This window comes from Salegentibacter sp. 24, assembly GCF_004362395.1.
Taxonomy (GTDB): Bacteria; Bacteroidota; Bacteroidia; order Flavobacteriales; family Flavobacteriaceae; genus Salegentibacter.
Window position 1 is genome coordinate 1 of the sequence record NZ_SNWE01000027.1, and the last position, 56,376, is coordinate 56,376.

General features: G+C 37.4%; 51 protein-coding genes. 33 read left to right on the plus strand and 18 right to left on the minus strand.

Going from position 1 to position 56,376, the window contains the following annotated elements:
• Nucleotides 1–202 precede the first annotated feature (202 nt).
• The 9 genes from lpdA to DET49_RS15875 form a co-directional block, all read right to left on the minus strand.
• Nucleotides 203–1,609, minus strand: coding sequence for a dihydrolipoyl dehydrogenase (gene lpdA / locus DET49_RS15835; RefSeq protein ID WP_133549453.1), 1,407 nt, complete (start codon nt 1,607–1,609; stop codon nt 203–205).
• Nucleotides 1,610–1,697: 88 nt separating this feature from the next.
• The gene (locus tag DET49_RS15840) at nt 1,698–3,056 is read right to left on the minus strand and encodes an NAD-dependent succinate-semialdehyde dehydrogenase (RefSeq protein ID WP_133549455.1); all 1,359 of its coding nucleotides are present in this window, start codon (nt 3,054–3,056) and stop codon (nt 1,698–1,700) included.
• 149 nt (nt 3,057–3,205) lie between these two features.
• A complete protein-coding gene (locus DET49_RS15845) occupies nt 3,206–4,456 on the minus strand; it encodes a C45 family autoproteolytic acyltransferase/hydolase (protein WP_133549457.1) in 1,251 nt (416 codons plus the stop codon).
• A gap of 85 nt (nt 4,457–4,541) precedes the next feature.
• A complete protein-coding gene (locus DET49_RS15850) occupies nt 4,542–6,332 on the minus strand; it encodes a biotin carboxylase (protein ID WP_133549459.1) in 1,791 nt (596 codons plus the stop codon).
• A 4-nt stretch (nt 6,333–6,336) separates the two neighbouring features.
• The gene (locus DET49_RS15855; protein ID WP_133549461.1) at nt 6,337–9,093 is read right to left on the minus strand and encodes an aminotransferase class I/II-fold pyridoxal phosphate-dependent enzyme; all 2,757 of its coding nucleotides are present in this window, start codon (nt 9,091–9,093) and stop codon (nt 6,337–6,339) included.
• A 2-nt stretch (nt 9,094–9,095) separates the two neighbouring features.
• The gene (locus DET49_RS15860; protein ID WP_133549463.1) at nt 9,096–9,512 is read right to left on the minus strand and encodes a VOC family protein; all 417 of its coding nucleotides are present in this window, start codon (nt 9,510–9,512) and stop codon (nt 9,096–9,098) included.
• A gap of 15 nt (nt 9,513–9,527) precedes the next feature.
• Entirely contained in the window at nt 9,528–10,460 is a 933-nt protein-coding gene (locus DET49_RS15865) for a carbon-nitrogen hydrolase family protein (protein WP_133549465.1), read from the minus strand.
• A 166-nt stretch (nt 10,461–10,626) separates the two neighbouring features.
• On the minus strand, nt 10,627–11,934 hold the full coding sequence (locus tag DET49_RS15870; RefSeq protein ID WP_133549467.1) for an aspartate aminotransferase family protein: 1,308 nt from the start codon (nt 11,932–11,934) through the stop codon (nt 10,627–10,629).
• Nucleotides 11,935–12,351: 417 nt separating this feature from the next.
• Nucleotides 12,352–12,810: an Lrp/AsnC family transcriptional regulator gene (locus DET49_RS15875; RefSeq protein ID WP_133549469.1), complete on the minus strand. Its 459-nt coding sequence runs from the start codon at nt 12,808–12,810 to the stop codon at nt 12,352–12,354.
• Between the two features lie 157 nt (nt 12,811–12,967).
• Between DET49_RS15875 and DET49_RS15880 the strand changes: the two genes are divergently transcribed.
• The 12 genes from DET49_RS15880 to ribB all read left to right on the plus strand — a co-directional run bounded on the left by DET49_RS15880 (nt 12,968) and on the right by ribB (nt 24,813).
• Nucleotides 12,968–14,182, plus strand: a complete 1,215-nt coding sequence (locus tag DET49_RS15880) for an aminotransferase class I/II-fold pyridoxal phosphate-dependent enzyme (protein ID WP_133549471.1) — start codon at nt 12,968–12,970, stop codon at nt 14,180–14,182.
• Nucleotides 14,183–14,273: 91 nt separating this feature from the next.
• Entirely contained in the window at nt 14,274–14,855 is a 582-nt protein-coding gene (locus DET49_RS15885; protein WP_166636594.1) for an outer membrane beta-barrel protein, read from the plus strand.
• Nucleotides 14,856–14,987: 132 nt separating this feature from the next.
• A complete protein-coding gene (gene nhaC / locus DET49_RS15890; protein WP_133549475.1) occupies nt 14,988–16,475 on the plus strand; it encodes a Na+/H+ antiporter NhaC in 1,488 nt (495 codons plus the stop codon).
• Nucleotides 16,476–16,660: 185 nt separating this feature from the next.
• Complete coding sequence (locus DET49_RS15895; protein WP_133549477.1) at nt 16,661–17,299, plus strand: peroxiredoxin; 639 nt, start codon at nt 16,661–16,663, stop codon at nt 17,297–17,299.
• Between the two features lie 22 nt (nt 17,300–17,321).
• The gene (locus DET49_RS15900; protein ID WP_133549479.1) at nt 17,322–17,636 is read left to right on the plus strand and encodes a thioredoxin family protein; all 315 of its coding nucleotides are present in this window, start codon (nt 17,322–17,324) and stop codon (nt 17,634–17,636) included.
• The gene (locus DET49_RS15905; protein WP_133549481.1) at nt 17,617–17,865 is read left to right on the plus strand and encodes a DUF6952 family protein; all 249 of its coding nucleotides are present in this window, start codon (nt 17,617–17,619) and stop codon (nt 17,863–17,865) included. Before DET49_RS15900 ends, DET49_RS15905 begins: the two co-directional genes overlap by 20 nt.
• Nucleotides 17,866–17,994: 129 nt before the next feature.
• Nucleotides 17,995–18,495, plus strand: a complete 501-nt coding sequence (gene tpx, locus DET49_RS15910; protein WP_133549483.1) for a thiol peroxidase — start codon at nt 17,995–17,997, stop codon at nt 18,493–18,495.
• On the plus strand, nt 18,495–18,857 hold the full coding sequence (locus DET49_RS15915; RefSeq protein ID WP_133549485.1) for a diacylglycerol kinase: 363 nt from the start codon (nt 18,495–18,497) through the stop codon (nt 18,855–18,857). Before tpx ends, DET49_RS15915 begins: the two co-directional genes overlap by 1 nt.
• 300 nt (nt 18,858–19,157) lie before the next feature.
• Nucleotides 19,158–21,527 (plus strand): DNA translocase FtsK, encoded by a 2,370-nt coding sequence (locus DET49_RS15920; RefSeq protein ID WP_133549487.1) that lies wholly within the window; start codon nt 19,158–19,160, stop codon nt 21,525–21,527.
• Between the two features lie 15 nt (nt 21,528–21,542).
• Nucleotides 21,543–22,184: a LolA family protein gene (locus DET49_RS15925; RefSeq protein ID WP_133549489.1), complete on the plus strand. Its 642-nt coding sequence runs from the start codon at nt 21,543–21,545 to the stop codon at nt 22,182–22,184.
• 1 nt (nt 22,185) lies between these two features.
• Complete coding sequence (locus tag DET49_RS15930; RefSeq protein ID WP_133549491.1) at nt 22,186–23,634, plus strand: LptF/LptG family permease; 1,449 nt, start codon at nt 22,186–22,188, stop codon at nt 23,632–23,634.
• Nucleotides 23,635–23,664: 30 nt separating this feature from the next.
• Nucleotides 23,665–24,813, plus strand: a complete 1,149-nt coding sequence (gene ribB, locus DET49_RS15935; protein WP_133549493.1) for a 3,4-dihydroxy-2-butanone-4-phosphate synthase — start codon at nt 23,665–23,667, stop codon at nt 24,811–24,813.
• Here ribB and DET49_RS15940 read toward each other — a convergent pair.
• On the minus strand, nt 24,810–25,442 hold the full coding sequence (locus DET49_RS15940; protein ID WP_133549495.1) for an NAD(P)H-dependent oxidoreductase: 633 nt from the start codon (nt 25,440–25,442) through the stop codon (nt 24,810–24,812). The genes ribB and DET49_RS15940 overlap by 4 nt on opposite strands.
• Nucleotides 25,443–25,568: 126 nt before the next feature.
• On the opposite strand from DET49_RS15940, the gene DET49_RS15945 reads away from it, so the two are divergent.
• The 3 genes from DET49_RS15945 (at nt 25,569) to DET49_RS15955 (ending at nt 27,615) form a co-directional block, all read left to right on the plus strand.
• Nucleotides 25,569–26,201: a vancomycin high temperature exclusion protein gene (locus DET49_RS15945; RefSeq protein WP_133549497.1), complete on the plus strand. Its 633-nt coding sequence runs from the start codon at nt 25,569–25,571 to the stop codon at nt 26,199–26,201.
• A gap of 52 nt (nt 26,202–26,253) precedes the next feature.
• On the plus strand, nt 26,254–26,610 hold the full coding sequence (locus DET49_RS15950) for a phage holin family protein (RefSeq protein ID WP_133549499.1): 357 nt from the start codon (nt 26,254–26,256) through the stop codon (nt 26,608–26,610).
• 129 nt (nt 26,611–26,739) lie between these two features.
• Complete coding sequence (locus DET49_RS15955) at nt 26,740–27,615, plus strand: mechanosensitive ion channel family protein (protein ID WP_166636595.1); 876 nt, start codon at nt 26,740–26,742, stop codon at nt 27,613–27,615.
• A 159-nt stretch (nt 27,616–27,774) separates the two neighbouring features.
• Here DET49_RS15955 and DET49_RS15960 read toward each other — a convergent pair whose 3' ends face one another.
• Both DET49_RS15960 and DET49_RS15965 read right to left on the minus strand, forming a co-directional pair.
• Nucleotides 27,775–28,866 (minus strand): PepSY-associated TM helix domain-containing protein, encoded by a 1,092-nt coding sequence (locus DET49_RS15960; protein WP_133549504.1) that lies wholly within the window; start codon nt 28,864–28,866, stop codon nt 27,775–27,777.
• 87 nt (nt 28,867–28,953) lie between these two features.
• Entirely contained in the window at nt 28,954–31,434 is a 2,481-nt protein-coding gene (locus tag DET49_RS15965; RefSeq protein WP_133549506.1) for a TonB-dependent receptor, read from the minus strand.
• Between the two features lie 233 nt (nt 31,435–31,667).
• On the opposite strand from DET49_RS15965, the gene DET49_RS15970 reads away from it, so the two are divergent.
• Complete coding sequence (locus DET49_RS15970; RefSeq protein WP_133549508.1) at nt 31,668–32,480, plus strand: HAD family hydrolase; 813 nt, start codon at nt 31,668–31,670, stop codon at nt 32,478–32,480.
• On the opposite strand, the gene DET49_RS15975 is transcribed toward DET49_RS15970, so the two are convergent.
• Complete coding sequence (locus DET49_RS15975; RefSeq protein WP_133549510.1) at nt 32,477–32,917, minus strand: VOC family protein; 441 nt, start codon at nt 32,915–32,917, stop codon at nt 32,477–32,479. The genes DET49_RS15970 and DET49_RS15975 overlap by 4 nt on opposite strands.
• A 119-nt stretch (nt 32,918–33,036) precedes the next feature.
• On the opposite strand from DET49_RS15975, the gene DET49_RS15980 reads away from it, so the two are divergent.
• The 3 genes from DET49_RS15980 (at nt 33,037) to DET49_RS15990 (ending at nt 36,345) form a co-directional block, all read left to right on the plus strand.
• Nucleotides 33,037–34,902, plus strand: a complete 1,866-nt coding sequence (locus DET49_RS15980) for a TIGR00341 family protein (protein WP_133549512.1) — start codon at nt 33,037–33,039, stop codon at nt 34,900–34,902.
• A 162-nt stretch (nt 34,903–35,064) separates the two neighbouring features.
• Complete coding sequence (locus DET49_RS15985; protein ID WP_133549514.1) at nt 35,065–35,541, plus strand: DUF4168 domain-containing protein; 477 nt, start codon at nt 35,065–35,067, stop codon at nt 35,539–35,541.
• Between the two features lie 117 nt (nt 35,542–35,658).
• Complete coding sequence (locus DET49_RS15990; protein ID WP_317130335.1) at nt 35,659–36,345, plus strand: hypothetical protein; 687 nt, start codon at nt 35,659–35,661, stop codon at nt 36,343–36,345.
• Here the strand turns inward: DET49_RS15990 and DET49_RS15995 are convergent.
• Nucleotides 36,342–37,868: a GH3 auxin-responsive promoter family protein gene (locus DET49_RS15995; RefSeq protein ID WP_133549518.1), complete on the minus strand. Its 1,527-nt coding sequence runs from the start codon at nt 37,866–37,868 to the stop codon at nt 36,342–36,344. The two genes, DET49_RS15990 and DET49_RS15995, sit on opposite strands and share 4 nt — an antisense overlap.
• A gap of 105 nt (nt 37,869–37,973) precedes the next feature.
• Entirely contained in the window at nt 37,974–39,533 is a 1,560-nt protein-coding gene (locus DET49_RS16000; RefSeq protein ID WP_133549520.1) for an NAD(P)/FAD-dependent oxidoreductase, read from the minus strand.
• Nucleotides 39,534–39,705: 172 nt separating this feature from the next.
• Between DET49_RS16000 and DET49_RS16005 the strand changes: the two genes are divergently transcribed.
• The 6 genes from DET49_RS16005 (at nt 39,706) to yidC (ending at nt 45,434) form a co-directional block, all read left to right on the plus strand.
• Nucleotides 39,706–40,278 carry a carboxymuconolactone decarboxylase family protein gene (locus tag DET49_RS16005; protein WP_133549522.1) on the plus strand — a complete coding sequence of 191 codons (573 nt, stop codon included), beginning with the start codon at nt 39,706–39,708 and terminating at the stop codon, nt 40,276–40,278.
• 12 nt (nt 40,279–40,290) lie between these two features.
• Nucleotides 40,291–41,157, plus strand: coding sequence for a histidine kinase (locus tag DET49_RS16010; RefSeq protein ID WP_133549524.1), 867 nt, complete (start codon nt 40,291–40,293; stop codon nt 41,155–41,157).
• Nucleotides 41,154–41,522 carry a two-component system response regulator gene (locus DET49_RS16015; protein WP_133549526.1) on the plus strand — a complete coding sequence of 123 codons (369 nt, stop codon included), beginning with the start codon at nt 41,154–41,156 and terminating at the stop codon, nt 41,520–41,522. Before DET49_RS16010 ends, DET49_RS16015 begins: the two co-directional genes overlap by 4 nt.
• A gap of 1 nt (nt 41,523) precedes the next feature.
• The gene (locus tag DET49_RS16020) at nt 41,524–41,760 is read left to right on the plus strand and encodes a DUF3820 family protein (protein WP_133549528.1); all 237 of its coding nucleotides are present in this window, start codon (nt 41,524–41,526) and stop codon (nt 41,758–41,760) included.
• Nucleotides 41,761–41,881: 121 nt separating this feature from the next.
• On the plus strand, nt 41,882–43,516 hold the full coding sequence (locus tag DET49_RS16025; RefSeq protein WP_133549530.1) for a CTP synthase: 1,635 nt from the start codon (nt 41,882–41,884) through the stop codon (nt 43,514–43,516).
• A 52-nt stretch (nt 43,517–43,568) separates the two neighbouring features.
• Nucleotides 43,569–45,434, plus strand: a complete 1,866-nt coding sequence (gene yidC / locus DET49_RS16030; RefSeq protein ID WP_133549532.1) for a membrane protein insertase YidC — start codon at nt 43,569–43,571, stop codon at nt 45,432–45,434.
• 71 nt (nt 45,435–45,505) lie between these two features.
• Here yidC and DET49_RS16035 read toward each other — a convergent pair whose 3' ends face one another.
• Nucleotides 45,506–46,147, minus strand: a complete 642-nt coding sequence (locus tag DET49_RS16035) for a protein-L-isoaspartate(D-aspartate) O-methyltransferase (protein WP_133549552.1) — start codon at nt 46,145–46,147, stop codon at nt 45,506–45,508.
• Between the two features lie 136 nt (nt 46,148–46,283).
• Here DET49_RS16035 and DET49_RS16040 point away from each other — a divergent pair, with 136 nt between their 5' ends.
• From DET49_RS16040 to miaA, 7 genes are all read left to right on the plus strand, one after another.
• A complete protein-coding gene (locus DET49_RS16040) occupies nt 46,284–47,249 on the plus strand; it encodes a Gfo/Idh/MocA family protein (protein WP_133549534.1) in 966 nt (321 codons plus the stop codon).
• Nucleotides 47,250–47,317: 68 nt separating this feature from the next.
• On the plus strand, nt 47,318–48,205 hold the full coding sequence (locus DET49_RS16045; protein WP_133549536.1) for a 3-hydroxyacyl-CoA dehydrogenase family protein: 888 nt from the start codon (nt 47,318–47,320) through the stop codon (nt 48,203–48,205).
• 18 nt (nt 48,206–48,223) lie between these two features.
• Nucleotides 48,224–49,474 carry a DUF1015 domain-containing protein gene (locus DET49_RS16050; protein ID WP_133549538.1) on the plus strand — a complete coding sequence of 417 codons (1,251 nt, stop codon included), beginning with the start codon at nt 48,224–48,226 and terminating at the stop codon, nt 49,472–49,474.
• A gap of 5 nt (nt 49,475–49,479) precedes the next feature.
• Nucleotides 49,480–50,133, plus strand: coding sequence for a YggS family pyridoxal phosphate-dependent enzyme (locus DET49_RS16055; RefSeq protein ID WP_133549540.1), 654 nt, complete (start codon nt 49,480–49,482; stop codon nt 50,131–50,133).
• A gap of 23 nt (nt 50,134–50,156) precedes the next feature.
• Nucleotides 50,157–51,530 carry an exonuclease domain-containing protein gene (locus DET49_RS16060; RefSeq protein WP_133549542.1) on the plus strand — a complete coding sequence of 458 codons (1,374 nt, stop codon included), beginning with the start codon at nt 50,157–50,159 and terminating at the stop codon, nt 51,528–51,530.
• A 66-nt stretch (nt 51,531–51,596) separates the two neighbouring features.
• Nucleotides 51,597–52,430 (plus strand): ion transporter, encoded by an 834-nt coding sequence (locus tag DET49_RS16065; protein ID WP_133549544.1) that lies wholly within the window; start codon nt 51,597–51,599, stop codon nt 52,428–52,430.
• Nucleotides 52,420–53,331 (plus strand): tRNA (adenosine(37)-N6)-dimethylallyltransferase MiaA, encoded by a 912-nt coding sequence (gene miaA, locus DET49_RS16070; RefSeq protein WP_133549546.1) that lies wholly within the window; start codon nt 52,420–52,422, stop codon nt 53,329–53,331. Before DET49_RS16065 ends, miaA begins: the two co-directional genes overlap by 11 nt.
• Before the next feature lie 261 nt (nt 53,332–53,592).
• Here miaA and DET49_RS16075 read toward each other — a convergent pair whose 3' ends face one another.
• The gene (locus DET49_RS16075; protein ID WP_133549548.1) at nt 53,593–54,168 is read right to left on the minus strand and encodes a DJ-1/PfpI family protein; all 576 of its coding nucleotides are present in this window, start codon (nt 54,166–54,168) and stop codon (nt 53,593–53,595) included.
• Nucleotides 54,169–54,314: 146 nt separating this feature from the next.
• Here DET49_RS16075 and DET49_RS16080 point away from each other — a divergent pair, with 146 nt between their 5' ends.
• Nucleotides 54,315–55,397 carry a Gfo/Idh/MocA family protein gene (locus tag DET49_RS16080; RefSeq protein WP_133549550.1) on the plus strand — a complete coding sequence of 361 codons (1,083 nt, stop codon included), beginning with the start codon at nt 54,315–54,317 and terminating at the stop codon, nt 55,395–55,397.
• On the opposite strand, the gene DET49_RS16085 is transcribed toward DET49_RS16080, so the two are convergent.
• The gene (locus tag DET49_RS16085) at nt 55,398–56,156 is read right to left on the minus strand and encodes a sensor histidine kinase (RefSeq protein WP_243729700.1); all 759 of its coding nucleotides are present in this window, start codon (nt 56,154–56,156) and stop codon (nt 55,398–55,400) included.
• Between the last annotated feature and the right edge of the window lie 220 nt (nt 56,157–56,376).

A 56,376-nucleotide genomic window follows, 5' to 3' on the forward strand; every position in this document is an offset into this window, starting at 1 on the left:
AAAATGAAGAACAAAAGGATTTAGTAAACCTCTTCGATTTAGATAGAAATCTATCTTAGAAGCTCGGGTGTCCCCATGCACAAAACAGGAAAAATTGGAATTTTAAATTACTTAAAATCTTTTTTACTTGAAAATAAAAAAATGGTTGATCGAAAAGCTTTTATGCTTTTTAATCAACCATTTTTCTTGTAGTTATATAAAACTATACGTGAAGTGCACGATTCTCGGTGGCAGCCAGGGCAGCTTCCTTAACCGCTTCGGCATAAGTTGGATGCGCATGACTGATTCTGGAAATGTCCTCTGCAGATGCCCGGTATTCCATGGCCGTAACAGCTTCAGCAATAAGATCGGCAGTACGTGCACCAATCATATGTACCCCTAACACCTCATCAGTTTTTTCATCGGCAAGTATTTTTACAAAACCATCGGTATCTCCACTTGCCCTGGATCGGCCAAGTGCACGCATAGGGAATTTTCCTTCTTTATATTTTACACCATCTTCCTTAAGCGCTTCCTCGGTTTTACCCACTGAAGCAACTTCAGGCCAGGTATAAACCACCCCCGGGATTAAATTATAATCGATATGTGGTTTTTGTCCGGCAATGGTTTCAGCTACAAAAGTTCCTTCTTCTTCAGCTTTGTGAGCGAGCATTGCTCCACGAACAACATCACCTATAGCATAGATATTCTCTACATTTGTTTGCAAATGTTCGTTAACCTCAATCATCCCTTTATCGGTTACTTTAACTCCTGCTGCATCAGCATTTAAGCCATCAGTAAAAGGCTTACGACCAACCGAAACCAGGCAATAATCTCCTTTAAACTCTACTTCTTTATCTTTTTTATCATCAGCTTTGATGATAATCTCATCGCCTTTGCGCTCTACCGACTTCACCTTGGTAGAAGTATGGAACTTCACCCCTTGTTTTTTTAATACTTTTTGAAGTTCCTTGGAAAGTGCACTATCCATAGTTGGGATAATACGATCCAAAAACTCAACCACAGTTACCTCAGCTCCCAAACGGCGATAAACCTGCCCGAGTTCCAGTCCAATAACTCCACCCCCAATTACAATCATATGCTTGGGAATTTCCTTAAGCTTTAAAGCTTCGGTAGAAGTAATAATTCTTTCCTTGTCAAGTTCTATAAAAGGAAGGTTTGCTGGTTTTGAACCAGTGGCAATAATTGTTTTTGCAGCTTCGATGGTCTGGGTCTCACCATCATTATTTTCAATATTAATATGGGTGTTATCTTTAAAAGAACCAACCCCTTCAAAAACATCGATCTTGTTTTTGTCCATCAGGAACTTTACTCCGTCGCAGGTTTGACTTACAACAGATGATTTTCGTTCCATCATTTTTTCAAGATTTACTTTAACTTCTCCCGGAATCTCAATTCCGTGGTCCGCAAAATGTTTTACAGCATCGTGGTAATGATGGGAAGAATCCAATAGCGCCTTACTGGGGATACAACCTACATTAAGACAGGTTCCACCCAATGTTGAATATTTTTCTATGATAGCAGTTTTCATTCCCAGTTGCGCGCAGCGTATAGCGGCCACGTATCCTCCTGGGCCAGATCCTATAACTGCAACATCATATTTACTCATAATTTTATCTTTTATGTTGATTTTTTAACAAAGTAAACACAAAAGTACAACTATTCAGGGCAATGACCAATGCCACTAAAATTATGATTTAAGCTTTAACATAAACTGTTTTCTTATTGACAAATTCCATCATTCCTTCTTTTGCCAGTTCCCGTCCGTAACCAGATCGCTTGGTTCCACCAAATGGAAGTCGGGGATCGGATTTGACCAACTCGTTGACAAAGTAGGCACCATCACTTACTTTTTCAGCCATTTCCATAGCCTTTTTAATATCTTTAGTAAATACGGTTGTACCCAGCCCAAATTTTGATTTTTCTGAAAGTTCAAAAGCTTCCTCTATACTTTTTGCTTTAATAACAGCTGCTAGAGGACCAAAGGTTTCCTCATCGAAAGCAGGCATGCCAGGTCTTACATTGCCAAGAATGGTTGGCTGATGAAAACAATTATCCTGCTCCCCACCAAGGATTAGTTCGGCGCCCTGTTCCAGTGATCTTTTAACCTGACTTTGAAGTTGATCGGCAAGATCCTTCCTGGCCAGTGGACCTATCTGGGTAGTATGGTCCATTATATCTCCTACTTTTAAATCATTGACAGTAGCTTTGAATTTCGAAATAAATTCCTCATAAATTCCTTCTAATAAAATAAATCGTTTCGCTGCAATGCAGCTTTGTCCGCAGTTTAACATCCTGGCCGAAACGGCCGTCTTTACAGCCCGATCAATATCGGCATCTTCCCAAACAATAAAGGAATTATTTCCGCCCAGTTCAAGTAAACTCTTTTTAATATATTTCCCGGAAAGCTGTGCCACTGCCGACCCTGCGGCTTCACTTCCGGTTAAAGTAACCGCCTGAACTGCATCGTGAGCAATAATCATTTCCGTTTGATCGTGGTGGACAATTAAATTCTGAAAAACACCTTTTGGATATCCTGCCTTTTTGAATACTTCTTCAATTTTCAAAGCACAGCCAAACACATTTGGCGCGTGTTTCAAAATTCCGGTATTTCCAGCGGTAAGTGTTGGCGCGGCGAACCTGAAAACCTGCCAAAATGGAAAATTCCATGGCATAATAGCGAAAACGCTTCCTATGGGATCATGCCTCACATAGCTATGGGTGGCATCGGTTTTTATCTCTTCAGGAGCTAGAAATCCTGCAGCATTTTCAGCGTAATAGTCACATACCCATGCGCATTTATTAATCTCAGCTCGTGATTCAGAAATTGGTTTTCCCATCTCCTGAGTGATCATTTGCGCATAGTCATTAACATGGTCCCTTAATACCTGTGCGGCATTTTTTAAAAGTGCAGTTCTTGAGGAAAGAGGCTTTTTGCTCCAATCTTTAAAAGCATTTCCAGAAAGGTTTAAAACTTTTGAAGTTTCTTCTGTTGTTTGCGCAGTATACTTCCCCACCTGCACTCCGTTATAGGGATTTGTGCTATAAAATTCCATTTTGTTTTATTTTTTATGACTTTGGATTAGGGTTGAGAATTATTTAAAATTAGAAGGAATTAACTATAAAGACTAATGTCATAAATAATAGCAAAATCCATTATTTATGACACCAGGTTTTATAATTTTCTTAAATTAAAAAATAGAAATTAATTCCTCCAGGAATCGTAATATCCTGCCCCCATTTTACTCCAGAAACCGGCTACAGCCTGCCAGGAGACTTCTCCATCATTAATTATTTCCCCTCTTAATTTTTCAAGTTCCTTTTCGTTTGTTGATGGGTGGGCCTGAGCCATAGCATTTACCATAATTTCAGTAATGCTTTCCTGCCAATCCAGATTCTCTGCGTATTGCTCTTCAAATGGATCTTCTACCGTATTGGCCATTTCTATAGCTGGCTGGTTCCAATTGTGAGCTGCAATCTGGGCTGGTTCGTAATTTATGAGCTTATAAACCTCCTGAAAATTTTCAAAGGTTTGTTGTAAAGAAGTTTCAGGCCACCGAAGTTCTACTGAGCCTTTCAAGGGTTGGTATACCGAGGTAAACAAGGTTCCAAAACCTTCCTTAAATTTAGTGTTATAAAGAGGCGCCTTTAGAAAAGCATCGGCTACCTCAGTGGAATCTACTTTTTTAGCTGACAATATTTTATTTAGAAACGAAGATCTTTCCAGGGTTTTATTAAAGGCCGCATTTTCCGGCCAGTCTATTGTTCCCTGGTGATTGGTCGTAAAAGCAGCATCAGTTACCAGTGGGGCTTTATCTGGCGCCAGTTGTACGGTTTTAAATTTCCCTGTTTTATCAACAACGGTTACGTTATAAGACATATGGGAAGGGATCCTGCTCAAAGCTTCTACAGCTTGCGCTACATTGCTACAAAATTCCAAAACATAACGTAAAATAAAGGGGATACCGAAACCTACGCCTACCTCTTTTCGACCTCCGAAAGTTAGGGAAACAGCAAGACCTTCCTCATTCATCCCATCTACGGCACCAATTAAGCAATCGCTGGTTGCTATCACCTTTTTGTTATTCCAAGAGGTGAGCAGTTGTGTTCCCTCCATTAGGTCCGGATGAAAATCGTAATTTCTAACCAGCTGAATATCTTTCCCAGTAGTAACTGCCTGGGAGCAGCCACTTATGTATGCTGGAGGTTGGAAACCTGTTAAAAAACGAGCCGCAAGCTTATCTCCTTTTGCAAGTTTGCAAAGGCGTTGATAAGTAGGCCACATCTCTGGCATAAACTTTTTAAGTGCTGCCTGCGATGTTTCAAGATCAGGATAATTGGCAGTTCCTTTAGAATTAAGCCAGGTTTTATAAGCTGGCCAGTGAGTCTGATATAATTTTTTCCATTTTGACCCAGGTTTTCCAGGTTCAGAAATAGCATTGAAATATAATTGCATTGGTATGGGTTTTAAATAACTATTTGTATCATTAAGGTTGGCAAAGTAGTTTTAATTCCTCTTAAACCTTCAGAATATCAGTATATTATTTAGTTAAAGTTCCTGATAATTTTGGCTTTTTCTTATCTTCTACCATCTCAGAACTATATTGTCCCCTAATAGCTTTAATCCAATGCTTGGCCCTGTTATTAAGTTGAAAATCATCGGTCATCATTCTCCCTCGGCTAACTAGTATTCCCATATCAGCGCCTTCATAGAGATAATCTCCTTTTCTGCTAATTCTCAGAAAGAAGGCTTCATTTTCATTCTCTACCGCTCTACGGTGCGTATCCATCCTATCGAACTGGATATGACCAGTATCGTACATTCTATAGATACCGGAGCTTGGTGCTTTAGTAACATATTCTATGGTATCTTCAGTATGCTTTACAATTAGCTGGCTCCATCCATCAATATTTTCCTGGTGTGCCCAACGATTATTAATAGCTTCGATATCAAGTTCATAATCGATATCCATCCATTCTAAGATATGAAAAACAAAAAGAGGTGCATCTGCAAGAGCAAAAACAGCGTGATTCGTTATAGAACTAGCTCCGGTAACCCTTGGATTTAATTCTCCTAAATAAATCTCTCCGTTATCCTGATCTATTAAAAAATCGAGTTCAAAATATCCTTTATAGCCTTCTTCTCTTAATTGATTTCCAAATAATTGGGTATATTCAATAGCTTTATCTCTAAGTTCTGGAGTAAATGCATTGGGATATATCTCATTGCCACACCAGCCACCTTCATAAGGGGTTAGTTCCTTAAAGCCTACGAGTTCCGTCATTAATGGAGCTACAATTGTTCCGTGCCGGGTAACGCAAGCTTCTATGGCAGAACCTCTGCAGCGAATACGCTTCATCACTTTAACTTCCTCCTCTTTCTCGATCTCTTCTGCATTTTTTTGATACTCTTCTTCATTCGAAATAAAGAAAGTAGTATGACCAGAATCCCCAAATGGAGTTTGAATAACCAACTCGTTACCAAGGTGTTTTGAAACCTCTCTTAGATGCTGATAATTATTTACTTTAGTCAATACATAAGGCACACAGGCTACTCCTGCTTTTTCTGCAATCCGGTTGGTATTGACCTTATTGTCCAGAAAAGTTCGCATTTCGGCTTTGGGGAACATAATTTCCAGGCCTAGTTTATTTGCAAGTTCTTCAGTTTTTTCATTAAACATAAGAAACATGGCTTTACCAGCCTTCCCATTCACAGATCTTGTTTTAAGATAATCCTGAACCTCGGGGTGTTGCAAAAGATAATTGTTTATGTCTTCAATACCTTCAAAATCATCGTGTGGTATCTCGGTTTTTGGTGAAAACACGTTAGGATGCAGCCCATCAAAGCACTCTATATGGCAAATAAATTTGAATCCTTTAATCCATTCATCAGCTCCTAAAAGATTGAAGTTAGTAGCACTTATAAAGTATAAGGGTTCTTCATTTTTATGGAAAGATCTACGAATATCTGAAACTCCCTTGAGCCCATTCTTTCTTTTATTAGGACCAGGTGTATTGACAGCCAAATTTTTATCTTTAGCCTTAGTACCTCCCACTGTCTTTTTAATTTTAGTACTTTTGGCCTTTCCACCGCCGGAGGCGGTAGTAGTTTTTTTCTTTTTAGCAGTGGAAGAAGCAGGAGTCTTACCTTGCTGAGCAGTGGAGTCCGATGGTACGGATTTCTTTCCTTTCAAAGGTTTTTCTTCGGTAACTTTTAATTTACGGTCTTTTTTAGCACTGCGTTCGGGAGAAATCGGTTCTTTTTTTGGTGTGGTTTTCTTTTTATTAGTTGCTCCTTTTTTACCGGAGGTCTTTGGCTTTTTAGAATCCATGATTTTAATTTTTTAAGTTAGTGATCTTTTTTTTAGAATTGTTCGCCATAGAGCCCATAGAGCTCACTGTTTTCTGGCGGTTTAGCACATTGTCTTTAAAAATTCTCAGGCCGAGATCTGCCCGGTAACCGTGAATTTCTGATACATCCAGCGCTGTTAGAAACCGGACAATTTCTTCACTTACGACCTGACCAGGAACAAGCACCGGAAATCCAGGTGGATAAGGAATTATAAAAGATGAAGCTACAAGGACCCTGTTGTCCTCCATGGCGGGCAAACATTCCAAAAGTGGCATATATTCATAATTCTCCTCATTGTAGGCCAAGAAAAAAGCTTCTCGTATATTTCCTCCAGGAACTCCAGGAACTGCCTGGAAGGAATGGTGGAAATAACTAAAATCTGGTAAAGGTGGAAAGTCCTCGGTCAAAGACTTAATTCGGTCTTGACGATTATTCCCTTCCTTTTGACTAAGGGTTTTAAATTCCTGATCCAGCTCATCGGCAATTTTTAATAGTGCATTTGTTAGATAAGTAACACTTCCCCTGGTAGTTCCAATATTTGTCATAAACAAAACCGTATTCCTGGAGGTTTTGTTAATCTGAATATTAAATTTATCCATAAGATATCTGTTCTTAAAAGTATCACCATCCACTCCTGTTCTACCAATATGCAGGGTGATTTTTGTGGGGTCCAATACAAATTCATCCTGTTCCCAGGCAGTTTCCATCCTGGTCCAACCTTCCTTGGAATTATAATATTCTTTTATACCCGATTTTCTGTGCTGTTTGGGGATAAAGTTCCCTATGGTTAATACATCAAAATATTTCTTTAACCGTGGGTGATCGTTGACTTTAGCCCTTAGAACCATTGCCAGTTCAATACTTTTCTCTACTAGCTCATAACCTTCGAATTGCACCTGCCTTCTTCCGACATCCAGAGAGGCCAACATCTGATAATTTGGAGAAGTTGAGGTATGTGTCATATAGGCTTCCATAAAAGTATTCTCACTTTTTTTACGGAAATCTTCATCCCATACATGTATCATTGATCCCTGGCGAAAACTACTTAGGGTCTTATGTGTACTTTGAGTTGAATAAACCCTAATGCGAACTTCATCGGGATTGGGCAGACTAGGAATTTCATTCTTTTTTAAAGATTTTATATGGGCATTGTATTCTTCCCGGTAAGTATTGCTTTGGTATTTATCAAACAATTTTTTAGCAACAAACATTCCTGTACGTTGCTTATAATTATAGGTAAAACCAGCAAAGGCAAACCAGGCTTCATCCCACAAAAAGATCATATCTGGTTTTATAGCCAGAATCTCCTGCATAACTCTTTCAACATTATAAACCAACCCATCAAAAGTGCAATTGGTTAGCAATAACATCTTAACCAAACTTAATCTACCAGCCTTTTTTAATTGAAGCAATTTTTCTTTAATCTGCTCTAATGGTACTGCGCCATACATGGAATATTCTTCTATAGGATAAGAATCCAGATAAACTGGATAAGCGCCAGCTAATACAAGCCCGTAATGGTGTGATTTATGACAGTCTCTATCTATTAAAATTACATCTCCCGGCTTTACAAGTGCCTGCACTACAATCTTATTAGCGGTAGAAGTTCCATTGGTTACAAAAAAAGTGTTTCTGGAGCCGTAAGCTTCACTAGCCTTTTGTTGTGCTTTTTTAAGCGAACCGGTCGGTTGCAAAAGAGAATCTAATCCACCGGTCGTTGATGAAGTTTCTGCCAGAAACATGTTTCTTCCGTAAAAATTTCCAAAATCCTTGATCCACCTGGATTTAAAAACCGAATTCCCCCTGGAAATTGGCATGGCATGAAATATTCCCGTAGGTTTTTTACTGTAGTCCTTTAGCGCTGAAAAGAAAGGTGTTTCATAGCGTTCACTTATTCCTCTAATAACGGTGAGGTGAAGTTCTTGTAGGTCTTCAGTTCGATAAAAAATTCTTCTAAAAGTTTTTAAGGTGCTATCTTTTAAATTTCCTAATGCAGTATCGGTTACATAGTAGGTATCCAATTCCGGCCTAAATTTTTTAACCATAGTACCCAAAATCGGTCCTAACTCTTTAGGCGATTTATCAGCATATTTCAGTCTTAAAATATTTTGAATAAAAGGCTTGATTACGGGGGTGATCTTTTTTGAATGATATGGCGGTGCATACCGAATTACTACCGCCTGAATATTAAAATTAAATTGAAGGGCGATTAATGCATCCTCAAAAGAACGCTGGACTACAATTCCGTATGCAAACTGTTCATTAGAAAGTCGCATTTCTTTTAGATCATGGCGTAATTTATTTTCTTCTGCCTGAGAAATATCCTCCACAAACATGACCTCAAAATAATTTTTTCTTGCTACTTCGGTGTATTCCGCTTTATCGGTAAGCTCGACCCCCGGATCTTCTTCTTCTAAAAAATCAGGATTGCTTCTATACCTATCACTTACCAAATTTTTTGTGATCTCTGCTATTTTGTGAGACAGGGCAGTATGTTCCTGTCTTTCTAACATTTCCCTTAACGAATCAATACAAGAAATACCAGGAAAGGCAAAAAAACACTCCACACCCTCAAGATCTTTTAAAAGGTGTTGGAGGTTTTTTTTGTGGACCTTTTCATTTTCTGAACCACGGGCAGCAGAATGGAGTTTAGTAGACTCACTTTTTAAGTTATTCCAGGATTCTACCCTAAGTTGAGCAATATTGTAATAATGTGCACTATCTATTTTTTTCTCTGGCATAATTATTCTTTTGAATGTAAAGCGAGTTTATTTCCTTCAGAATCAATAAAAATGGCAAAATGACCTGACTCCTGGTTTATTAAAGTTTTGGTCATTACAATTCTCCCACCAGCAGCTTCAACTCTGTTTAAAATATGGTTTAGATCCCTTCCGGCATTGAGATAAAGAAGGGGACCAATTATTCCTGGTATTGAATTTGGCCCCGTAACAATGGCTCCTCCAATACCCTTTTCCGCTGGAAAAAATGCCATTGCATAATTACCATCAAATTGGGTTTCCATATCAATATTGAAAATCCGATTATAAAAATCAACGGCTTGTTGAAAATTGATTGCAGGAATTTCAAACCAGCTTATAAAGTCTTTTACAGGTTGTTCTCCTTGTTTTTCTTTTTTCTTCTTTTGTGTAGTTCCTCCCATAGTTCTGTTTTTTGATTATGCTCCAAATCCTTTATATCCTGTAGGATTTTCCGGTGGTTCATATTCGTGTTCTTTCAACTTTAATTCGGCAAGATTATCTAGTCGGGTAGGTTTAATAAGCGGCCCCAGGGAATTAAGATAAGGCAACTGAGCACCCTGCTGGTATATATGGAAATCACCTATATGATCTCTAAAACTTTTTAAAGGTTGCCCTAAACGTAGTACACCTAGTTCCCGACTTCTTCTTACCCGATTTATATTGAGTTCCAGTGGAAAAATCTCTTCGTTCCCTTCAGCCTGATAGATCACCCTGCCATCGGGGCCACAAACCAGGGATCTTCCATTGCCACCTGATTCGAGCCCGTTCACATCGAAAAAGTAGCATTGATTGACAGCGGCCATAGCCCTTACTATAGATAATTCTATTTCCCTATCTATAGTTCCTGTCATAGTTGGATGCAGAATAACCTCTGCTCCCATTACCGCCAATGTTCGAACCGTTTCAGGAAACCACATATCATAACAAATGGATATTCCGAATTTAGCCACTCCCGGCACATCAAAAACACAGAATCCTGAACCCGGGGTAACTCCAACTTCATAAGGATAGAAAGGAAACATTTTTCTATATCGTGTAACAATTTCCCCTTGCGGATTGATCACCGTTGCAGTGTTATAGATTTTACCTTCACTTTTCTCAAAGATGGAACCTGGCAATAACCAAACTCCGTGCTTTCTGGCCATAGCCTGCATTTCCTTTTCAAAATCTCCCGGAATTTCCTGCGCATTATGGGTTAAGGGACCGTAGCCGCATAACTCGCTAAACACTACCATATCAACCCAGGGGTAAAGACTCATGGTAATATCTAGTTTGAGCTTCATCATTTCCACATTGGAAGTGACTGCGGAAACCTTCATTTGTATTCCTGCTATTGCAAATGGATTCATATATTTTCAATTTATTATTATCCGCCAAAACTATTTTTTCGGACTCCTTAACTAGTTTTCTCTTAAAAAAACTGGTTAGTACATTTACTACTTAAATTCACAACAAAATAGTTAGGTAACAGCTCCCGGAATTTTCCTGAACAGCTTTTCAACAACTCACTAAAATTTAAGTATGTTTTCTTATTTGGTTCTCCAGAATATCCAAACCTTTATTTAATTGTTTATCGCTAATTACCAACGGGCACAATATTCTTAGAACATTTTTAAAGGTACCTGCGCTTATTAAAATGAGACCTTCCTGGGCGCAGCCTTTAAGAATCTTAGCACATAATTCCGTATGTGGATTTGATGGATCGTTATCCTTTATGAATTCGATCCCTATCATAGCACCTATTCCTCTTACATCACCAATCTCCGGACATTCCTTTCTAAATGTTTCCATCCGCTTTGTAATGATCTTACCGATATAAATGGCACGTTCATTAAGATTCTCATCCTTCATAAACTGGATAGTAGCTAAGGCAGCAGCACAACAGACTGGACTTCCTATATAGGTGCCGCCAATAGTACCCGGCTCTGCAGCATCCATGATTTTAGCACTACCCAGGACAGCAGCAATAGGAAGGCCAGAACCCATAGATTTGGCGTAGGTACTCAGGTCAGGCTGTACTCCATAATGCTGCCAGCTGGCCCAATGACCTGTGCGACAGAACCCGCTTTGGATTTCATCGAATATGAGCAAAACCCCGTGCTCATCACAAAAGGAACGAAGTCCTTCCAGATATTTTTTTGGAATAGGATTAAAACCACCTTCTCCCTGAAGTGGCTCTACAATTATGGCAGCAACACTATTGATATCAACCATACTATGCGCACTCTCCCTGAGCCTTTTGAGTTCTGTTTCCACAAATTCTTCCATGGTTTGTGTACCGTGATATTTGTAAAAATTTGGAAAAGGAATTCGATAAACTTCTGGAGCAAAAGGCCCTGAAGAAAATTTATAGTTCACCTTACTGGTCAGGCTCATCCCCATCAATGTCCGGCCATGATATGCTTCGGTAAAACAAATTACCGCTGGTCTTTTTGTTGCCTGTCGTGCAATCTTAATCGCATTCTCCACAGCTTCAGCCCCTGTGCTGATTAACATTGCTTTTGTTCTATCCCCATGAGGAAGAATTTCAGCAAGTACTTCACAAAGCTTGATATAAGGCTCGTATGTAACTACATTAAAACTGGTATGAAGATATTTTTCGGCCTGTTCCTGGATAGCCTTTACCACCGGTTCCGGACAATGCCCGGCATTGACAACACCTATTCCCCCAGCAAAGTCTATATGCTCTTTTCCGTCTACATCTGTTATTATTGCTCCTTTAGCCTCTTTAACCGTGGCTGTATTGAAAACACCAACTCCGTTGGCTACAATGTTTTTTCTCCTATCAAGGAGTTGCTGAGATTTGGTTTGCTCTTCAGTCATAAATACTTGGATATTCTTTTGAATGGTTAATTTAAAAACTTGCAAAGGGAGGGAAGATAAAAGTAAGTAGGTCCTAAACCTTCTTTCGCCGCTTGTTAATATACAATATTATTTTCGTATATCCCACGTCCTTTACACTGAAAACCAGACTTAAAGGCGATTTATCGCTAATTTCAGGAGAGAAAACTTGTTCAATATTCATTCTAAAAGATAAACCAGAATACTATTTATTTCATTAATATTCAATAATTTATAGATCCATAAAAAGCAAACTGTAATCAATTTTTCATTTACCAAATTACCTAACTTGAAATTTTTGAAAAAATATCAAAATTAAGTTGCAAAGAACTTTAAAGTTTAATATTGTCCCATTTGAGATATTGAGGGATCCTATTTTAAAAAATTCTTTCAAATAAACTAAAGGGGAACAGCCGTGGTACTTTTCACAGGACTGATAACAAAGGTGCTTTGGGTGCTACCAATATGATCTAAACTGGTTAGTTTAGTGACCATAAATTCACGGTAGGCTTCCATATCTTTGACCAGTACTTTTAAAATATAATCATACTCGCCGCTTACATGATAACATTCCATTACCTCAGAGAGCTTCGTGACTTCAGTTTCAAATTTTGTTAGGTAAGACCGGGAATGTTGAATAAGTTTTATCTGACAGAAAACCATAAAACTCTTTGCTACTTTATTTGGTGATACCAAGGCAACATATCCTGAAATTACGCCCTCGCGCTCCAGGCGTTTAATGCGCTCAAAAACAGCAGTTACTGATAGCTGCAATTTATTGGAAATCTCCTTATTGGTCATCTTACTATCGTCCTGAAGATGTTTTAAGATCTTCAAATCTTTTTGATCTAATTTCATACTGAAAAATTTTCTAAACCGAATTTTAAACTGACTTAAATACCGATTTATTTTCTATTTAATATTCAATTTATAGTTTTATTTACTGTTTTTATATAAATATATTGATTTATTTACCTGTTAATCTTAATTTTAAAAAATCATTAAACCAACAACAATGAATTATAAGCCCGCAAATAATATTCAGGATCTTCAATATTTTGGCGAATTTGGAGGCGTTAATCCCTCGATATCTGATTCTTCGACCTATACTTTTCTTTCCGCCAAAACTATGTTTGATACTTTTGAAGGAAACTCTGAAGGATGTTACCTTTATTCCCGACATTCCTCTCCATCTAATTTATATTTAGGTGAAGCTCTTGGTGCGATGGAAGGCACCGAAACCGCAAACGTGGCGGCCAGTGGAATGGGTGCTATCACCTCTACCCTGCTTCAGCTATGCCAGGCAGGTGATCATATTGTTTCCAGCCGCACGGTTTATGGGGGGACCTACGCCTTTATGAAAAATTTTATTCCAAAGTTCAACATACAGACTTCCTTTGTAGATATCACTAACCTAGAAGGCGTTGAAGCAGCGATTACTAAAAATACCAAAATTTTATACTGTGAAACCCTAAGCAATCCACTTTTGGAAGTTGCCGACATTGAGGCATTGGCTAAAATCGCAAAGAAACATCAGCTAACTTTTGTGGTTGATAATACCTTTTCCCCACTGTCAGTTAGTCCGAAGGAATTGGGCTGTGATGTTGTAATTCATAGTTTAACTAAATTCATTAATGGTAGCAGTGATACAGTCGGTGGTGTTACCTGCGGGACTCAGGATTTCATCAATGCCCTTCGCAGCGTGAATGACGGGGCCAATATGTTGCTTGGCCCTACCATGGATAGCATGAGGGCTGCTTCGGTTTTAAAGAATTTAAGAACCTTACATATAAGAATAAAACAGCACAGTAAAAATGCGATGTTTCTTGCTGAAAAATTTCAAGAAGATGGTTTAAGAACGGTTTATCCCGGGTTACAAAATCACCCTGGCCATAAGACTTTTAAAAGAATGATGAATAAAGAATACGGTTTTGGAGGTTTGTTAACTTTAGATGTTGGCAGCCTTGATAAGGCCAACGAATTAATGGAGTTGATGCAGGAGAGAAATCTTGGGTATCTTGCCGTAAGTTTAGGCTTTTACAAAACCCTTTTTAGCGCCCCTGGCAGTTCTACCTCTTCTGAAATACCTCTGGAAGAACAGGAAAAAATGGGATTAAGTAATGGATTAATTCGTTTCTCCATCGGTCTGGACAACGATATAGAACGTACTTATAAAATGATGAAATCCTGCATGGAAGAAGTTGGAGTGTTGAGCAAGGAGACTGCGTAAAAAAAGGATGACCACTTCAAAAATCGACTCGTTATCTTAGAAAAAGATTTTCGAACATTCTCTTTTTTGTATATTCACAAAAAATAATATTTTGAAAAAATTTCTTCTTCCCCTTTTCGTGCTGTTCTTAAGCCTTAACCTTTATTCACAAACCCAAAATGAAATTCGGCTATATTATGGTATCACCGATAGCAATCTATTAAGAAGTGAACGAGTTGATGGCGCCGGAAATTCTGATATTGAAAATTCATATGAATTGGGGTTTAGATATTTACTTGCCATTACCGATAATTTAGCTCTGGAAACCGGACTTAATTACTGGCAAGGCGATGTAGTGACAAGTTCTGCGCTCCCAAGGCCGGGTGAAGCTTCTTCTTCACAAGAATTGCAGACCACCTCTATTCCGATTTTTGCAAATTTTACTTTTCTGGATTATTTCTTTGTAAATGGAGGTCCGGTGATGGATTTTCAAGGTTCCGCTAGCCAGTCAATAGACCCTCAGACTGGGATAGGCGTAGGTTTTGGACTTGGAGCTCAATATGCTTTTAATAACTTCAATATCTACATAAATCCTAATTTTAGAAGATATGCGGTAGTCCCGTTTGAGGAGAAGAATTTTCATCAGAAACTGACCACCTTTGGAGTACAACTTGGGATTGGTTATAAATTTTAAACAATTTATACTTTCATTGAAAACTTGCTCATTTTCCTTTAAAATCGTAAAATTACGACCGAAAGTAAAAATCTGATTAAAATAAATTCAACCCAAACCTTGAAAAGAGGTTTATATACACTTCAAGCCTGAATGGAAAACAGAGACAAGCCAGAGAACGAGAAAATTCCAACAAATGAAGAACTTGGCATTTGGGAAGCCTTAATTCCCGTTTTTGCTCTTATTGCAATGTTGGCTTTTAACGTGTATGTTTTTGGCGGAGATGCATTAAGTGGTTCTAACCAGTTTGTACTATTGCTCGGCGGTGCTGTTGCAGCTGTAGTGGGTTATTTCAATGATGTGGAATATGATAAAATGATAGATGAGGTTGCCGGCAACATTCAAAGTACTTCAGGGGCCATTTTAATTTTATTAATGGTAGGCGCACTTGCAGGAACCTGGCTTATCTCGGGAATTATTCCCACTATGATCTACTACGGCTTACAAATATTGAATCCCACCATCTTTCTTGCAGCCTGCGTGATCATTTGTTCGGTGATTTCTGTGGCTACCGGAAGTAGCTGGACCACTTCTGCAACGGTAGGTATTGCCCTTATAGGAATTGCAGAAGCCTTGGGGATTTCCGTTGGAATGACAGCAGGAGCGATTCTTTCCGGAGCATATTTTGGTGATAAATTATCCCCATTGAGTGACACTACCAATCTTGCACCCGCCATGGCAGGTACAGATTTATTCACGCATATAAAATATATGACCCTTACCACGGTTCCTACAATTATTATAACCTTAATTATTTTTATATTTATTGGTTTAAACCTGGAACCTTCTGGCGACACCGATACTTCGGCAATATTGGCTTCCATTGAAGATACTTTCTCCATAACTCCCTGGCTGTTTATTGTACCGGCAGTTGTTATTGCATTAATTATTAAGAAAACCTCTCCTTTAATAGCCTTATTACTGGGTACTCTTTTAGGCGCTGCCGCCGCCTTAATTTTTCAACCTGAAATTGTGGCACAGATAGCAGGAACCAGTGATCTAAATTTTATTAGTGGTTACCGCGGCGTTATGCAAGCCATTACGGTAGATACAGCGGTAGAAACCAATAATGAAAATTTAAACGATCTGTTTTCATCTGGAGGAATGGCTGGAATGCTTGGTACCATTTGGTTAATTATTTGCGCCATGGTTTTTGGCGGAATTATGGAAGCCATTGGAGCCCTGGCTACAATTAGCAAAGCACTATTAAATTTATTCCATACCACTTTTGGTTTATTTGCCAGTACGGTTTTTAGCTGCCTTGCCTTAAACGCAACAGCCTCGGATCAATATCTAGCAATTGTGGTCCCTGGAAAAATGTTTGCCAAGGCCTATCACAATAAAGGGCTTGCCCCTGAAAATTTAAGCCGAACATTAGAAGATTCAGGAACGGTAACTTCAGTATTAGTTCCCTGGAATACTTGCGGGGCATACCATAGTGGCGTATTAGGCGTTCCAACGGTCAGCTATATCGGCTATGCCTTTTTCAATTATTTAAGCCCGTTTATGACCCTTCTTTTTGCTGCTTTCAGCATAAAAATCAAAGAACTCAGTGATTCCGCTAAAACTCAAACAGCGTAAAAACCCAGTATTAATAAGGCTTATCATTGTTAAATAGGATTTATCTATTCTATATAAAATAAACTATAAGAATTCCTTATTCTTATATAGTATTTTAAAATTTCGATAACATTATACATCGGAATCATTCCCTAAATTTGCACCAGATTACAATAAAGTTAAACCAATAAAAAAATAGTAATAATATGTCATTAGTAGGAAAAAAATTTCCAAATTTAAGCGTTAACGCAATGGATGAAATGGGTGATACCTTTCAATTGAACGTTTTGGAAGAAGCTCAGAAGAATAAGAAAAAAGTATTGTTATTCTGGTATCCAAAAGATTTCACCTTTGTTTGCCCTACAGAACTACATGCTTTCCAAAAGGCAGCCGAAGAATTCGAAAAAAGAAATGTAATGGTTATTGGAGCTTCTTGTGATACTCCAGAGGTACATTTCGCATGGTTGAATACCCCTAAAGATAATGGGGGAATTGAAGGTGTAAAATACCCAATTCTTGCTGATTCAAACAGAAACCTAAGTTCTCGTCTGGGAATTCTTGATATAACTGGTGAATCGTATGATGAAGAAACCGGGGATGTTACCCTAGAAGGAGACAACGTAACTTACCGTGCTACCTATCTTATCGATGAAGATGGGAAAATTTTCCATGAAGGAGTAAATGATATGCCATTAGGTAGAAACGTAGCTGAATTCTTAAGGCTTGTAGACGCCTACACTCACGTTCAGGAAAAAGGTGAGGTTTGTCCTGCAAACTGGGAAGAAGGAAAAGAGGCAATGAACGCCGATAGAGACGGAGTCGCTTCTTACTTAAGCTTAAACTAAGAAAAAAGGGAAAGAGATTGTTATGATAAAAGAATTAGAACAGGATAATTTAAACGAGATAGTTTCAGATAATGAAACCGTGGTGGTGCAATATATGGCCGGATGGTGCGGCAATTGCCGATTGATGAAGCCTAAATTCAAGAAATTGGCTTCAGAAAATGAGAACGCAACGTTCCTGTTGGTAGATGCTGAAAAATATCCGGAATCTCGAAAATTGGCTAAGGTAGACAACCTGCCTACTTTTGCCACCTTTAAAAACGGAAGTCTCGTAAACCAGGTACAAACTAATAAATTTGAACCTTTAAAAGACCTAGTAAATGAAGTTACCAGTAATTAAGCATTTAGCACGCGAAAACGAAGTTAAAAAACTGGAGCATACCATTGAAGTACTCGAAAGTTATACTGAACACCGTTCAGTTAAGGATGAGGAAATGGATATGATTGGGGAATTGATTTCGAATCTATGTGGTGCTGTAGAAGTTAAGCATTCAATTGATGGAGGTACTCCAGAGAAAGATGCCTGTAATAACTTTATGCAAAAAGTTGTTGGCTCTATAGACCGTTAGAACTCGCGTTTTTATATACTTTAAAAAGGGCTGTCTTATAATGAGGCAGCCCTTTGTTTTTATGATAATTTTAGTAAATCCCTAAAACAGATGTTCTAAATTTAGCAATCCAATTTAATAGTAACATCCATGTCACAAATAACTTTAAAAGGTGAAAAAATAAACACCTATGGTAGCCTTCCCGAAAAAGGCGAGAGAGCACCACATTTCGCACTCATTAAATCAGATCTAGGTATGGCAACTTTAAACGATTTTAAAGGAAAGCGTGTCATTCTTAATATTTTTCCAAGTATAGATACCGGTGTGTGTGCCACATCTGTAAGAAAATTCAACGAAAGGGCTACCGAGCTTGAGAATACGGTGGTACTTTGCATTTCCCGCGATTTACCGTTTGCCCAAAAACGATTTGTAAACGATGAAGGCTTGGAAAATGTAACCAACCTATCAGATTTCAGAGATAGAAATTTCGGAAAGGATTATGGTCTTGAAATTATAGATGGTCCATTCGAGGCTTTGCTTTCTCGTGTGGTGATTGTTTTAGATGAAGAGGCTAAGGTTATACACAGCCAGCAAGTCCCAGAAATTGGCGAAGAGCCCGATTATCTAGCTGCTCTTAAAACCTTATTATAATGCGGGATAGTTTCCTGGGAAAAAGAATTAGAGGAGGTGGTTATGCTATTAAAGGTGCCTGGTTATTATTAAAACACGAACAGAGTATTCAGGTGCAATTTATACTGGCCGTAATTATGTGTATAGCCGGGTATTTCTTTGAAATCACAAAAACAGAATGGATGTTTCAATTCTTTGCCATTGGGCTTGTGATGACCGCCGAAGGCTTGAATTCCGGAATTGAAGCTATGGCAGATTTTGTACATCCGGATTTTCACAGTAAGATTGGTCATATTAAAGATATTGCTGCTGGTGCCGTTTTTATAGCAGCAATAATTGCAGTAATCATAGGGGTCTTTATTTACTTTCCTTATATTTTCTAACCAGGATTTCACTTATTTTATTTTTATCACCAAGTCGATCGATTACTAAAAATACCTTGTCTCGACCTTATGGATTCAGCTATTTTCTGGTGGAAACAAAAACAACATTTGATTTACAAACATAGCTTTCACAGCCTGAACCTTTTAAATACTGAATTCTTTTAAGGTTTATTTCTCAAAAAATAATTGCTTAGATTTGAACGTTTAAGCATATAAATATTACCCACAGAACTGAAATCAAATTTCTTTAATTTAAAAGTGGCTAATTCGTATTTTTGCTCAAAATCCTACTTATCATCTATGGCCAAAAAGAAAACCAGGACTAAAACAAGCACCGGGAAAAAGTCGACTAAATTTTCCTTTAAACTTAACCGGCAACAAAAGGTAGTTTTAGGTAGTTTCTTTATGCTATTCGGCCTGGCTTTAAGCCTTGCATTTATCTCCTTTTTGTTCAACTGGCAGATAGATCAAAGTACCCTTGGTGAATTTTCTAACCGTGAAGTGGAAACTAAAAACTGGTTGAGTAAATTTGGTGCTTCAGTTAGCGACTTTTTTATGTATAAAGGTTTTGGAGTTGCAGCCTTCATTTTTTCCATTTTAGTGAGTTACAGCGGATTCCATCTTTTTCTTGGAATAAGAGCCACAAAATTAAGGGAATCCTGGTTCTGGGGAATTTCAATTATGCTCTGGCTGGCTGTCTTTTTCGGGTTTTTCGCTGCAAAAAATCCTCTCCTAGGCGGCAGGATTGGTTATGAAATGAACGATTTTCTTCAGGATTATTTAGGCTTCTTCGGAACTATTCTATTAATGTTATTTCTTTTTATCGCCTATCTTACGCTAAGATTAAAGCTGACACCAGAATTAATAGGGAGTTTTGTAAAGTCTAAAAAGGATAAGCTTGGTAAAGAATTCCAATCTAGTGGAGAAGAAATATCGGCTACGGATGAGGAAACTGAATGGAAAGAAAAATCCATCGTCAGAACTGAGAAACCTGCTGAAAAATCTCCTTCAGATATAAAGCTGGATACTACTACCCCAAAAGAAGAAAAATCAGTTCCTGCTCCAAAACAAAAATCTATTCAACCCGAAGAGGTGGAAATGGAAGTAGAAACCGCACAGGAAGAGGAACTGGATGAAGATAAAATAAGCAACAAGATTGTGAAGGATTTCGGTGAATTTGATCCTACTTTGGAACTGAGCAATTATAAATTCCCAACCCTGGACCTGCTGCAGGAATATGGCGGTGGCATTACAGTAGATCAGGAAGAACTTGAGGAACATAAAAACCGGATTGTAGACACCCTTAAAAACTACAAAATTGAAATTGCTCAAATCAAAGCGACGGTTGGGCCAACGGTTACTTTATATGAAATAGTGCCTGAAGCCGGAATTAGAATTTCAAAAATCAAAAACCTCGAGGATGATATCGCTCTTTCCCTTTCTGCGCTGGGAATTCGTATCATTGCTCCTATTCCGGGAAAAGGAACAATTGGTATTGAAGTCCCTAACAAAAACGCAACCATTGTTTCCATGCGTTCCGTTATTGCTTCACCAAAATTTCAAAATGCAGAAATGGAATTGCCAATGGCGCTGGGAAAAACCATTTCCAATGAAACCTTTGTGGTCGACCTGGCAAAAATGCCCCATATGTTGATGGCCGGTGCCACAGGACAGGGAAAATCAGTTGGATTAAATGCTATCTTAACTTCCCTACTCTACAGCAAGCACCCGGCGGAAGTGAAATTTGTTTTGGTAGATCCAAAAAAAGTAGAACTTACGCTTTTCAACAAAATCGAAAGGCATTACCTGGCCAAACTTCCAGACTCGGGGGATGCAATTATTACCGACAACACCAAGGTAATTAATACGCTGAATTCCTTATGTATTGAAATGGACAATCGCTACGAATTACTTAAAGATGCGATGGTTCGAAACATTAAGGAATATAACGTTAAGTTTAAAGCGAGAAAATTAAATCCGGAAAACGGTCACAAATTCCTGCCATACATAGTTTTAGTAGTAGATGAATTTGCAGACTTAATTATGACTGCCGGAAAAGAAGTGGAAACACCAATTGCTCGTTTGGCACAGTTGGCCAGGGCTATTGGGATACATTTAATTATTGCTACACAAAGACCCTCGGTTAATGTTATTACCGGAATTATAAAGGCTAACTTCCCGGCCAGAATTGCCTTTAGAGTAACTTCAAAAATAGATTCCAGAACAATTTTAGATGGCCAGGGAGCAGATCAGCTTATCGGGCGCGGAGACATGTTATTTACTCAAGGAAATGAATTAAGACGTTTACAATGTGCTTTTGTAGATACTCCCGAAGTAGATAAAATAACCGAATTCATAGGTTCACAAAAAGCTTACCCGGAAGCCCATCAACTTCCTGCTTACGAAGCGGATGATAGTGGCACAGGTGTTGATATAGATGTTAGCGAAAGAGATAAACTCTTTAGGGAAGCTGCTGAAGTGATCGTTACTGCTCAACAAGGTTCTGCTTCCTTGCTGCAACGTAAACTAAAGTTAGGTTACAACCGCGCCGGTAGAATTATAGATCAGTTAGAAGCTGCCGGAATTGTTGGCCCCTTTGAAGGAAGTAAAGCCCGACAGGTTTTAGTGACCGATCTTGCAGCCCTAGATCAATTATTAAATGAAGAATAATACCAAATTACTAAAATGAAAAAATTAATTTTTATCCTGCTTGCTATTTTGACAATAAGTGTGCAAGCCCAAAATTCAAAAAATGCAGAAAACTTACTAAATGAGGTTTCCGCCAAAGTCAAAGGCTATGAAAATATGGTTATCGATTTCAAATATAGTCTGGAGAATAAGGCCGCTAATGTTAACCAGGAAACTCGCGGCGATGTAAGTATTAAGGATGAGAAATATGTGCTTAACCTTATGGGAACTACCCAAATGTTTGATGGAAAAAAAATTTATACCATTATTCCCGAAAATGAAGAGATAAATATATCTACTTATAATGAAAAGGAAGACAATAATATAACTCCTTCAAAGATGTTTAGTTTCTATGAAGAAGGCTATAATTATGAGATGGCTGCAGCTAAAAATGTAAATGGTCGTAATATTCAATATGTAAAATTAACTCCTAAAGACAGTGATGCAGAGGTTAAAAATATATTACTGGGTATCGATAGCCAGACAAAAAACATTTATAACCTCATTCAAACCCAGGAGAACGATACTAAAATAACCATTACGGTACAAAGTTTTAAAACGGACCAGGAACTGGCACAAAATCTTTTTACGTTTGAAGAGGATCGTTACGAAAATTTTTACATCAATAGATTAGATTAAATTGAAAATATTAGACCGGTACATACTCACCAGTTACCTAAAAACGTTTTTTTCAGTTTTTATCATTCTCATGTTTATCTTTGTGCTCCAAACCATTTGGCTTTACATCGGTGAACTGGCAGGAAAGGATTTAGATACTGAAATAATACTCAAATTTCTTCTTTATTTCTCCCCTAAACTGGTGCCTCTGGTCTTGCCGCTTACTATCCTGCTTACCTCTATTATGACTTTTGGTAATTTTGCCGAAAATTATGAATTCGCTGCTATGAAATCTTCAGGGATTTCACTTCAAAGAGCCATGCGAAGCTTAACTTTTTTCATCTTGCTAGTCAGCGTAACGGCTTTCTTTTTTGCAAATAATGTAATTCCTGCTGCAGAATATAAATCTATTAATCTCAGAAAAAATATTGCCAAACTCAAGCCTGCAATGGCTATTTCCGAAGGCGTTTTTAACGATGTAGGAACCATAAATATCAAAGTTGAAGATAAAAGCGGGGACAATGGCCAGTATCTTACTGATGTTATTATCCACAAAAAAACAAATCGAAGTGGGAATTATACAGTAATTAAAGCAAAAGAAGGAGAGCTATTAGGCAGTACGGATTCTGATATACTTTCCCTTATTTTAAAAGACGGGAATTATTATGACGAAATTCAACCCTCAGATTATTCTAAAAGAAGAAATAAACCTTTTGCTAAAAGTTATTTTGAAGAATATACCATAAACCTGGACCTTTCGGATTTCAATAATGTTGACCTGGAAGATGAAAGTTATAGCAATACCCAGGGAATGCTAAATATTAGTGAACTACGCGAAAGTATAGACTCCTTCTCCACCGAGTTTAATGAGAAGAGAAACAAGCTGAGTGAAAATATGTACAATCGCACCGATTTTGAAAATATTGAAGTAAATCTTAATCCTGCTGATTCTGTAAAAGAAATTGAAAACACCATTCTTGAAGCCTATGAAACCTACCAGGCCAGTCAGATTGTAAACCTATCTTTAGGTTCAGTAAACGGGGCTCTTTCCCATTTAAGTATAAAGAAATCTGAATTTCAAAATCACACAAAACAAATTAACAAATTTGAGATCGCTTTGCATGAAAAATATGTACTGGCTGCAGCTTGTATAATATTATTCTTTGTGGGTGCACCTTTGGGAGCAATCATAAGAAAAGGCGGTATGGGCTTGCCTATGGTAGTGGCTGTTTTGTTGTTCTTAACCTACCACTTTATTGGCATTTTCGCCAAAAACAGTGCTGAAGACGGTACTATTAGCCCCTTTTGGGCAACATGGCTTTCTACTCTTATTATGCTGCCTTTAGGAATTTATCTCACCTACCGGGCCACTACAGATCAGGGACTTTTAGCTTTTGGCAATATTACTGAGCCTCTGCGAAAAGGGCTTAAAAAAGCTGGTCTTATTAGGTCGAAAAGAAAAATAGATTAAATATCTTTGCAGCCCAAAATATTACGTACCATGGCGCAGGAAAGCACTATCCAAAATACCCTTAAACTTCATAGTATTCAGGAAGCAATTGATGATATCCGTGAAGGGAAGGTAATTATTGTAGTAGATGATGAGGACAGGGAAAATGAAGGTGATTTTGTTGCTGCTGCAGAAAAGGTGACTCCGGAAATGATTAATTTTATGGCAACACACGGCCGCGGACTCATTTGTGCACCAATAACTGAAGACCGATGTAAAAATCTAAAACTGGAAATGATGGTTAGCAATAATACCGATCCTATGGAAACCGGTTTCACCATCTCGGTAGATTTACGTGGAAAAGGGGTTACCACTGGAATTTCTGCTTCTGATCGGGCAAAAACTATTCAGTCCCTTATAGATCCAGAAACCAAACCTGCAGATCTTAATCGTCCTGGGCATATTTTTCCCCTTAAGGCAAAAGAAGGCGGTGTGTTACGCCGAACAGGACATACCGAAGCTGCCATAGATTTTGCCAGACTTGCTGGTTTTGAGCCTGCTGGAGTTATCGTAGAGATAATGAATGAGGATGGCACCATGGCCAGGCTTCCGCAATTAATGGAAGTGGCCCAAAAGTTTGATCTTAAAATTGTATCCATAGAAGCGCTTGTGGCTTATAGAATGCAGCACGATTCTTTAATAGAGAAAAAAGAGGACTTTGATCTTAATACCCGTTTTGGGAAATTTAGATTAAGAGCCTATCGTCAAACCACAAATAATCAGGTCCATCTGGCCCTTACTAAAGGAAGTTGGAGAAGTGATGAAGAAATTCTTGTTCGAGTTAACTCTACCCTTATAAATAATGATATCCTGGGAACACTTACCAATGATGCCGATAAGAAACTGGATAACATGTTCAGAGCGATTAATGAAGAAGGTCGGGGTGCTATTGTTTTTATAAATCCTGCCATACAATCTTTAAATTTATTACCACGTCTGGCCGAACTCAAAGAACGACAGAAAAAAGGCGAAGTAAAAGCTCCCCCAATCAATATGGACAATAAAGATTTTGGAATTGGTGCCCAGATTTTGCACGACCTGGAAATTCATAAAATTAAGTTACTTTCTAACTCCCAACAAACCAAAAGAGTGGGAATGATAGGCTATGGACTTGAAATTACGCGCTACGCGAATTATTAGTTGACTTCAATAATTATATCATTTAAGGGTCTACGCACCTTTTTGAATTCAGAAAACATATCGTCTTCTGCACGATAACCTACCGGCAAGGCCAACACCGATTTTAAATTATGTGCATTTAAATTTAGAAGTTCATCATATTTATCCGGTTCAAAACCTTCCATGGGGCAAGCATCTATTTCCTCAGAGGCACAAACCGTAAGGAGCGTCCCTAAAGTCAAATATGCCTGGTTTATAGCCCAGGAATGCACCTCGTCTTCTGCTTTAGACTCAAAACTATTGACCAAAGAATTCTTAAAAGGATCTAAAATTTCATCCGGAGTTTCTCTTATATACTTTACCCTTCTAAAATATTGTTCAATAAAATTTTTATCAATTTTCTTTTCAATACAGATTACTAAAACATGAGAAGCAGTATTTAGCTGTTGCTGCCCCCAGGAAGCAGATTTTAATAATTCCTGCAGTCCTTTATTTCGTACCACTACCATTTTTAAAGGTTGTAAACCGTAGGAAGTTGCGGTAAGGTTAAAGGCTTCTTTAAGAATGTTTATTTTCTTGTCAGAGAGAATTTTCTCAGGGTTGAACTTTTTGGTAGCATATCGCCATTGTAAAGCTTTAATATTACTCATCTAATTTTATTCTTTTTGGGATTATCAAAGGTAAACAAACACTCCCGATGCATAAAGTTTCTGTAATAAATTAAACATATAGGTAAACTATTATTCTTTATCTTAGTATTATAATTGGCCCCGCCTATGAAGCTTTTCAGAAAACTAATTCTTGCTTTTGCACTTTTTGTGATTTTAAGCATCCTTATTATTTTTGGGCTAGAAGCTTATATTCAAAAGGAAACCTCAAATCTTATTTATTCTGAAATTACAGAAATTCCCCGGGCTAAAACGGGAATTATTCTTGGAGCAAGCGTTTATTCAGATGGAAAATTATCTCCAATTCTAAAGGACCGGGTAGAAACAGCTTATAAGCTGTATGAATTAAACAAAATTGAAAATTTCCTTGTCAGTGGCGATCATAAAAGCGATGATTATAACGAAGTTAATGCGATAGAAAATTACCTTCTTAAAAAAGGAGTCCCGCCGGAAGATATTATTTTAGATCACTCAGGATTTGATACTTATGATAGTATGTTTCGTGCCAGAGCTGTTTTTGATATTAAAGATGCCATAGTCATCACTCAAAAGTTTCATCTTCCCAGAAGTCTTTATATCGCAAAAAATCTGGATGCTGATTATAAGGGTTTAGAGGCACCTCCAATGGCCTATACTTCATCTGAAACTATTAAACGTCGGGAACAATTAGCTAATTTTAAAGCAGTTTGGGAAATATTCACCAATCAACAACCTGCCACAATGGAAAACCGGCCTGAATAAGTTATCGCTATTTTTTCTATATTTAGTTTATCAAACCAAAAACCAAAAGACCATGCTTCAATGGATTGTGCATATTGTAATAGATGCCCTGGTACTGCTAGCTGCAGCCAATATAATGCCTAAAGTACAGCTTAAAGGTTTTAAAACGGCCATTGTCGTTGCGCTTATTATCGGCGTACTTAGCTTTTTATTAAGCTGGTTACTCACCTTACTATTAAATGTTGCCACCTTCGGAATTTTTTATTTCCTGGGATTAGGATTTATCACTCGAGTTATTGCTTATGCCGTTATTATAGAAATTGCCGACCGGTTTAGTTCTGATTTTAAAACGGAAGGTTTTCTTCCTTCTTTATGGCTCGCAATTTTTTTAGCAATTATCGGAGGAGTTGTGGATGCGATACTTTTTTAGACTAATTTATCTACCAAAATATAAGGTATATATGAACTTATTTTACGAAGGTAATTTTAACTATACTGCATTGGACTATTTGGGAACCAGGGACAATAGCTCTAACATTCAATCCTAAAACTCGGTACCTTGGAAGATAGAACGGATCTCTACCATATAATAGTTCAATACTTCAAATTGAATTATATCAATCTTGTTATAACCCTCCTATTTTTAATAGCAGGCTTTTTCATAGCAAACTTTATCAAACGTAAAATAAAGTTACGTTTAATAAAAAGATCACCTAACCATATCACCGCAACTTTTATATCACAAATTACCGGTTTCACCCTAAAATCCATTATAGTCTTAATAAGCCTTTATTTGCTTGGACTTGACAACTTTACAAATAAAGTTTTAGCAGGTGCAGGGCTGTTAACTTTTGTAATTGGATTTGCTTTAAAAGATATTGGAGAAAATTTTTTAGCAGGAATTATTCTCGCCTTTAAGAGTCCATTTAGATTAGATGATTTAATTGAAATAAATGGTATTGAAGGTTTTGTAAAAGATATCAATATCCGTGAGACCTTAATTAAAACACCAGATGGAAAAGATGTTTTTCTTCCCAATTCCATAATTCTTAAAAATCCATTATTCAATTATACTATTGATGGATTTTTACGTTACGAATTCACCGTTGGAATTGCTTATGAAAATAATCCAACTGGTGCTATAGAAATTATGTTAGAAACAGTAAATAATGTGGAAGGGGTTCTCAAGGGAAATTATAAACCTGCCATTACAATTAATGAACTGGCTACAAATACCATTAATATTAATGTGAAGTTTTGGGTTGACACCTTTTCCAGCTCGAAACGATCATTTCATCACAGTATTCGGTCACAGGTTATGAATAAAGTTATTGCCGCCTTAATTGCAAATGGTTTTAGTTTACCAGCTTCTATAATGGAATTGAAAAATTATGAAACAAACTCCTTGAATCTTAAAATTAAAAAGGATGAATAGCTTATTTGAAAGCAATACTAAGGAAGATGGGGTTTATTAATTGGTGCTTTTTAAAAACATAGTTGAAAAAACAAGGTTTGAACAGAAAATGTGATTTTCTCAAAAATTTAATCATCCCTTTAATAAAAAACTCTCGTAAGGAGTGAATAGTAGCCTAATTCAAATCCTTGATTTTAGCTTTTTATTTCTTCGTCCATACCAAATTATAAACCCGCTAATGGGAAGACTGGCAATAAAAAGGCTGGCACAAAAAGCGATGACCTTACCGGTAAGCCCGAAATATTGCCCCGTGTGTAGTCCAAAAGTCATCTCCTGTAATTTCATTCCCGCACTCTTGCTCGAGTACTGATGATTTTTAATTAATGCTCCGGTTTCTGGATGAAAATAAAAGTTAGATTGATGGTCATAATCCATTGCATCAGGATAGGATCCGGTAATTATCGGTGCACTTTCGCCCTGCTCCCACACAAAAAACATTTCATTTCCAGGGGTTAGTTCCAAGGTTTCAGCCAGGGCAATATCCATTGCTTTTTCAGAATATTCTACATTTTTAAACTCAATATTTAAAATATCTTCTGGCTTATCCTCCCCTAAATTTGCAATTTCATAAAGTCCCTGGTTAATCCATTCATAAGAAAAACTAAGTCCAGTAATGGCTATAAAGAAGGCCATCAATGAAATATACAAACCAGTTATACTATGCAAGTCATAATTTACCCTTCGCCACTTGGCTTTCCATTTGATTTTAAGCCGCTTTCTTAAATGTTTCCGCTTTTTCGGCCACCATAGTACTATTCCGGAGATAAGCATAAAAACAAAGATCAAAGTGGAAATTCCCACGACTTGTTTTCCAATTTTTTCCGGGAGCCAAAGATGCATATGCAAATCTTCCACAATAAGAAAAAAGTCCTCTTCAAGATTTTCTTTCTGAAGAAATTTTGCTGAATAGGGATTGAAATAAATATGATAGGGTACATCACCTATTACAGAATAGACAAATGCGGAACGATCTCTTCCTTGATAAACCACCATTCCAGGTTGGGCTTCAGGAAAAAGTACTTTTGTTTTGTTCTGAAGCTTAGAAGGCGCAACAAAAGCTGAAGCTTCCGGTTTAATTTTTCTGTAATCCCGTGTGAGGTCTTTAATTTCATCGTGAAAAACAAAAATGCATCCAGTAACGGCCACTATAAACACAATAAGACCGGAACCAAGTCCCAGCCATAAATGAAGTTGAGCGATCCATTTTTTCAAACCTTTATTCTTTAACTGTGTTTGCCTTTAAAATGGCCCCCAACAAAATTTAAAATATTTTTGTTGGGGGTCGTTGGTTACTAACTTTTAAAATTTATATGTTACACTGGCCGCCACGTTTCTTGGTCTTTGCGGATTAATAGTAGACCACCCGGTATAATATTCTTCATTAGTAAGATTATTTAACTTCAGGTTGATGCCAAATTTATCTACATTATAAAATAATGATGCATTTAAAATCGTATAAGATGGCAAAGTAAAAACTCCAGCGGTTCTGCGGTTAAAGATCATATTTTCGCTGGCATAATTCCCACCAAAACCAAGTCCGAAACCCTTAAGATCACCTTGCTTAAAGCGATAACTGGCCCAGAAATTAGCCAGGGTTTCAGGCCCTGCAGATTCCGGTCTTCTTCCTAAGAATTCAGTTTGATCCGATGCAGTTAACTCACTTTGATTATGGCTCAATCCTGCGATTAAGTTCAAACCTCCGAAAGGACTAGCTGTAAGGCTTGCTTCAAACCCACGGCTATACTGCTCCCCATCCTGTACAAGGTTGAAAGGATTTTCTGCATCCTGCATGACCATATTAGAAACCTGGATATCGTAATAACTCAAGGTAGCTGATAAATGATTTTGCAGTAAATTGAATTTAGTTCCCACCTCGAACTGTTTTGCTCTTTCAGGATCAAATACGATAGTTCTTGTTTCACCCGTTTCCAGATTATCTACCTGTCTTGGTCCCACATTACTAAAACCGTCCATATAATTAGCAAAAAGCGCCACTTTGTCTAACACCGGTTGATAAACTACCCCAAATTTAGGAGATAGTGCAGTTTGACTATTTGTTTCAGTTTCAAACTGGTCCAATCTTAAACTTGTCATTAAAGCCAGTTGTGGGGTAAAGTTCAGAACATTGGAAATATAAGCACTGTAAATATCCTCCTGCGCAATATTATTATTTCTGTTTATATCCTCTAATAAACCGGCTGTAGCTTCCTTACTTAAAATACCGCTATCATCATCAGTAATGTAATTTGCGGGCTCATATATCCCGAATACACTTTCGTTTACATTTTGCAGGCTGGCCTCACCTATATAAACATCTCCATTCTTAACATAACCACTACTGTTATCTATAACTTTTCTGGAAAAATAATCTAAACCAGCCACAGTTCTGTTGCGCATTCCTGCGATCTCGAAATCCCCGATAAAATTCTGTTGAATATCAGTACTTAATGTTGTAGAATTTTGATTACTTACGTAACGGCTAAAGACAAGCCCATCACTAAGATTTGTAACCTCCCCGGGCACTTCTTCCAAACCTTGGTAAAATCTAGTGGTCTCATATAGATAAGAATAGTTTCCAAGAGCTTTAGCAGAACCTGTTGAAACAGCGGTTTGGGAAGTCCAGTTATCAGATAACTCGTAGTACATCTCCGCTTGAAGGCTAAAAGTCGGGTTCTCTACTGTAAGATCATTACTAGTGTAAGAACGTTCAATATTATAACCTAATTCTTCCAGGTTGGTAGCTCTAAGGGGCGCTGCTCTATCGACAAACAACATTAACGGATTGGTACTTTCGCCGTTATAGAATTCAGTATTTACAAAAAAGGAAAGTTTTTCATTTACCTTATAACTTAAGGACGGTGCTACAAATAAGGATTTATTAAATCCGGCATCCTGAAAGCTATTTTCAGTATGATAAGCAGTATTTATCCTCAAAGCAACATCGCCGGTTTCATCAAGTGGAGTATTTATATCAGCGGTTACCCGGTTTAATCCAAAACTACCAAGTGTATAGGATATATTTCCGCCAAAATAACTGTAAGGCTTTTTAGTAGTAATATTAATCAAGCCGCCATAAGAAATAAGGCTACTGCCATATAAGGTTCCTGATGGGCCTTTTATAATTTCAATATTTTCAATATTTGCAGGATCTGGGCTGCCATTTGTAAGTGCCGGTAGGCCGTTCACCATGGTAGGTTGAACCGGGAACCCCCTTAATGAAAAATAACCTGCCCCATCATTACCACGTCCTGTAGATTCCCATAGTTTCGTTATTCCGGGTGCATTTTTAACGGCCTGGTCAAAACTAGTTATCACCTGTTCCTGCAAAAGTTCAGCAGTGATATTGTTATAAACCTGTGGATTTTCTATTTTCTTAAGTGGCATTTTTGCCACTCCTACACTGGTAATTCGGGTAAATTTATTTCCATTTCCATTTCCTTTTACCACAACGGTTCCTAACTTCTCCTGTTTTCCGATTAAAACAACAGAGGCAATATCGGTTGTTGTACCTGGTTGGACATTTACCTCAAGATGCTGAGTTTCATAACCTACATAGGAAATTTGTAGGGTATAATTCCCCTGGGGGATATTTGATAAACGGAATTCACCTCGGTTATTGGTTTCGTCACCAATTTGGAGACCTTCCACTTCTATATTAACATCGGAAAGTAAGTCTCCTGAGCTATTTATTACGATTCCCTCTACGCTCCCGGTATTTTGGGCAAAACTAAATTGAACACTTAAAAGAAATAAAATAATCAGGCTATTTGTTAGCTTCATCAGTTCTAATTTTATTTAGATTGGTTTTAAATACCCGGCAAATGTATAAAGCGCAATGCTTTTTTAAAAGCTTATTTATAATTATTTTAAATAAAAATAAGATAAAACAATTCAGGTTTTTGAAAATCAAAAACATAGATCGAAATAATTTATTGAAGTAAAAGCACATTTTATGTATTCTTAACTTCCCTTGGATTCTAATCTTATATATTTGCCGCTTAAATTTTTGCACTATGATAAAATTGATAGTATCGGATATGGATGGAACTTTGTTGAATGATCAACATGAAATCCATCCTAATTTTTGGGAAATTGAAGAATTGCTGACCAATAAAGGAATTATGTTCTCTGTTGCCAGTGGCCGCCAATTTTATAATCTAGAAAGCAAATTTGACAGAATTAAGGATCGAATGTTATTTTTTGCCGAAAATGGCACTCACGTGGTCCATAAAGGGAAAGATCTTTATGTAAACCCTTTGGATAAAAATGCAGCCCTGAATTTTATAAGAAAAGGTAGGGAGCTTCCCGATACTCATTTAGTGCTCTGCGGAAAGACCTCTGCATATATAGAGAGTAAAGATGACAGCTTCTTTAAAGAGATCAGTAAATTTTACAAAAGGATAAAAAAAGTTGAAGATCTTACCCAGGTTGAGGATACTATTCTAAAGGTGACTTTTTGCAACTTCAAAGGGGTGGAAGAACATACCTACCCGCATTTTGAAAAATATGCTAAGGATTACAAAGTAGCAATTGCTGCCAATGTTTTTATAGATATAACTTCCATAACGGCCAATAAGGGAAATGCTATAAGCGGAATTCAGAAAGAACTCAATATCTCACCGGATGAAACGCTGGTTTTTGGGGATTATCTCAACGATCTGGAAATGATGCAAAATGCAAAATACAGCTACGCGATGAAAAATGCACATCCAGAAATCATTAACGCCAGTAAATACGTAACCACTTATAGTAATAATGAAAATGGTGTCTTGAAAACGATAGAAGAACTCGGTTTATTAAAAGAAGAAGATTCTATAAAAAGCTAAACTTTACTATCGTTGACTTCAATCCAGTACCCATCAGGGTCCTGAAAATAGATCTGTCTTATCCCATCGGGACGCTTGGTCACTGAATCTTTATCACCTTTTCCGTTTTCAAAAGGAATATTTTTTGATTTCATAAAATCCATAAATTCAGATAAATTATCAGTATTAAAAGCGGTGTGCACTCCCTTCTTCTTTTCAACTACTTCATCACTTTCAACAAGATGCAGTTGCACTTTATTGTTCAGCTGGAACCATTTTATGTGATTTCCAAGACCCCCATTAGGGATTTGCTTTAACCCCAGGATAGTGCCATAGAAATAGACGGAAGCCTTTAAGTCTTTGACCCTAATTGTATCATGATCTTTTCTAAAATTGAAGTCCCCTGAAGCAGAAGTAGCCGCAAATAAAATGACTGCCGATAAATTATTGGTTTTCATTGGTTGGTTTATTTTTCTGAAATTATATAAAATGTATGCTTAATTCCAAATCTCAGGTTAAACTTTTAATCGCGATTTTTAAAAACCTTATCTTGGTACTGCAATCGCAATAAGTAATTATGCTGTATATTTTACATCATTCCGATGATAAGGAAAAAGTTGAAGAAAATATTTTTCCAATTTTAGAAGGGACCGAAAATCAAACAATAATTTATCCGGGAACAGATTTTAAAACAGAAACCAATGCTATTATCGTTACTTATCTTAGCGATGAATTATTACGGGAATTCCTGCCTAAGGCCGCGATAGAGAATTTGAAAATTGGGATCCTTCCTCATCCTGAAAACACTTATACCACAAAGGGATTAGGCATTTCAAGCGACCCTAAAAGGGTATTGGAAGAGATCCTTTCAAATAAAGAAGAGCATAAGTTAGATATGCTCTACTGTAACGATATTCCCGTGTTTCAATCGGTCAATATTGGCAATGTTTTTACTTTTACGGAAGATCAGGGGAAAAACAGCCTTATTGGAGAAGTCCTTACGTTCTTTAAGAACATCAGGCGATTATCTTCCCTTTCACATAATTCATATGAAATAAGCTCAGAAGGAGAAAAAATAATCCATACTTCTGCATTAGGAATAATCGTGGTGGAACATGCCTTAAGTTCCATTGTAGCAAGAAGGCTTGTTTCAGAGAGTTCTTTGAACGATGGCATCTTTACGACGCTTATTATTTCTCCCACCAATTTGTTACAATTAATCTGGTTTTTATTGCGTAGCTTACTTCCAGGGGGGAAAAAATTAGATAAAGCACCAGCTTTCATAGGGAAGATAAGAATTGCTAAGCTCTGTATCAAAAATTCTTCATCTATGGAGTTTACAATAGATGGAGAAAAGGAAAAAGCTGAAAAAATAACGTTTAGGGTAGAACCGGAAACACTTTGTCTAGCTCAATCCAGTAAATACTGTACGAAAAAAGATGAAGCTAACCTTAAAAAAAGCAATAAAACCGATACGCTACCCACAGGCGAAAAACGCGAGGAGTTAACAAAGCGCACCATCCCGATTTTACCCAGGGCAACAACCGAGGAATTTCAAGAACTATTCAAGGTACTAAGGGAAAATTCTAAAACCAGTTCCATGTATGTGGTTATGATGATTCTTTCCACACTTATCGCAACCTTTGGGCTTTTCGCAGATTCTTCTCCTGTCATTATTGGTGCGATGATTTTGGCACCAATCATTGCCCCTATTGTTTCTTTTGCTATGGGAATGGTTCGCTATGATACCAATATGCTCAAACGTGGTATCATTACTATTTTAATTGGCACAGGTGTTTCTTTAATGTTCTCAGCGGGAGTGAGTCTAATTATACCTATTAAAATAATCACATCTGAAATTGATGCCCGGTTATCTCCTACACTTTTAGATATGGGAATCGCGATCGTATCTGGGGTGGCTGCGGCTTACGCCCACGCTAAAGAGGGTGTTGCAAAAAGTCTGGCCGGAGTAGCTATCGCAGTTGCCCTGGTTCCACCTTTGGCCGTCTCGGGAATTGGCATTGGCTGGTGGGACTGGCAGGTATTCTCCGGAGCTTTTTTACTGTATTTAACCAACTTAGCAGGAATTATTATGTTTGCAGGTATCACCTTTCTTCTTCTGGGTTTTGCTCCTTTTAAACGAGCTAGATTAGGATTAGTGTATACCCTTATTTTAATCGGAATGGTTATGGTCCCACTTTCCCTCTCTTTCAACCGGATCAAAAAAGAAGCTAATATTACACGAGAGTTAGAAGGTAGCACCATAAATGAATTGGTTATCCGCAATGTAAGTGTGCGCTTTGGAGATCCTTTAAGGGTCTCTCTAACCCTGGTGGGACCCGAAAGCCTGGAGGAAGAGGATATTAGAAAAATTAAGACGGAAATTGAAGAAAATATAGGAGAACCCATTAACCTGGAAGTGATTTCTGCTCGTGGATTTTAACTAGCTTCGTTTTTTGTATTTAAGCTAATAATCATAAGAAAATTTAACAACAACCTATATTTGAGTTAAGCTTATCTGAAAAAGTAAAATTAAAAGGCTATAATTTTTGTTTCATGCCAAGGTATTTTTAGATTGCGGGCTTTAAAATATTAAACACAGGTTATGATTAAAATGAAAAGAATTGCAAGCTTATTATTTGCTTTTGCCCTATTGGGTTCTGCAACTATTATTGCTCAAAACCAACAACTGCCACAGCAACAGGCAGTAGAAATAGATGTAAGTGATCAGGAACTTTCTAAATTTGCCAATGCTTACCAGAGAATAAGATTGGTAAATCAAAAGGCACAACAGGAGATGGTGAAAAAAGTGGAAGGAAGTGGATTTGAAATTAAACGCTTTAATGAAATACATCAAGCTTCTTTAGACCCAAATACTGAAATTGAGGTTTCTGCAGACGAAAAGGAAAAACATAAGGCAGTAGTTGCTGAAATTGAAAGTATGCAGGGTAAATTTCAGGAACAGATGGAAAATGCTATTACTGAGCAAGGTCTAGAAGTGGAGAGATACGAGAAAATCGCTATGGCACTTCAAACTGATACTGAACTGCAACAGAGATTAAGAGAATTAATGCAAGGATAATTTCTACTATTTGAAATTCTAAAAAAGGTCTTCTATATCAGGAGACCTTTTTTTATGTTTATTTTACAAGTATTTATTTGGTGAAATTTCCAGGTATGCTTTATTTCAAATAGCTATATGTATGAAACTATAAATTTGAGATCAGCGATTAAATTAGCCATTTTAGTAATTACCGCTATTCTATTTTGCCAGTGGAACGGGAGCACTTTATATGCACAAAAAACAATGAAACAAAAAGATACTTTAAAATTTGAAAATAAAATAGTACCCGATGAAATTTGGAGGGAAACCTATGTGGCACTTTCCCATTACCCCGAATTAAAAGAAACGCCTATTGAGTTCAAATTCAAAAAAAATATACAGAAATCTTTTATGCAGGCACAGCCTAAACTTTCGGGCTTGTTTAAGAATAAAAAAGATCGCGCCTATTTTGTAATGATAAGTGAACACATAGAAATTGAGGATCAAGTTTTTGATGTCAAAAATGTCCCTTCGGATGTTCTCATAGGCTGGATTGGCCATGAACTCGGCCATATTATGGATTACCGGGAACGCAGTGCGCTTAATATGATTTGGTTTGGGATAAAATACCTTACTTCAAAAACCTATATTCAGGAAGCTGAAAGAGCTGCAGATACCTATGCGGTCAATCATGGACTGGGTAAATATATTATCGCGACTAAGGATTTTATCCTAAATCACACCCATTTGGCGGATTCCTACAAAGCCCGAATCAAGAAACTTTATCTCTCTCAGGAAGAAATCATGGTGTTAATTGATGAGATAGATGAAGAGGAAGATTAAGCGTTTTGCTCTTTAATAAACTTTTCCCATTTTGCAAATTTTTCCTCATCCATCACTTTTTCCATTTTAACCTGTCCGCCTTTTTTCTTATTGGCAGCATTCCACTCTGGAAACATATCAGGATGGACTTTGGTCACCTTCACTCCTTTTAAAGCCTTAGAACGTGCTACCTTATAATTCTTGTTAGCATTTTTTAAAGATTCATCCAGAGCCTGAGTTAGCTTTTCTTCTGAAGTATCACCTTCAGTACCCAAATACCAGTGATGATGAAATTCTCCGTCAATTCTAACGGCAGCCAGTGTAAATTCAGGTATTTTTATATCGAATTTTTCCTCAAGCTCCTGTACGGCAGCATTCATTTTATTTACTGAAAGTTGTGATCCTACGACATTTAAAAAGAATTTTGTTCTTCCTGTAATGCGAATTTCTTTACGTTTGACATCGGTAAACTTAATGGTGTCGCCTATTAAATATCTCCAGGCACCGGAAACGGTGCTAATTAACAAAACATAATCTATTTCCTCTTCCACCTGGTCTATAGCTATCACAGGTGCATCTTCAACAATGGAGCCGTCCTGGTTAATATATTCGGCTTTAAAAGGCACAAACTCAAAGTATATTCCGTTATCCAAGATTAATTTCATCGAAGTGGTATCAGGTCTTGCCTGAACAGCCAGGAATCCTTCTGAAGCCAGGTAGGTGTCGATCACCGTAATTGGGTGAGCAAGCAATGCATTGAAACTTTTTTCATAAGGTTCAAAGGCCACTCCACCAGAGGCGTATACCTTTAAATTAGGCCAGATATCATGGATATTATCCAGCTTGTTGTGTTCTATAACCTTTTTCATCATAAGCTCAAGCCAGGAAGGAATTCCGCTTAATGCACCTATATCCCAGTTTTTGGCATTTTCAGCAATGCGTTGTACACGTTCATCCCATTCTTCAATTTTAGAGATTTCCTCCCCAGGTTTATAATAGCCTCGAAACCAAAATGGAATATTACTCGCGCTAATTCCACTGATTTCTCCTTCCTGGTGATCACCTTCCTTTTCAAGATCGGTAGAACTGCCCAACATCATAATCTCTTTTTCAAAGAAATCTGGAGGAAGATCAAAATTACTCAAAGCACTAACCTGTTTTATACCTGCTTTTCTAATAGATTCCAGCATTTCATCGGTGACCGGGATTCGCTTACTACTTTTCCCTGTTGTACCTGAACTTACTGCAAAATAAGGCGGTCTTCCAGGCCAGGTGACATCCTTTTCCCCATCGTGTAATTTATGCCACCATTGCTCATTTAGTTTGTTGTAATCAAAATATGGAAGCTTTTCTGCAAAAGTTTTTTGAATATTATCTGACTTTAAAATCGATTCAAAATCGTAATGCCTTCCGAACTGTGTATCTTTTGCTTTCTTTAATAACTTGATAAGCACCTCCTTCTGGGCTTGAACTGCCTCCGGTTCTGAAACGATAGTATCCCGAAGGTCTATAAGACTTTTTATTAACGAACCTACTATAGGCATAATCCTGATTTTTGTTAGTATTATTTTAAAAAATGAAGGTAAAAAAAACCAAAATCAACATTATTAATGTCTTGACAATTATCAATAATTTAACCTTTAAAAATCCTATGAATTTTTAAAACTTTCGATACATTTCTCTGCACATCTTTCTCCATCGATAGCTGCCGAGATGATACCGCCAGCATAACCGGCACCTTCCCCACAGGGGTAAAGGCCTTTTATTTGTACGTGCTCAAAAGTGTAGGGATTTCTTGGGATTCTAACCGGTGATGAGGTTCGGGATTCGGGAGCGTGTACTACTGCATCATTGGTTAAGAAACCACGCATACTTTTATTGAATTCTTTAAATCCTGTTTGCAGGGTTTTATGAATAAAACCAGGAAAAACCTTCGCTAAATCAGTCGAAGTGATCCCGGGTTTGTAGGAGGTTACCGGGAGGTTTTCGGAAACTTTCCCCTGGGTAAAATCTGACAAACGCTGAGCCGGAACTTTCTGCGTTCTTCCACCCTCCAACCATGCTTTCTGCTCTATTTGCTTCTGAAATTCCATAGCTGCCAGGGGATTTTTTTCAATATTTTTGAAATCGGAAAGTTTCAATTCAACCACGATTCCTGAATTGGCAGTGGGTTGATCACGTTTGCTGGGGGACCAGCCGTTGGTAACTACTTCGCCGGGGGCAGTAGCGCAAGGGGCGATAATTCCCCCAGGACACATACAAAAGGAATACATTCCTCTTCCCCCTATTTGTTTTACTAAGCTATACGGGGAAGGCGGGAGAAATTCACCCCTGGAATCACATTTATACTGGATTTTATCTATAAGTTCCTGGGGATGCTCTACCCTTACCCCTAACGCAAAAGCTTTGGCCTCAATTTTAATTTTTTTTCTATACAGAAGTTCAAAAATATCCCGGGCGGAATGACCTGTAGCCAGGATGATTTTTTTCGCTTTAATACGGTCCCCTTTTAAAGTTCTAATCTCTTTTATTTCATTATTTAGAACAAGGATATCGGTTAATCTGGTCTCAAAAAGAACTTCTCCTCCACAGGCAATTATAAGTTCCCTTATTCTGGCAATAATGGCAGGAAGTTTATTAGTGCCTATATGTGGATGGGCATCTATCATAATTTCAGGGGTAGCTCCAAAACCTACGAGTAATTTCAGTATTCGCTCAACGTCCCCACGTTTTTTAGATCGGGTATAGAGTTTACCATCACTATAAGTACCGGCGCCACCTTCTCCGAAACAGTAATTGGAATCTTCATCTACAATATGTTCAATGTTTAGCGCTTTTAGATCCCGGCGACGAGTTTTAACGTCTTTACCGCGTTCCAAAATAATCGGTTTAAATCCCAATTCGATACAACGCAGAGCTGCAAATAAGCCTGCTGGACCGGCACCTATAATTACAACTTCCTCTTTATTTCTAACATCCTGGTAATCCGGTAGAAGAATCTTTTTCTCAGTAAAATCTTCCTTGACATAAACATCAACTTTTAAATTGATCTTTACCTTACGTTGCCTGGCGTCTATCGAACGCTTTAAGATTTCAACATAGTTGATATCTCTTAATGCTATTTTGCCATAACGAGATGCCGCTTTTTTAAGCTTAAACTGGTTTGCTGCCTCTTCAGGACTAAGGCTTAATTGATATTGATACTTCATTTTATAAAATCTAAAGCAAAAATAAACTTTTCATAGTTGTCTGGTTAATCTAAAAAATATGTATCTGTTAAATTAAACGCAATACAGGCTAATAATTTTAGTTTGTTTTAAAATATTAACTTATTTTGTAGAATCTTTACAAACCCAAATACTATTACAAACTTATACTGAAATGAATTCATCCGCACGCTACCCTATGGTTTCTTATGAGCAGGCTACCCCCGAAGTACAGGAAATTTACGACGACACCAAAAAGACCCTCCAGCTTCCCTTTGTATTAAACTGGTTCAAATGCCAGGGCTCCAATCCTACAATACTTAGAGGAAACTGGAGCAAATTGAAAAATACTTTAATGGAAGGCGAAGTGCCCAATGTGCTTAAACAATTGATTATATATAATGTATCTAAGCAACGAGGTTGCAATTACTGTTCTCACGCCCACGGAATTTTTGCCGATAGCATGAGCGCAATGATCTCGGAAGACAAAGGTTTTAAAGCGACAGAAAATATTGATTCTCCTTCTATGCCTGCAAGTTTTAGAACTGCTGTAAAGATTGTTACCCATGCCGCGCTTAATCATAGTGAAGTTTCAGATGAAGATTTCCGGGAACTGGAAAAAGCCGGGTTTTCACAAAGAGAAGTTCAGGAGTTAATGGCACAGGCCGACCTGGTAAATATGTTGAATACCATTGCTGATGTTTCAGGAATTAAAATAGACAACGAATTACTGGAGACCCCCGAATAAGTCCAAATATTTATGGAATCCCAACAGGATAGAACTTCTCGGGTTTACAGAATCACCTACGAAACCTTTTCAAAATTCAGCAACAATTTAAATCGTTGTAGAAGCCTGGAAGAAGTTTCGCAGGTTTCCGTGCGCTTTTTAAAATATCTGCTGAATTTTCATCTTTTCAGAATTAGCGTAAATCAGGATGGGAACTATTTGGTGTATTGCCAATGTAATTCAAAAGGCAAATTTGAACTTATTCAGCGTGAAAACCTATTCCCATATGAATTAAAAATTTTGGAAAATAATATTCCTGTAAGAACGGAAAAAATCCCTAATCAGTTAAGTGAAAAAATAAATGAAACCACTCTACTCTCTCCAGCATTGTGGTGCTGGACCTTTAAAAAAATGGACGTAGATTTCACTGTCTCCCTGGTGGCCGACCAAAACAAACCTTTTGAAGTTGGAGATATTGAAATGCTCAAGTTAATAAGCGATAGCTTTCAGGCAAAATTCCAGGAAATTTATTTAAAAGAAGAACTGTTTCATAAAAATAAATCTTTGCTACAGGCCCTGGACGTTATAAAAAATCAGAATAGAAAGATTAACGAGATCGTCGAAAATCAAAAGCAAATAATTACTGATCGCACTAAGGAAGTAGTAGAAAAAAATGAAAAATTATTACATATTTCAGCTTTAAATGCACATAATGTAAGAGAACCCTTATCCAGAATCCAGGGTATTGTACAGCTATTTGAAGTTTTTGACGATAAATCTTGTAGAGAAGATCTGCTGCCAAAACTCAAACAATCTTCAGAAGAAATGGATCAGGTTTTACGGGAAGTAATCGAAATGGCAACCACCGAATTAAACCAATTAAAAGCAAAGGAGTTATGAGCAACATTATTCTGGTAGACGACCAGCCCATAGCCAATTTTATTACGCGTAAACTTTTAGAGATTGAAGGTTATAATAAAGATGTTGTAGATTTCACCAATCCCGAAAAAGCTTTAATTTATTTGGAAGATAAACAAAACACACTCATTTTTTTAGACCTGAATATGCCTGAAATGAATGGCTTTGAATTTCTGGATACTTTAAAGGCTAAAGGATATCAACATAGAATAATTATTCTAACTTCCAGTACAAGTACTATCGATCGACAGAGAGCTCAAAAGTATGCTTCAGTAATAGATTATATAGAAAAGCCTTTAAATAAAAATAAGTTTACCCAGATACAACCACTTTTACAAGAATTGTAAAATGAGCTTGAAACCTGACCACAATGCGCTTTTAGAACTTGCCCACGCTAAGATGCATTTCGGAAAATACAAAGGCTATTATTTAAGCGAGATTCCTGAATATTATTTGGTTTGGTATCGACAAAAAGGTTTCCCGGAAGGCAAACTGGGCCAACAGATGAGCGAGGTCTTTGAACTAAAACTCAATGGAATGGAACAATTGCTTAGAGATATAAGAAGAAAATTTCCAAAACTCTGAATTTTCTTCAGTTTAATTTGCCATTTTAACTTCAAAAATATTAGGTTTAAAATTAACGGCTTTTCTATTCTTCTTTGTAATTTAGCGCCCTGAATAAAACAACGCAACAAACACCTCAAAAATGGCCGAAACCAAGTATATTTTTGTCACCGGCGGCGTTTCTTCTTCCCTGGGAAAAGGGATTATAGCAGCTTCTCTGGCAAAATTATTACAAGCGCGTGGATTTAGAACCACTATTCAGAAACTCGACCCCTACATAAATGTAGACCCCGGCACATTAAATCCTTATGAACACGGCGAATGCTATGTTACCGAAGATGGAGCCGAAACGGACCTTGATCTTGGCCATTACGAGCGATTTCTAAACGTAAATACTTCCCAGGCTAATAATGTAACTACCGGCCGAATCTACCAAAGTGTTATTGAAAAAGAACGCCGTGGAGAATTTCTCGGAAAAACCGTGCAGGTGGTTCCACATATTACCAATGAAATTAAAGATCGCATCCAGATCTTGGGCCAGAATGGCGATTTCGATATTGTTATTACGGAAATAGGTGGTACGGTAGGCGATATAGAATCTTTACCGTATATCGAAGCGGTAAGACAGTTAAAGTGGGAATTAGGGGATGAAAATGCCTTGATTATTCATTTAACGCTTGTACCTTATCTTGCTGCAGCGGGAGAACTTAAAACCAAGCCCACCCAGCACAGTGTAAAAACTTTAATGGAAAGCGGACTAAAAGCTGATATCCTGGTTTGTAGAACCGAGCACGAACTCTCAGATGATATTCGTCGTAAACTGGCTATTTTTTGTAACGTAAGACAGGAAGCTGTTATCCAAAGTATTGATGCGGCTACCATTTACGATGTCCCAAATTTAATGTTGAAAGAAGGCCTGGATACTGTGACCTTAAAAAAGTTACATCTACCTGACGAAACCACGCCAAATTTAGATCGGTGGAACCAGTTTTTGGATCGGCATAAAAACCCTAAAGCTGAAATTACCATAGGGCTTATCGGGAAGTATGTAGAGTTACAGGATTCCTACAAATCTATTCTTGAAGCCTTCATTCATGCTGGTGCAGAGAATGAGGTGAAAGTAAATGTAGAAAGCATACATTCTGAATTTATAAATGAAAACACAATCGACCATAAGTTTGCGAATTTAGACGGTATTTTAGTTGCACCAGGATTTGGCGAACGTGGTGTGGAAGGGAAAATAGATGCTGTAAAATATGCTCGGGAACACAATTTGCCATTTTTAGGAATTTGCCTGGGGATGCAAATGGCAGTAATTGAATTTGCTAGAAATGTATTGAAACTGAAAACTGCCAATTCTACCGAAATGAACCCTAAGACCAAACACCCGGTTATAGATCTAATGGAAGAACAAAAAGAAATCACGCATAAAGGTGGAACAATGCGACTTGGCGCCTGGGATTGTAAACTAACCGAAGGATCTAAAATTCAGAAGGCTTACGGCAAGACAGAAATTAAAGAGAGGCACCGCCATCGTTATGAATACAACAACAAATACAAGAAAGAACTGGAAAAAGCCGGAATGCTCAGCACCGGTATAAATCCAGAAACCAGCCTGGTAGAAGTTGTAGAACTAAAAGATCATCCTTGGTTTGTGGGTGTTCAATACCATCCTGAATACAAAAGTACGGTTGCAACCCCCCATCCGGTATTTATCGCCTTTATTAAAGCCGCTTACGATTTTTCAAAAAAAAGAAAAAATGCCAGTCTGGCATAAAAACAATAATGGCCGACTTATTGACCAAAGCCAAGATATAGTTTAGAAAAGCATGGAAGAAAAAAAATTTGATGTTCAATCCCTAATTGGATTTATACTTATTGGTGGAATTTTACTATGGATGTTATACACCAATAGCCCTTCGGAAGAAGTAGTAGAACCACAACAGGAAACCCAGCAGGTTGAAACTCCGGGAAATACCGATGCCGATCAACCCGATCAACAGGGTGAAATAAAAAGTCCAGGCTCAGATTCTACTGCACTTGCTGAGGCACGTGAGCGTTTAGGTGCTTTTGGCTATTCGGCAAGTCTTCCATCGGCTACAGAGAATACCACTACAGTTTCAAACGATGTTTTAGAACTTGAGATTGATAATAAAGGAGGATATATTTCAGAAGCCAGGGTAAAGAATTTTCAAACATACGATGATGAACCGGTGTATTTAATTAAGGACGGGAATGCCTCGTTCAACATTAATTTTACAACTACAGACGGGAGAACCCTAGATACTGAAAACCTTTATTTTGAACCTGAAGTAACTAAAAATGGAGATAATACCATTATCTCTATGAAGCTTAAGGTTTCCCAAGACGAATTTCTTGAATATCGCTATGTCCTGAAACCTGGAGAATATATGTTGGATTTCAGCATTAGATCCCAGGGGCTTAAAAATGTTCTAAATAGTTCAAGAGATATTAACCTGAACTGGCAATTAAAAGGTTACCGTCACGCCAAAAGCATTTCTTACGAAAATCGCTATACTGATCTAATCTATGAATATGGGGATGGGGATGATGATAACTTGGGCGCCGGTGATCTCGAGGAGAGTGAAGACGAAGATATATCCTACGTAGCTTTTAAACAACATTTCTTTTCTTCCATACTACTTACCGATGACCCTTTTCAGAGAGGAAAATTCATTTCAGAGAATCTTGTTGAAGACGAGGAAGTCGATACACTTTATACCAAAAATTTTATCGCTCAAATGCCTCTGGAACTCAACGGAGGCGAGCTCAATTATAATATGAATTGGTACTACGGGCCAACAGATTATAAAATTTTAAATAATTATGATAGAAATCTAGATGAAGTAGTCCCGCTAGGTTGGGGAATCTTTGGCTGGATCAACAAATATGTATTTATCCCATTTTTTGCATTCCTGAGTGGTTTTTTACCTAGTTATGGTATTGCCATTATCGTAATGACCATTGTGGTAAGAATTGTCCTATCGCCGGTTACCTATAAATCTTATCTCTCACAGGCTAAAATGAAGGTATTAAGACCTGAAATTAATGAGCTAAATGAGAAGCATAAAGATAACCCGATGAAAAAGCAGCAGGAAACCATGAAGCTGTATAGCAAAGCAGGCGCGAGCCCGATGAGTGGTTGTTTGCCTGCCTTGATGCAAATCCCGGTTTTCTACGCCTTATTCCAGTTTTTTCCAAGTGCGTTTCAGTTAAGAAATAAAAGCTTTCTATGGGCAGAGGATCTATCGAGCTATGATACAATCGCCGAATTGCCGTTTACGATCCCGTTTTATGGAGATCACGTTAGCTTATTCCCAATTTTGGCTTCTATAGCTATTTTTATTTATATGATGATGACAACTGGGCAAAGTATGCAGCAGGCTCAGCAACCGGGAATGCCCAATATGAAGTTTATAATGTATTTATCGCCATTATTTATGCTTGTATTCTTTAATAACTACGCAAGTGGACTTTCCTTGTATTACTTCACCTCCAACCTGATTACCATTGGAATTATGCTGGTGATTAAATACGTGATTATTGATGAGGAGAAAATCCATGCTAAAATCCAGGAGAACAAGAAGAAGCCTAAGAAGCAGAATAAGTTCACCAGGAAAATGCAGGAAATGATGGAGCAGGCGGAGCAGCAACAAAAACAGAAGAAAAAATAAATTACCTATAGTATTTAATCTACTGAAGGCTGTTTTTAAGAGGTTAATTCCATCTTTTAAACAGCCTTTTTTTAATTTTTATCCCCGAGCAAAGGCACAAAGCGGAATTGGCCGAATTCGGTTTTATCAAATTCTTTAGGAGATTTTCTTATAAAAAGGGTCATGGTTTGTACATCATCCCCCACGGGAATCACCATTCTTCCCCCGACCTTTAGTTGACCTAGAAGATCATTGGGAACATAAGGTGCACCGGCCGTCACAATGATTTTATCAAATGGTGCGTAATCAGGCATCCCCTTGTAACCGTCACCAAAACTAAGGTGTTTAGGACGATAACCTATTTTATTCAAAAACATTTTAGTCTTTCTATAAAGTTCTCGCTGACGTTCAATGCTAAAAACCTTTGCGCCCAGTTCACATAAAATCGCGGTTTGATAACCGCTTCCTGTTCCAATTTCCAAAACCTTGTCACCTTTTTCGATCTCTAGCTTTTCAGTTTGAAATGCAACCGTATAAGGTTGTGAGATCGTTTGATCAGCTGCAATAGGAAAGGCTTTATCCTGGTATGCGTGATCTTCAAAGCTACTATCCATAAATAAATGCCTTGGAATTTTACCAATGGCCTCCAGAACTGCTTTATCAGTAATCCCCTTTTTCTTTACAGTTTTCACCAATTGCTGCCTTTTTCCTTTATGTCTAAAGTTATCCTGAATCACGTTTTACTCTTTTAGATTTGTAAAAATACTCATTAGCCTTATAAGTTACCAAGGGAAATCGCGGGAGATTCCTCCATCAATAGCTAAACTATTTGCAATCAAAATGCTATTTTTGTGAAAAATGCTAAAAAATATGTTGAAAGTTGGCGTGCTGGGTGCAGGACACTTAGGAAAGATACATCTTAAATTGCTCAATCAGTCCGAAAAGTATGAACTTGTAGGCTTCTACGATGCCGATTCTAAAAATGCTAAAAAGGTTGCTGCTGAATTCGGTTATAAAACATTTACTTCCATTGCAGAACTTATTGCGGAAGTTGACCTTATTGATATTGTAACTCCTACCCTATCTCATTTTGAAGTCGCCAAACATGCAATCACTCAAGGAAAACATGTTTTTATAGAAAAACCTATAACAAATACCTTTGCTGAAGCCCAGGAGCTTATCGCACTAGCCAAAAAATACGGAGTAAAAGGACAGGTAGGCCATGTAGAACGCTTTAATCCGGCATTTAAAGCAGTGGCTTCCCGGATTGATAATCCGATGTTTATTGAAGCCCATCGCCTTGCAGAATTCAACCCACGAGGAACAGATGTACCTGTGGTTCTCGATTTGATGATCCACGATATCGACGCCATTCTGAGTGTGGTAAAATCCAAGGTTAAAAATATTAGCGCCAGCGGGGTTTCAGTAATTAGTGACACTCCGGATATTGCCAACGCAAGGATTGAATTTGAAAATGGTTGTGTTGCAAATTTAACAGCGAGTCGAATTTCAATGAAAAATATGCGTAAATCTCGATTTTTTCAACGTGACGCTTACATCTCTGTAGATTTCCTGGAGAAAAAATGTGAGGTTGTAAAAATGAAAGACGCCTCACCAACTCCTGATGATTATGCCATGATATTGCAGAATGCGGAAGGAGTAAAAAAGCAAATCTATTTTGACAATCCTGAAGTTTTGGAAAACAACGCTATTTTAGAAGAGTTGGAAACTTTTGCAGATGCTATAAACAATAAAACAACCCCAATAGTCACTCTGGAAGAGGGCGCTGAAGCTTTGCGTGTCGCCAATGGAGTTATTGCCAGTTTTAGTAAATGATTTAAAGAATTAATTAGGATTAAGTTTCAGTATAATTTTGAATTTAATCTAAAATAAAACCACACAAGATGAAAAATATAGCAGTTATTGGAGCAGGGACAATGGGTAACGGAATCGCTCATACTTTTGCCCAATTTGGATACAAGGTAAGCCTAATCGATATTTCAGAAGAAAGTCTGGAAAAGGGGATGAAAACAATTTCGGGAAATTTAGACCGAATGCTTTCCAAAGAAAAAATTAGCCCGGAAGACAAACAAGAAACCCTTAATAATATTACAACTTTTACTAATATCCCTAAAGGAGTTAAGGATGTAGACCTGGTAGTGGAGGCCGCTACAGAAAATGAAGACCTGAAACTTAAAATCTTTAAGCAATTGGATGAAAATTGTTCGGCTAATACTATTTTGGCCAGTAATACTTCTTCTATTTCAATTACAAAAATCGCTTCTGTGGTGTCCAATCCAGAGCGTGTTATCGGGATGCATTTTATGAATCCGGTACCCATTATGAAACTCGTTGAAATTATTCGTGGTTATACTACTAGTAATAAGGTCACTGAAACCATCATGGCGCTTTCAGAAAACTTAAACAAAGTGCCTGTAGAAGCCAATGACTACCCAGGTTTTGTGGCCAACAGAATTTTAATGCCAATGATTAACGAAGCGATTGAAACTCTTTATAACAGCGTGGCAGGCGTAAAAGAAATAGATACAGTGATGAGGCTTGGCATGGCGCACCCAATGGGGCCTCTTCAACTAGCCGATTTCATAGGTCTTGATGTTTGTCATTCTATACTTGAAGTGATGTATGAAGGCTTTAAAAATCCTAAATATGCCCCTTGTCCTTTGTTGACCAATATGGTAATGGCCGGGAAACTGGGTGTAAAATCCGGGGAAGGTTTTTACGATTATTCTGACAGTAAAAAAGCCGAAAAGGTTTCATCTCAATTCAGTTAAATAAAAGTAGCATCGGGTTTGACAAAAATACTTCCATTCAGAGCTGTAAGGCCTCAACGGGCAAAGGCTGGACTTGTAGCCGCAAAGTCATTTGAAGAATATACGGAGGCCGAACTACGGGCGGTTCTCCAATATAATCCTTATTCCTTTTTACATATTTTGAATCCGGGATATAAGTTTCAGCACGAGATTACCGGTGGACAGCGGTTCCAGATGATTCGAAACCGTTACCTGGAATTCAGGGAAGAAAACTCGTTTATAAAAGATGAAGAACCAGCATATTATCTTTATCAAATAGTTGGTCGGGAAAATACCTGCTGCGGAATTATAGCTGCCGCAAGTGCACAAGATTACAAAAATAATCTTATAAAAAAACACGAAGACACCATTGCCCATCGTGAGACCTTATTTAAAGATTATCTAAAAGTGGTGGGGTTCAATACTGAACCAGTTCTTCTTACCTACCCGGATAATTCGAAAATAAATAATGTGATAGAACAGGTTATACAAACCCGGGCTGAATATGAGTTTGCTACTGTTAACCGGGAGATTCATTATTTATGGAAAATAGATCAGAAAGATTTGGTTATAAAAATTAAAGAAGAGTTTGATCAAATGCCTCATTTGTATATCGCAGATGGGCATCATCGAAGTGCTTCTTCCTATCTGCTGGCTCAGGAATCCAAAGCGTCAAATATGGAGCACGATGGTAAAGAAGCTTATAATTTCTTTATGAGTTACCTTATTTCCGAGAGCAACTTGAAAATACATGAATATAGCCGGTTGATAACAGATTTAAACGGCCACACCAAGGAGGAATTCCTAATTTTGCTCGATGAATATTTCCGGATCGAGAACCACGGAATGGAAGTATACAAACCATTACAGAAGCATCATTTTAATATGTATTTGGATGGGGAGTTTTATTCACTTTACTTACGAAAAACAAACTATGAATTCGACGATTCCTTAAGTAAGTTAGATCCCTATATTCTTTACAAGAAAGTACTTCAGCCAATTTTAGGAATTGAAGATCTTCGAAATGACAAGCGTATTTCTTATATTCACGGGAAAAATGATCTAATAGAAATTAAAACCAGAATAGACAAGGGTGAATTTGCTGTTGGTTTTGGAATGCTTCCTTTGAGCATTGAAGAGATCAAAGAAACAGCTGATGAAGGTTTAACTATGCCTCCGAAAAGCACTTATATTGAACCTAAATTACTAAGCGGATTAACCATCTACGAGTTTGAATCCAACCAAAAATGAATTGCATGGCTATCTCAGAAAATATTAAAAAATTAAAAGGCGAACTGCCCAAAGATGTGACCCTGGTTGCTATTTCTAAAACCAAACCCAATGAAGACCTCTTAGAGGCTTACGACTGTGGTCAGAGAGAATTTGGTGAGAATAAAATCCAGGAAATGACTGAAAAGTGGGAAAAACTTCCTAAGGATATTAATTGGCATATGGTAGGGCACGTACAAAGAAACAAAGTAAAATATATGGCTCCTTATGTTTCTTTGATCCACGCAGTAGATAGTTTAAAATTATTGAAAGAAATCCATAAGGAAGCCGACAAAAATAATCGTTGTATAAATTGCCTGTTGCAAATTAAAATTGCTGAAGAAGACAGTAAATTTGGAATTTCGGCTGAAAAAGCTAAAGAAATATTAGATTCACAAGAATTTAAAAAATTAGATCATATAAAAGTAAAGGGGCTTATGGGAATGGCTACTTTCACAAATGATCAGGCACAGGTGAGAAAAGAATTTCAGCATTTAAAATCGGTATTTGATGATTTTAAAGAAATATATTTGGATTTTGAAATCCTTTCTATGGGAATGAGCGGAGATTATAAGACCGCTATAGATTGCGGCAGTAATATGGTGCGCATAGGAAGCGATATTTTTGGATCAAGGAATTAATTAAAGAAACAGAAATATATTTTTTGTACGCAGTAATAGACATAGAAACCACAGGTGGTAAATATAACGAAGAGGGAATAACAGAAATTGCTATTTATAAGTTTGATGGTTTAAAAGTTATAGATCAGTTTATAAGCCTTGTAAATCCAGAAAAAGCCATTCAGCCCTTTGTGGTGAACCTTACCGGTATTAATAACGATATGCTTCGCAATGCTCCTAAATTTTATGAAATTGCAAAGAGAGTTGTGGAGATTACACAAGATTGTGTTTTAGTAGCCCACAATGCAAAATTCGATTATCGAATTCTTCGCACCGAATTTAAACGCTTAGGCTTTGATTTCGAGAGGAAATCGCTTTGTACCGTAGAACTTTCTAAAAAACTTATTCCCGGACAGGATTCTTATAGTTTGGGAAAACTGGTTAGGGCATTGGGAATTCCACTAAGCGACCGGCACCGGGCCAGTGGAGACGCTCAAGCTACCGTAAAGCTATTTAAGATGTTACTGGCTAAAGATCTTGAAAAAAATATTTTAAAGGATGCCGTTAAAATAGCACCAAAACGTCAGATTGACACCCGCTTGGTGTATATTTTAGAAGATCTTCCCGGAATCACCGGAGTTTATTACTTTCATAATAAGGAAGGTGAAATTATCTATATCGGCAAAAGCCGAAATATTAAAAAACGAGTAACGCAGCATTTTACCAACGAACAACATAAATCCAGGCAAATGCAAAAAGAAGTTTCTTCGGTTAGCTTTGAAGCTACGGGAAATGAACTTGCCGCTCTTCTTAAAGAAAACCAGGAAATAAAGTATAATAAACCAAAATACAATAGGGCGCTAAAAAAGAATATTTTTAGTCATGCCTTATATCATTCAACAGATGAGAACGGATATATTGAGTTAAAAATTGGCCGCGCAGGAAACAAGAACAGTATTACAACCTTTTCTTCACTTAAAAGAGCAAAGAACGTTTTAGAGATGTGGGTAGAAAAATATGAACTTTGCCGAAAACTTTGTAACCTTGAAAACACAAATGGAAATTGCTTTAATTACACCATAAAAAAATGCCATGGGGCCTGTATCCACGAAGAACCAGCCGAAGCTTACAACAAAAGAGTAAGAGCATTAATAGATCAACATTCCTATCAGAACCAACATATGCTGGTTATAGACCGGGGACGGGAGATAGACGAAAAAAGTGCCCTGCTCGTTGAAGATGGTGAATTTAAGGGGATTGGCTATTTTAATTTGAATCACCAGATCAACAACATAGAAATTATACGATCTATAATAACCCCAATGAAAAACGACCGGGATGCACAACATATCATTCAAAGCTACCTCCGTCGAAATTCACGTTTAAAAATTGTTCAGTTGGACCCGCTAACTAAATAAGTCTCAAATTTCATATTAACTTCACTAAATTATTTAAATTTGGGAAATTCGTAAAATCCGTAATTTTTGGCTAGAACTCAACCCAAAACAGGCTGGAAGGCTCAAATTCATGAAATAATTTATGAGGCGGATACTCCCGCAGGTAAGTTCTTTGATGTTGCCCTGCTTATCGTTATTGTTATCAGTATAATCCTTGTGATGTTAGAGAGTGTTGGTACCCTTAACCTTAAATATTACTGGTATTTCTACATCGCGGAATGGATTATTACTATAATTTTTACTGTCGAATATATTTTACGTGTTATTTCTATAAAGAAGCCTAAGAATTACATTTTTAGTTTTTATGGAGTTATAGATCTACTTTCTACCCTCCCGACTTATATTGCTTTTATTTTTGGTGGACATAACTTTCTTTTCGCTATCAGGGCCTTGAGGCTTCTCAGGGTTTTTAGAATTTTAAAAATCACCCGGTACATAGGAGAATCTAACCGACTCCTTTTAGCTTTAAAAAACAGCCGCCCTAAAATAACTGTTTTTCTTTTTGCTGTGCTGATCATCTGTATAATTATGGGAACAGTAATGCATTTAGTGGAAGGAGAGAAAGGAGGTTTTGACAATATACCGCTGAGTATTTATTGGTGTATTGTAACGCTTACCACCGTTGGTTTTGGAGATATACATCCCATCACGCCCCTGGGTCGGTTTATCGCCTCTTTTATAATGATTGTTGGGTATGGGATTATCGCCGTGCCAACAGGTATTGTCACTTCAGAATTCACAAAATCCCAAAAAGATATTATTCCCACCAATACACAGGTCTGTCCGCATTGTAATGAGGACAAACATCTAGATAAAGCTGAATTTTGCCAGAACTGCGGAAAACCACTTCATGCAAACTAATTATCTTCTTAATATTGTAGGGCCTACTGCTATTGGAAAGACCACCCTGGCTATTGAACTCGCCCAAAAATTCGATGCAGAAATTATTTCAGCAGATTCAAGACAATTCTTTAAAGAAATGAGAATAGGAACTGCAGTTCCATCCGAAGAAGAATTGCAGGCAGCCAAACATCACTTTATTCAGCATATTTCTATTGCGGATCGTTATAATGTTGGCGATTTTGAATCGGATGCCATCCAAAAATTAGAAAAACTTTTTCAAAGCAGCGATTTCGCAATAATGGTTGGCGGGAGTGGTTTATATACTAAAAGTGTGTTGCAAGGTCTGGATTATTTCCCTGAAGTTCCTCCCGAAATCAGAGAAAACCTCAATTTTAATTTTAAAAAAGAAGGCCTCATTCCGCTGCAGGAAAAATTAAAGAAGATGGATCCTGAGTATTATAAAATAGCTGATATTGAAAATCCTCAACGGATTATTCGTGCTCTGGAAGTCAGTATAGCCAGCGGGAAGTCCTATTCTTCCTATTTAAATCAACCTAGAAAACAACGAAATTTTAATCCTATTAGCATAGGAATTAGCGCAGAGCGTGAAATGATCTATCAGCGCATCAATCGACGCGTAGATCTAATGATGGAAGAAGGTTTACTCCAGGAAGCCGAAAGCCTGTACCCTAAACGCACTTTAAATGCTCTAAATACAGTGGGATACAAAGAACTTTTCTGCTTTTTAGATGGTGAAATCTCCTTAGAGGCCGCTGTTGATGAAATAAAGAAAAATACTCGCAGGTTTGCAAAAAGACAACTTACCTGGTTTAGAAAAGACCCAGAAATTCACTGGTTTGATTTTAAAACTCCAGTTGAAAAAATTGAGGAATTTATAAAATCAAAAATTTTAATTTAGGAAGGAATCATCCAATTGCTGCAGTTATAACCGGTGTAGCCTTAAGGATCATCCTTTGTAATGATACCTTAATCACTGCTGCTAAGGACAAAATCTTCTTCCGAAAAGGAAAGAAATAAATTCTCCAATACTATAGAGAAAATATAACAAGATAAAAAGAGAAAGGGATTACTCAGAAACTTCTTCCCTTTGCAGATAGCTGCCTATTAAAATAAGAGAAGGACTAAACGGCTAAATTCTATAAAGATTATTCCAAAATTTTTAAATCTCTATTTTTGCTCCGAGAAGTTTCACAAATTCCCGTATAAAAGCCGAATGACCCGGCCAGGCTGGTGATGTGACTAAATTACCATCCACAACTGCTTGAGTTGGTTCGACCTCCTTGTACCTCCCTCCTACCAGCTCGATTTCAGGACCAATAGTTGGGTATGAGGTAAGTGTTCTGCCTTTTAAAACATTTGCAACCGTAAGAATTTGGATGGCGTGGCAAATAGAAGCTACCGGTTTATCCTTTTCAAAGAAATGTTTAGTGATTTCAATTACTTTCTTATTTAATCTGAGATATTCAGGAGCACGTCCTCCGGCCATTACAAAACCTGCATATTCATCAACTTTTACATCCTCAAATGAATAATTAAGCTCAAACAAATGACCGGGCTTTTCGGTATAAGTCTGGTCGCCTTCAAAATCATGAATTGCTGTTTTGATCTTATCGCCTTTTTGTTTGCCAGGACAAACAGTATGTACCGTATAGCCCAACATCACCAACATTTGGTAAGGAACCATGGTTTCGTAATCTTCAGCAAAGTCTCCAGTTAAAAAAAGTATTTTTTTCATGATAAGTTGGAATATATTTTCTTTTAAGTTAAGAAAAATCAGTATAACACTAAAATACAGCTTTTAAAAAATAGTTAAATATAAAATTTCACGATTCCATTCAGGGAAGCTTAAGTAACTTCTATCAAAATTAAATAATATATATTATGCCAGATCGCCGGACATTCATTAAAAAATCAGGATTATTTATAGCTGCTACCACCCTGCCGATTCCAAATTTTTTAAATCCGACAAATAAGGAAAAATTAGGTGTCGCCCTGGTGGGATTAGGAAATTATAGCACGGGGCAATTGGCTCCTGCATTACAAGAAACGGATTATTGCGAATTAAAAGGTATAGTTACCGGGAGTCCGGAGAAAGTACCGGTATGGCAAGCCAGATATGGCATAAAAGATCAGAACGTATATAATTATGATAATATGGATGACATTGCTAATAACAATGAGATAGATGTCATCTATATTGTACTTCCTACTGGATTACATGCCAAATATGCGGTTAAAGCGGCAAATGCTGGTAAACACGTTTGGTGCGAAAAACCAATGGCGAAAACGGCTAAGGAATGCCGTCAAATAATTGACGCCTGTAACAAGAACAGGGTAAAACTTTCTATCGGATACCGAATGCAGCACGAAAAGAATACCCAAACTTTGATGAAATGGGCTAAAACCAAACCCTTTGGTGAAATGAAAAACTTAAAAGCCGAAGCTGGTTATTATGGTGACCCTATGAATCCTTGGAAACTGAAAAAGGAAATGGGTGGTGGTGCGATGTATGATATGGGCGTGTACCCTTTAAATGCAGCCAGGTATACCACAGGCTTAGAACCAATTTCGGTAAGTGCAAACCATTTTACTAATCGTCCGAAAATTTTTGATGAAGTGGATGAAACCACTGTATTTAAGCTTGAATTTCCCAATGGAATCACCGCCGATTGCAGAACCAGTTTTGGTGAAAATTTAAATAACCTGGAAATCGATTGTGAAGATGGATGGTATTTTTTAAGACCATTTCAGTCTTATTCCGGAGTAAAAGGCAAAGCAAGCGATGGAACTGTTTTATCCCCATTTGGAAAAAATCAGCAGGCCGTGCAAATGGATGATGATGCCCTGGCTATAATCCAGAATAAGAAAGTAATAGTTCCAGGAGAAGAAGGCTTAAAGGACATAATCATTTTAGAAAAAATTTATGAATCTGCTAGTAAAAAAGGGGAACGTTTGAGTTTATAATCAGGTTTTAGAAAACGGTATTTTAATAATAGTTTCCACTCCAATCTCTTTATTGCGAATTTTAAATTGTGCTTTTTTTCCATATAATGTGAGCAGGCGATCTTTAATATTAGAAATTCCTACTCCTTTTTTGAGGAGAGCTTCTTGCTCTTCAGTTAAGGATTTTCCGTTATTTGAAACCCGAAGTACAAGATTTTTATTTTCTTTAAAAATTTCAATTTTTATTTTAAGATGTATATTGTGATAAGAATATCCGTGTTTCACAGAATTCTCTATAATAGGTTGGAGAATTAATGAGGGCACTAAATGATCCATCAAACTTTCGTCTATTTGTTTCTCCACCACTAAATGATCTGAGAATCTAAGTGTTAAAATATTTAAATAATAATCCAGCATTCGTACTTCTTTTCGCAAACTAACTTGGTAATTGTCACCGCTATATAAAATCTCCCGAAGCAAATCACTCAGGTCGGCAATTGTATCCTGGGCCTTTTTTGCATCCATTTCTACCAAAGCTGAGATGGAATTCAAGGTGTTAAACAAAAAATGAGGCTGAAGTTGGGAAGATAACATCTTCATACGTGTATTGATGAGTTGAGATTCTAACTGCATCTTTTGCTTTTCAGATTCTTTTACCTGTTTCAAATAATAGTAGGTATAAATAATAAAAATCATCGCAAAATAAATAAGGAAATTAAGATCTATTACATATATCATCCGGTCAAGGCTGGCTTTAATACTGTAATCAGCAAAATTCATTCGCCCCAATAAAATTCCATATAAATCGAAAAAAAACCGAATTACAAATCCTATTAAAATTGAAAATAGCGTATGTAGTAAAAATATTTTAATCCAGGAATAATTTCTATTTAGCAAGCCTTTTGGGGAGTGTAATCTGAACTCTGTCCTTTGCTTCACTCCTTCGGGGGTACCCCCGAAGGAGTGGTTGCCAAATCGAGCCTAATGCGGTCTTCAAATC

Excerpts from the sequence above, each read along its gene's own strand:
- DET49_RS16025 (WP_133549530.1), top strand. The coding sequence starts at position 41,882 with ATGGCCGAAACCAAGTATATTTTTGTCACCGGCGGCGTTTCTTCTTCC.
- DET49_RS16075 (WP_133549548.1), bottom strand. The coding sequence starts at position 54,168 with ATGAAAAAAATACTTTTTTTAACTGGAGACTTTGCTGAAGATTACGAA.
- yidC (WP_133549532.1), top strand. The coding sequence starts at position 43,569 with ATGGAAGAAAAAAAATTTGATGTTCAATCCCTAATTGGATTTATACTT.
- DET49_RS16080 (WP_133549550.1), top strand. The coding sequence starts at position 54,315 with ATGCCAGATCGCCGGACATTCATTAAAAAATCAGGATTATTTATAGCT.
- miaA (WP_133549546.1), top strand. The coding sequence starts at position 52,420 with ATGCAAACTAATTATCTTCTTAATATTGTAGGGCCTACTGCTATTGGA.
- DET49_RS15840 (WP_133549455.1), bottom strand. The coding sequence starts at position 3,056 with ATGGAATTTTATAGCACAAATCCCTATAACGGAGTGCAGGTGGGGAAG.
- DET49_RS15925 (WP_133549489.1), top strand. The coding sequence starts at position 21,543 with ATGAAAAAATTAATTTTTATCCTGCTTGCTATTTTGACAATAAGTGTG.
- DET49_RS16045 (WP_133549536.1), top strand. The coding sequence starts at position 47,318 with ATGAAAAATATAGCAGTTATTGGAGCAGGGACAATGGGTAACGGAATC.
- DET49_RS15855 (WP_133549461.1), bottom strand. The coding sequence starts at position 9,093 with ATGCCAGAGAAAAAAATAGATAGTGCACATTATTACAATATTGCTCAA.
- DET49_RS15845 (WP_133549457.1), bottom strand. The coding sequence starts at position 4,456 with ATGCAATTATATTTCAATGCTATTTCTGAACCTGGAAAACCTGGGTCA.
- DET49_RS15970 (WP_133549508.1), top strand. The coding sequence starts at position 31,668 with ATGATAAAATTGATAGTATCGGATATGGATGGAACTTTGTTGAATGAT.
- DET49_RS15920 (WP_133549487.1), top strand. The coding sequence starts at position 19,158 with ATGGCCAAAAAGAAAACCAGGACTAAAACAAGCACCGGGAAAAAGTCG.
- DET49_RS16010 (WP_133549524.1), top strand. The coding sequence starts at position 40,291 with ATGGAATCCCAACAGGATAGAACTTCTCGGGTTTACAGAATCACCTAC.
- DET49_RS15870 (WP_133549467.1), bottom strand. The coding sequence starts at position 11,934 with ATGACTGAAGAGCAAACCAAATCTCAGCAACTCCTTGATAGGAGAAAA.
- DET49_RS16005 (WP_133549522.1), top strand. The coding sequence starts at position 39,706 with ATGAATTCATCCGCACGCTACCCTATGGTTTCTTATGAGCAGGCTACC.
- DET49_RS16085 (WP_243729700.1), bottom strand. The coding sequence starts at position 56,156 with ATGAATTTTGCTGATTACAGTATTAAAGCCAGCCTTGACCGGATGATA.
- DET49_RS15895 (WP_133549477.1), top strand. The coding sequence starts at position 16,661 with ATGTCATTAGTAGGAAAAAAATTTCCAAATTTAAGCGTTAACGCAATG.
- DET49_RS16020 (WP_133549528.1), top strand. The coding sequence starts at position 41,524 with ATGAGCTTGAAACCTGACCACAATGCGCTTTTAGAACTTGCCCACGCT.
- DET49_RS15900 (WP_133549479.1), top strand. The coding sequence starts at position 17,322 with ATGATAAAAGAATTAGAACAGGATAATTTAAACGAGATAGTTTCAGAT.
- DET49_RS15990 (WP_317130335.1), top strand. The coding sequence starts at position 35,659 with ATGTATGAAACTATAAATTTGAGATCAGCGATTAAATTAGCCATTTTA.
- DET49_RS15995 (WP_133549518.1), bottom strand. The coding sequence starts at position 37,868 with ATGCCTATAGTAGGTTCGTTAATAAAAAGTCTTATAGACCTTCGGGAT.
- lpdA (WP_133549453.1), bottom strand. The coding sequence starts at position 1,609 with ATGAGTAAATATGATGTTGCAGTTATAGGATCTGGCCCAGGAGGATAC.
- DET49_RS15915 (WP_133549485.1), top strand. The coding sequence starts at position 18,495 with ATGCGGGATAGTTTCCTGGGAAAAAGAATTAGAGGAGGTGGTTATGCT.
- DET49_RS15985 (WP_133549514.1), top strand. The coding sequence starts at position 35,065 with ATGATTAAAATGAAAAGAATTGCAAGCTTATTATTTGCTTTTGCCCTA.
- DET49_RS15940 (WP_133549495.1), bottom strand. The coding sequence starts at position 25,442 with ATGAGTAATATTAAAGCTTTACAATGGCGATATGCTACCAAAAAGTTC.
- DET49_RS16040 (WP_133549534.1), top strand. The coding sequence starts at position 46,284 with ATGTTGAAAGTTGGCGTGCTGGGTGCAGGACACTTAGGAAAGATACAT.
- DET49_RS15950 (WP_133549499.1), top strand. The coding sequence starts at position 26,254 with ATGCTTCAATGGATTGTGCATATTGTAATAGATGCCCTGGTACTGCTA.
- DET49_RS15905 (WP_133549481.1), top strand. The coding sequence starts at position 17,617 with ATGAAGTTACCAGTAATTAAGCATTTAGCACGCGAAAACGAAGTTAAA.
- ribB (WP_133549493.1), top strand. The coding sequence starts at position 23,665 with ATGGCGCAGGAAAGCACTATCCAAAATACCCTTAAACTTCATAGTATT.
- DET49_RS15880 (WP_133549471.1), top strand. The coding sequence starts at position 12,968 with ATGAATTATAAGCCCGCAAATAATATTCAGGATCTTCAATATTTTGGC.
- DET49_RS15865 (WP_133549465.1), bottom strand. The coding sequence starts at position 10,460 with ATGAATCCATTTGCAATAGCAGGAATACAAATGAAGGTTTCCGCAGTC.
- DET49_RS15965 (WP_133549506.1), bottom strand. The coding sequence starts at position 31,434 with ATGAAGCTAACAAATAGCCTGATTATTTTATTTCTTTTAAGTGTTCAA.
- DET49_RS15850 (WP_133549459.1), bottom strand. The coding sequence starts at position 6,332 with ATGGATTCTAAAAAGCCAAAGACCTCCGGTAAAAAAGGAGCAACTAAT.
- DET49_RS15975 (WP_133549510.1), bottom strand. The coding sequence starts at position 32,917 with ATGAAAACCAATAATTTATCGGCAGTCATTTTATTTGCGGCTACTTCT.
- DET49_RS15875 (WP_133549469.1), bottom strand. The coding sequence starts at position 12,810 with ATGAAATTAGATCAAAAAGATTTGAAGATCTTAAAACATCTTCAGGAC.
- tpx (WP_133549483.1), top strand. The coding sequence starts at position 17,995 with ATGTCACAAATAACTTTAAAAGGTGAAAAAATAAACACCTATGGTAGC.
- nhaC (WP_133549475.1), top strand. The coding sequence starts at position 14,988 with ATGGAAAACAGAGACAAGCCAGAGAACGAGAAAATTCCAACAAATGAA.
- DET49_RS16055 (WP_133549540.1), top strand. The coding sequence starts at position 49,480 with ATGGCTATCTCAGAAAATATTAAAAAATTAAAAGGCGAACTGCCCAAA.
- DET49_RS15860 (WP_133549463.1), bottom strand. The coding sequence starts at position 9,512 with ATGGGAGGAACTACACAAAAGAAGAAAAAAGAAAAACAAGGAGAACAA.
- DET49_RS16015 (WP_133549526.1), top strand. The coding sequence starts at position 41,154 with ATGAGCAACATTATTCTGGTAGACGACCAGCCCATAGCCAATTTTATT.
- DET49_RS16000 (WP_133549520.1), bottom strand. The coding sequence starts at position 39,533 with ATGAAGTATCAATATCAATTAAGCCTTAGTCCTGAAGAGGCAGCAAAC.
- DET49_RS15980 (WP_133549512.1), top strand. The coding sequence starts at position 33,037 with ATGCTGTATATTTTACATCATTCCGATGATAAGGAAAAAGTTGAAGAA.
- DET49_RS15945 (WP_133549497.1), top strand. The coding sequence starts at position 25,569 with ATGAAGCTTTTCAGAAAACTAATTCTTGCTTTTGCACTTTTTGTGATT.